This window comes from Pseudomonas sp. 05N433 (assembly GCF_056396925.1).
In genome coordinates this window covers 1-57,671 of sequence record NZ_JBFTML010000030.1, presented here as the reverse complement: position 1 = coordinate 57,671, position 57,671 = coordinate 1, and the positions used below count along the sequence as shown (strand labels likewise).

At 60.6% G+C, this 57,671-nt stretch carries 50 protein-coding genes and 2 pseudogenes (1 of these 52 running past the window's edge); 39 read left to right on the top strand and 13 right to left on the bottom strand.

The annotated features are described in order from the left end of the window. The 11 genes from tgt to AC1DIS_RS16950 form a co-directional block, all read left to right on the top strand. On the top strand, nt 1–723 hold the 3' portion of the coding sequence (tgt, locus tag AC1DIS_RS17000) for a tRNA guanosine(34) transglycosylase Tgt (protein WP_018926708.1). 393 nt of this gene lie to the left of the window's left edge; only the last 723 of its 1,116 coding nucleotides appear in the window; its start codon lies beyond the left edge, outside the window; the stop codon is at nt 721–723. A 43-nt stretch (nt 724–766) separates the two neighbouring features. Further along, complete coding sequence (yajC, locus tag AC1DIS_RS16995; protein WP_007934009.1) at nt 767–1,102, top strand: preprotein translocase subunit YajC; 336 nt, start codon at nt 767–769, stop codon at nt 1,100–1,102. 63 nt (nt 1,103–1,165) lie between these two features. Beyond that, on the top strand, nt 1,166–3,034 hold the full coding sequence (gene secD / locus AC1DIS_RS16990; protein ID WP_477780985.1) for a protein translocase subunit SecD: 1,869 nt from the start codon (nt 1,166–1,168) through the stop codon (nt 3,032–3,034). A gap of 9 nt (nt 3,035–3,043) precedes the next feature. Further along, nucleotides 3,044–3,958: a protein translocase subunit SecF gene (secF, locus tag AC1DIS_RS16985; protein ID WP_018926706.1), complete on the top strand. Its 915-nt coding sequence runs from the start codon at nt 3,044–3,046 to the stop codon at nt 3,956–3,958. Between the two features lie 120 nt (nt 3,959–4,078). After that, a complete protein-coding gene (locus tag AC1DIS_RS16980) occupies nt 4,079–4,627 on the top strand; it encodes a glycine zipper 2TM domain-containing protein (protein WP_018926705.1) in 549 nt (182 codons plus the stop codon). Between the two features lie 136 nt (nt 4,628–4,763). Beyond that, nucleotides 4,764–5,660, top strand: a complete 897-nt coding sequence (gene xerD / locus AC1DIS_RS16975) for a site-specific tyrosine recombinase XerD (protein WP_019651849.1) — start codon at nt 4,764–4,766, stop codon at nt 5,658–5,660. Between the two features lie 264 nt (nt 5,661–5,924). Further along, on the top strand, nt 5,925–6,656 hold the full coding sequence (locus tag AC1DIS_RS16970; RefSeq protein ID WP_018926704.1) for a DsbC family protein: 732 nt from the start codon (nt 5,925–5,927) through the stop codon (nt 6,654–6,656). 134 nt (nt 6,657–6,790) lie between these two features. After that, the gene (locus AC1DIS_RS16965) at nt 6,791–8,095 is read left to right on the top strand and encodes a homoserine dehydrogenase (RefSeq protein WP_018926703.1); all 1,305 of its coding nucleotides are present in this window, start codon (nt 6,791–6,793) and stop codon (nt 8,093–8,095) included. A 66-nt stretch (nt 8,096–8,161) separates the two neighbouring features. Then, nucleotides 8,162–9,571, top strand: a complete 1,410-nt coding sequence (thrC, locus tag AC1DIS_RS16960) for a threonine synthase (protein ID WP_019651847.1) — start codon at nt 8,162–8,164, stop codon at nt 9,569–9,571. Nucleotides 9,572–9,704: 133 nt separating this feature from the next. Further along, nucleotides 9,705–11,060, top strand: a complete 1,356-nt coding sequence (locus tag AC1DIS_RS16955) for a transporter substrate-binding domain-containing protein (RefSeq protein ID WP_477744502.1) — start codon at nt 9,705–9,707, stop codon at nt 11,058–11,060. Nucleotides 11,061–11,403: 343 nt separating this feature from the next. Then, complete coding sequence (locus tag AC1DIS_RS16950; protein WP_019581629.1) at nt 11,404–11,691, top strand: DUF3509 domain-containing protein; 288 nt, start codon at nt 11,404–11,406, stop codon at nt 11,689–11,691. A 171-nt stretch (nt 11,692–11,862) separates the two neighbouring features. Here the strand turns inward: AC1DIS_RS16950 and AC1DIS_RS16945 are convergent, their stop codons facing one another. Both AC1DIS_RS16945 and AC1DIS_RS16940 read right to left on the bottom strand, forming a co-directional pair. Beyond that, nucleotides 11,863–12,789, bottom strand: coding sequence for a TIGR02285 family protein (locus AC1DIS_RS16945; protein WP_477744503.1), 927 nt, complete (start codon nt 12,787–12,789; stop codon nt 11,863–11,865). Continuing rightward, entirely contained in the window at nt 12,770–13,969 is a 1,200-nt protein-coding gene (locus tag AC1DIS_RS16940; protein WP_477780984.1) for a CaiB/BaiF CoA transferase family protein, read from the bottom strand. The genes AC1DIS_RS16945 and AC1DIS_RS16940 overlap by 20 nt, the downstream gene beginning before the upstream one ends. A gap of 149 nt (nt 13,970–14,118) precedes the next feature. Between AC1DIS_RS16940 and AC1DIS_RS16935 the strand changes: the two genes are divergently transcribed. From AC1DIS_RS16935 to AC1DIS_RS16925, 3 genes are all read left to right on the top strand, one after another. Then, nucleotides 14,119–14,661 carry a YaeQ family protein gene (locus AC1DIS_RS16935; protein WP_007940622.1) on the top strand — a complete coding sequence of 181 codons (543 nt, stop codon included), beginning with the start codon at nt 14,119–14,121 and terminating at the stop codon, nt 14,659–14,661. A 66-nt stretch (nt 14,662–14,727) separates the two neighbouring features. Next, complete coding sequence (gene recJ, locus AC1DIS_RS16930; RefSeq protein WP_477780983.1) at nt 14,728–16,437, top strand: single-stranded-DNA-specific exonuclease RecJ; 1,710 nt, start codon at nt 14,728–14,730, stop codon at nt 16,435–16,437. 229 nt (nt 16,438–16,666) lie between these two features. After that, nucleotides 16,667–17,773 (top strand): NADH:flavin oxidoreductase/NADH oxidase, encoded by a 1,107-nt coding sequence (locus AC1DIS_RS16925; protein ID WP_018926696.1) that lies wholly within the window; start codon nt 16,667–16,669, stop codon nt 17,771–17,773. A gap of 103 nt (nt 17,774–17,876) precedes the next feature. Here the strand turns inward: AC1DIS_RS16925 and AC1DIS_RS16920 are convergent, their stop codons facing one another. Further along, nucleotides 17,877–19,502, bottom strand: coding sequence for a glucan biosynthesis protein D (locus AC1DIS_RS16920; protein WP_310398371.1), 1,626 nt, complete (start codon nt 19,500–19,502; stop codon nt 17,877–17,879). Between the two features lie 410 nt (nt 19,503–19,912). Between AC1DIS_RS16920 and AC1DIS_RS16915 the strand changes: the two genes are divergently transcribed. Next, nucleotides 19,913–20,098, top strand: coding sequence for a hypothetical protein (locus AC1DIS_RS16915; RefSeq protein ID WP_477780982.1), 186 nt, complete (start codon nt 19,913–19,915; stop codon nt 20,096–20,098). A gap of 88 nt (nt 20,099–20,186) precedes the next feature. Here the strand turns inward: AC1DIS_RS16915 and AC1DIS_RS16910 are convergent, their stop codons facing one another. The 5 genes from AC1DIS_RS16910 to ydcS all read right to left on the bottom strand — a co-directional run bounded on the left by AC1DIS_RS16910 (nt 20,187) and on the right by ydcS (nt 25,989). Beyond that, nucleotides 20,187–21,611 carry a gamma-aminobutyraldehyde dehydrogenase gene (locus AC1DIS_RS16910; RefSeq protein WP_086946354.1) on the bottom strand — a complete coding sequence of 475 codons (1,425 nt, stop codon included), beginning with the start codon at nt 21,609–21,611 and terminating at the stop codon, nt 20,187–20,189. Between the two features lie 156 nt (nt 21,612–21,767). Beyond that, entirely contained in the window at nt 21,768–22,592 is an 825-nt protein-coding gene (locus tag AC1DIS_RS16905) for an ABC transporter permease (RefSeq protein ID WP_019581623.1), read from the bottom strand. Then, a complete protein-coding gene (locus AC1DIS_RS16900; protein WP_138866861.1) occupies nt 22,582–23,526 on the bottom strand; it encodes an ABC transporter permease in 945 nt (314 codons plus the stop codon). Before AC1DIS_RS16900 ends, AC1DIS_RS16905 begins: the two co-directional genes overlap by 11 nt. A 1-nt stretch (nt 23,527) precedes the next feature. Then, nucleotides 23,528–24,565: an ABC transporter ATP-binding protein gene (locus AC1DIS_RS16895; RefSeq protein ID WP_477744504.1), complete on the bottom strand. Its 1,038-nt coding sequence runs from the start codon at nt 24,563–24,565 to the stop codon at nt 23,528–23,530. Between the two features lie 272 nt (nt 24,566–24,837). After that, nucleotides 24,838–25,989 (bottom strand): putative ABC transporter substrate-binding protein YdcS, encoded by a 1,152-nt coding sequence (gene ydcS / locus AC1DIS_RS16890; RefSeq protein WP_018926690.1) that lies wholly within the window; start codon nt 25,987–25,989, stop codon nt 24,838–24,840. A 359-nt stretch (nt 25,990–26,348) separates the two neighbouring features. Here ydcS and AC1DIS_RS16885 point away from each other — a divergent pair. From AC1DIS_RS16885 to AC1DIS_RS16815, 15 genes and pseudogenes are all read left to right on the top strand, one after another. After that, nucleotides 26,349–26,762, top strand: a pseudogene (locus AC1DIS_RS16885) (MCP four helix bundle domain-containing protein); the annotation flags it as partial. Further along, nucleotides 26,736–27,911 (top strand): annotated as a pseudogene (locus AC1DIS_RS16880) (methyl-accepting chemotaxis protein); the annotation flags it as partial. The pseudogenes AC1DIS_RS16885 and AC1DIS_RS16880, both read left to right, overlap by 27 nt. Beyond that, entirely contained in the window at nt 27,911–28,447 is a 537-nt protein-coding gene (locus tag AC1DIS_RS16875) for a chemotaxis protein CheW (protein ID WP_064616241.1), read from the top strand. The pseudogene AC1DIS_RS16880 and the gene AC1DIS_RS16875, both read left to right, overlap by 1 nt. Further along, on the top strand, nt 28,444–29,718 hold the full coding sequence (locus AC1DIS_RS16870) for a CheR family methyltransferase (RefSeq protein ID WP_064616244.1): 1,275 nt from the start codon (nt 28,444–28,446) through the stop codon (nt 29,716–29,718). Before AC1DIS_RS16875 ends, AC1DIS_RS16870 begins: the two co-directional genes overlap by 4 nt. Next, nucleotides 29,715–30,398, top strand: coding sequence for a chemotaxis protein CheW (locus tag AC1DIS_RS16865; RefSeq protein ID WP_018926684.1), 684 nt, complete (start codon nt 29,715–29,717; stop codon nt 30,396–30,398). The genes AC1DIS_RS16870 and AC1DIS_RS16865 overlap by 4 nt, the downstream gene beginning before the upstream one ends. Beyond that, nucleotides 30,395–32,701, top strand: a complete 2,307-nt coding sequence (locus tag AC1DIS_RS16860) for a hybrid sensor histidine kinase/response regulator (RefSeq protein WP_064616246.1) — start codon at nt 30,395–30,397, stop codon at nt 32,699–32,701. Before AC1DIS_RS16865 ends, AC1DIS_RS16860 begins: the two co-directional genes overlap by 4 nt. Next, nucleotides 32,698–33,708 (top strand): chemotaxis response regulator protein-glutamate methylesterase, encoded by a 1,011-nt coding sequence (gene cheB / locus AC1DIS_RS16855; protein ID WP_064616247.1) that lies wholly within the window; start codon nt 32,698–32,700, stop codon nt 33,706–33,708. Before AC1DIS_RS16860 ends, cheB begins: the two co-directional genes overlap by 4 nt. 48 nt (nt 33,709–33,756) lie before the next feature. Then, complete coding sequence (locus AC1DIS_RS16850; protein WP_018926681.1) at nt 33,757–34,758, top strand: response regulator; 1,002 nt, start codon at nt 33,757–33,759, stop codon at nt 34,756–34,758. A gap of 283 nt (nt 34,759–35,041) precedes the next feature. Beyond that, nucleotides 35,042–36,137, top strand: a protein-coding gene (gene prfB, locus AC1DIS_RS16845) for a peptide chain release factor 2 (protein WP_096481021.1) whose coding sequence is annotated in 2 segments (ribosomal slippage) — nt 35,042–35,113 and nt 35,115–36,137 — 1,095 coding nt in all. Because the reading frame shifts where the segments join, the coding sequence is not laid out codon by codon here. 68 nt (nt 36,138–36,205) lie between these two features. Then, entirely contained in the window at nt 36,206–37,708 is a 1,503-nt protein-coding gene (gene lysS / locus AC1DIS_RS16840; protein ID WP_018926680.1) for a lysine--tRNA ligase, read from the top strand. A 102-nt stretch (nt 37,709–37,810) separates the two neighbouring features. Then, nucleotides 37,811–38,527: a TetR/AcrR family transcriptional regulator gene (locus AC1DIS_RS16835; protein ID WP_064616248.1), complete on the top strand. Its 717-nt coding sequence runs from the start codon at nt 37,811–37,813 to the stop codon at nt 38,525–38,527. A gap of 70 nt (nt 38,528–38,597) precedes the next feature. Continuing rightward, nucleotides 38,598–39,152: a hypothetical protein gene (locus tag AC1DIS_RS16830; protein WP_064616250.1), complete on the top strand. Its 555-nt coding sequence runs from the start codon at nt 38,598–38,600 to the stop codon at nt 39,150–39,152. A 63-nt stretch (nt 39,153–39,215) separates the two neighbouring features. After that, nucleotides 39,216–40,466: a flavohemoglobin expression-modulating QEGLA motif protein gene (locus tag AC1DIS_RS16825; RefSeq protein WP_172901247.1), complete on the top strand. Its 1,251-nt coding sequence runs from the start codon at nt 39,216–39,218 to the stop codon at nt 40,464–40,466. Nucleotides 40,467–40,596: 130 nt separating this feature from the next. Further along, nucleotides 40,597–41,511: an alpha/beta hydrolase gene (locus tag AC1DIS_RS16820; RefSeq protein WP_007940179.1), complete on the top strand. Its 915-nt coding sequence runs from the start codon at nt 40,597–40,599 to the stop codon at nt 41,509–41,511. Beyond that, nucleotides 41,508–41,837 carry a PA3694 family proteiin gene (locus AC1DIS_RS16815; protein ID WP_007940182.1) on the top strand — a complete coding sequence of 110 codons (330 nt, stop codon included), beginning with the start codon at nt 41,508–41,510 and terminating at the stop codon, nt 41,835–41,837. Before AC1DIS_RS16820 ends, AC1DIS_RS16815 begins: the two co-directional genes overlap by 4 nt. Before the next feature lie 254 nt (nt 41,838–42,091). Here AC1DIS_RS16815 and lptF read toward each other — a convergent pair whose 3' ends face one another. The 3 genes from lptF to AC1DIS_RS16800 form a co-directional block, all read right to left on the bottom strand. Then, on the bottom strand, nt 42,092–42,880 hold the full coding sequence (lptF, locus tag AC1DIS_RS16810) for a lipotoxin F family OmpA-related lipoprotein LptF (RefSeq protein WP_064616253.1): 789 nt from the start codon (nt 42,878–42,880) through the stop codon (nt 42,092–42,094). Between the two features lie 56 nt (nt 42,881–42,936). Next, nucleotides 42,937–43,335 (bottom strand): DUF4398 domain-containing protein, encoded by a 399-nt coding sequence (locus AC1DIS_RS16805; protein ID WP_018926677.1) that lies wholly within the window; start codon nt 43,333–43,335, stop codon nt 42,937–42,939. Nucleotides 43,336–43,622: 287 nt separating this feature from the next. Then, entirely contained in the window at nt 43,623–43,967 is a 345-nt protein-coding gene (locus AC1DIS_RS16800; protein WP_018926676.1) for a hypothetical protein, read from the bottom strand. Between the two features lie 235 nt (nt 43,968–44,202). On the opposite strand from AC1DIS_RS16800, the gene ppc reads away from it, so the two are divergent. The 6 genes from ppc (at nt 44,203) to AC1DIS_RS16770 (ending at nt 50,846) form a co-directional block, all read left to right on the top strand. Beyond that, on the top strand, nt 44,203–46,833 hold the full coding sequence (gene ppc / locus AC1DIS_RS16795) for a phosphoenolpyruvate carboxylase (protein WP_477780981.1): 2,631 nt from the start codon (nt 44,203–44,205) through the stop codon (nt 46,831–46,833). 303 nt (nt 46,834–47,136) lie between these two features. Continuing rightward, nucleotides 47,137–47,784: an adenylate kinase gene (gene adk, locus AC1DIS_RS16790; RefSeq protein WP_018926674.1), complete on the top strand. Its 648-nt coding sequence runs from the start codon at nt 47,137–47,139 to the stop codon at nt 47,782–47,784. Between the two features lie 93 nt (nt 47,785–47,877). Beyond that, nucleotides 47,878–48,552: a tRNA (adenosine(37)-N6)-threonylcarbamoyltransferase complex dimerization subunit type 1 TsaB gene (tsaB, locus tag AC1DIS_RS16785; RefSeq protein WP_477744506.1), complete on the top strand. Its 675-nt coding sequence runs from the start codon at nt 47,878–47,880 to the stop codon at nt 48,550–48,552. A gap of 278 nt (nt 48,553–48,830) precedes the next feature. After that, nucleotides 48,831–49,136 (top strand): hypothetical protein, encoded by a 306-nt coding sequence (locus AC1DIS_RS16780; protein WP_018926672.1) that lies wholly within the window; start codon nt 48,831–48,833, stop codon nt 49,134–49,136. Beyond that, complete coding sequence (locus tag AC1DIS_RS16775) at nt 49,133–49,993, top strand: DUF72 domain-containing protein (RefSeq protein ID WP_138867658.1); 861 nt, start codon at nt 49,133–49,135, stop codon at nt 49,991–49,993. Before AC1DIS_RS16780 ends, AC1DIS_RS16775 begins: the two co-directional genes overlap by 4 nt. A gap of 31 nt (nt 49,994–50,024) precedes the next feature. After that, nucleotides 50,025–50,846 (top strand): isocitrate lyase/PEP mutase family protein, encoded by an 822-nt coding sequence (locus tag AC1DIS_RS16770; RefSeq protein ID WP_086946358.1) that lies wholly within the window; start codon nt 50,025–50,027, stop codon nt 50,844–50,846. Between the two features lie 35 nt (nt 50,847–50,881). Here AC1DIS_RS16770 and AC1DIS_RS16765 read toward each other — a convergent pair whose 3' ends face one another. Further along, nucleotides 50,882–51,502: a hypothetical protein gene (locus AC1DIS_RS16765; protein ID WP_018926669.1), complete on the bottom strand. Its 621-nt coding sequence runs from the start codon at nt 51,500–51,502 to the stop codon at nt 50,882–50,884. A gap of 93 nt (nt 51,503–51,595) precedes the next feature. Between AC1DIS_RS16765 and AC1DIS_RS16760 the strand changes: the two genes are divergently transcribed. Beyond that, the gene (locus AC1DIS_RS16760) at nt 51,596–52,378 is read left to right on the top strand and encodes a class I SAM-dependent methyltransferase (RefSeq protein ID WP_477744507.1); all 783 of its coding nucleotides are present in this window, start codon (nt 51,596–51,598) and stop codon (nt 52,376–52,378) included. A 64-nt stretch (nt 52,379–52,442) separates the two neighbouring features. Here AC1DIS_RS16760 and AC1DIS_RS16755 read toward each other — a convergent pair whose 3' ends face one another. After that, nucleotides 52,443–53,087, bottom strand: coding sequence for a TetR/AcrR family transcriptional regulator (locus AC1DIS_RS16755; RefSeq protein ID WP_018926667.1), 645 nt, complete (start codon nt 53,085–53,087; stop codon nt 52,443–52,445). Nucleotides 53,088–53,181: 94 nt separating this feature from the next. Between AC1DIS_RS16755 and AC1DIS_RS16750 the strand changes: the two genes are divergently transcribed. Both AC1DIS_RS16750 and AC1DIS_RS16745 read left to right on the top strand, forming a co-directional pair. Beyond that, nucleotides 53,182–54,282, top strand: coding sequence for an efflux RND transporter periplasmic adaptor subunit (locus AC1DIS_RS16750; protein ID WP_019581601.1), 1,101 nt, complete (start codon nt 53,182–53,184; stop codon nt 54,280–54,282). 6 nt (nt 54,283–54,288) lie between these two features. Continuing rightward, nucleotides 54,289–57,360 (top strand): efflux RND transporter permease subunit, encoded by a 3,072-nt coding sequence (locus tag AC1DIS_RS16745; protein WP_477744508.1) that lies wholly within the window; start codon nt 54,289–54,291, stop codon nt 57,358–57,360. The last annotated feature ends 311 nt before the right edge of the window (nt 57,361–57,671 follow it).

Below are 57,671 nucleotides of genomic sequence, written 5' to 3'. Positions count from 1 at the left end.
CGTGACCTGGGCTCGGACATCGTGATGATCTTCGACGAATGCACCCCGTACCCGGCCGACGAAGACGTCGCTCGCGTATCGATGGAGCTGTCGTTGCGCTGGGCTCAGCGTTCGAAAAACGCCCATGGCGACAACACGGCGGCGTTGTTCGGCATCGTGCAGGGCGGCATGCACCAGGATCTGCGCATGCGCTCCCTGGAAGGCCTCGACAAGATCGGTTTCGACGGCCTGGCCATCGGCGGTCTGTCGGTGGGCGAGCCCAAGCACGAGATGATCAAGGTGCTCGATTACCTGCCGGGTCTGATGCCGGCTGACAAACCTCGTTACCTTATGGGCGTTGGCAAACCGGAAGATCTGGTTGAGGGTGTGCGCCGCGGTGTGGACATGTTCGATTGCGTGATGCCAACCCGTAATGCCCGCAACGGGCATCTGTTCATTGATACAGGCGTGCTGAAGATCCGTAACGCGTTCCATCGCCATGATGATTCGCCGCTGGATCCGACCTGCGATTGCTATACCTGCCAGAACTTCTCCCGCGCTTATCTGCATCACCTGGACAAGTGCGGCGAAATGCTGGGAAGCATGCTCAATACCATCCATAACTTGCGCCATTATCAAGTGCTTATGGCTGGTTTGCGCGAGGCTATTCAACAGGGTACATTGGCCGCCTTTGTCGATGCCTTCTACGCCAAACGCGGGTTGCCTGTTCCGCCTTTGGACTGAGTTTTCTGACCCCAAGATTCAACATTTGCAACTGGAGTGCTAAATGAGCTTTTTTATCTCTAATGCCATGGCTGACGCTGCTGCACCTGCGGCAGGCCCGATGGGCGGCGGCTTTGAGTGGATTTTCCTGGTCGGTTTCCTGGTCATCTTCTACCTGATGATCTGGCGTCCACAGGCCAAGCGCGCCAAAGAGCAGAAGAACCTGCTGAGCAGCCTGCAAAAAGGTGACGAAGTTGTGACCACCGGTGGTATCGCCGGCAAAATCACCAAAGTGTCCGACGACTTCGTGGTTCTGGAAGTTTCCGACACCGTTGAAATGAAGTTCCAGAAAGGCGCCATCGCCGCCACGCTGCCAAAAGGCACGCTCAAAGCGATCTAAGTTACAACTTCTACTCAATCGACGGGGCGCGCAAGGCGCCCCGCGTCATAAGCGGGCGGCGTGATGCTGAACAAATACCCTCTGTGGAAATACATTCTGATCCTGGCGGTGCTGGCGGTCGGTCTGATTTATTCCGCTCCCAATCTATATCCTGACGACCCGGCCATTCAGGTCAGCGGTGCAAGCACTGCGCTGCAAGTCAATCAGGCTGATCTGGACCGTGTGAGCACCGCGCTCAAGGAATCCGGGATCAACGTCAAGGCGGCCACGCTGGCGGCAAACGGCAAGGGCGGTCTGATTCGCCTGGTCAAGGCCGAAGACCAGTTGCCAGCCAAAGACGTTGTGCGCAAGGCATTGGGCGATGACTACGTCGTTGCACTGAACCTGGCGCAAACCACCCCGCAATGGCTGCGCAGCCTGGGCGCGCACCCGATGAAGCTGGGTCTGGACTTGTCCGGTGGTGTGCACTTCCTGCTGGAAGTGGACATGGACAAAGCCCTCGACGCACGCCTGAAAGTCTACGAAGGCGATGTGAAGAGCCTGTTGCGCAAAGAGAAACTGCGCTATCGCAGCCTGCCGCAACTGGGCGGTGCCATTCAGCTGGGCTTCACTGATGAAGACTCCCGCGAACAGGCCCGTGCGCTGATCCGCAAGAACTTCAACGATTTCGACATTGTTCCGGCCGACCTCAATGGCCAACCGGTACTGCGTCTGGCGATGACCCCGGCCAAGCTGGCGGAAATCCGCGAATACTCCATCAAGCAGAACTTGACCACGGTACGTAACCGCGTCAACGAGCTGGGTGTTGCCGAACCTATCGTTCAGCGCCAGGGCGCCAACCGCATCGTGGTTGAGCTGCCGGGCGTGCAAGACACCGCAGAAGCCAAGCGTATCCTCGGCAAGACGGCCAACCTGGAGTTCCGTCTGGCGGCTGAGCCTGGCGCTTCGAAAGCCACTTCCGAGGAATTCGAGTTCCGTGAAGGCAAGCGTCCTCCGGCTCTGATCGAGCGTGGCCTGATCATCACCGGCGACCAGGTGACTGACGCCAAGGCCGGCTTCGGCGAGCACGGTACGCCAGAAGTGAACATCCGTCTGGRTGGCCACGGTGGCGAGCTGATGAGTCGTGCGACTCGCAGCAACGTCGGTCGCAGCATGGCGGTGATCTTCATCGAACAGCGTCCGGTCACCACTTACGTCAAGCAAGTGGTCAACGGCGTCGAGAAAGACGTGCCGGTTCAGACGTTCAAGGAAGAGAAGAAGATCATCAGCCTGGCGACCATCCAGTCGCCGCTGGGTGCCCAGTTCCGCATCACTGGCCTGAACGGCCAGGGCGAATCGTCCGAGCTGGCGCTGCTGCTGCGTGCCGGTGGTCTGGCGGCTCCGATGTACTTCGCTGAAGAGCGCACCATTGGCCCAAGCCTGGGTACCGACAACATCACCAAAGGTATCGATGCATCGTTGTGGGGCATGCTGTTTGTCTCGCTGTTCATCATGGCCATCTACCGCTTCTTCGGCCTCATCGCCACCGTTGCGCTGGCAGTGAACATGGTGATGCTGCTGGCCTTGATGTCGCTGCTGGGTGCAACGCTGACCCTGCCGGGTATCGCCGGTATCGTATTGACCATGGGTATGGCGGTCGACGCCAACGTCCTGATCTTCTCGCGGATACGTGAAGAGATCGCGGCCGGCATGACCGTACAACGGGCAATCAACGAAGGCTTCGGCCGGGCATTCACCGCGATTCTCGACGCCAACCTGACAACCTTGTTGGTGGGCGGGATTCTCTTTGCCATGGGCACCGGCCCGGTCAAGGGTTTCGCCGTGACCATGTCCCTCGGGATCTTTACCTCGATGTTCACGGCCATCATGGTGACCCGCGCGATGGTCAACCTGATCTTCGGCGGTCGTGACTTCAAGAAGTTGTGGATTTAAGGGGCTGCCATGTTACGTACAATCAACTTCATGGGCGTTCGCAACTTTGCGTTCGGCGTCACATTGTTCCTTACCGCGCTGGCAATGTTCAGTGTCTTTCATAAGGGCATGAACTGGGGCCTGGACTTCACCGGCGGTACGCTCATCGAGCTGACCTACGAGCGTCCGGCCGATGTCACCAAGGTGCGTGAGCAACTGGCTACAGCCGGTTATCACGAAGCCATCGTGCAGAACTTCGGTGCGACTACCGATCTTCTGGTGCGCATGCCTGGCGAAGATCCGCAACTGGGTCACCAGGTGGCTGAAGCGCTGCAGAAAGTCGGCGGCGACAACCCGGCTCAGGTCAAGCGTGTCGAGTTCGTCGGCCCGCAGGTGGGTGAAGAACTGCGCGACCAGGGCGGCCTCGGCATGCTGATGGCGCTGGGCGGCATCCTGATCTACCTGGCTTTCCGCTTTCAGTGGAAGTTTGCGGTCGGTGCGATCGTGTCCTTGATCCACGACGTGATCGTGACCGTCGGTATCCTGTCGTTCTTCCAGATCACCTTCGACCTGACGGTGCTGGCGGCGGTACTGGCGATCATCGGTTACTCGCTCAACGACACCATCGTGGTATTCGACCGGGTTCGTGAGAACTTCCGCGTCCTGCGCAAGGCCAGCCTGATCGAGAACATCAACATCTCGACCACGCAAACCCTGCTGCGGACCATGGCGACGTCGATCTCCACCTTGCTGGCGATCGCGGCCCTGTTGTTCTTCGGTGGCGACAACCTGTTCGGTTTCTCCATTGCCCTGTTCATCGGTGTTCTGGCGGGTACTTACTCCTCTATCTACATCGCGAACGTGGTGCTGATCTGGCTGAACCTGAACAGCGAAGACCTGATTCCTGTGGCGACGAGCGAGAAGGAAGTCGACGACCGCCCATAACGGTTATCTTTTTCCTGCTGCAAGCCGAGAAGGCGCGAGTGTTGAACTCGCGCCTTTTTTCATGCTCCAAGGCTGGGAGAAGCGCGGGTTTGTCCCGTCTGTTATAGCCAGGAGGTTCATGTGAACAAGTCGTTGCTGGTTGGTGCGGTATTGGGTGCTGTCGGTGTGACTGCCGGTGGTGCTGTTGCCACCTACAAACTGGTTAAAAGCGGCCCTGAGTATGCACAAGTGCTGGCCGTTGAACCGGTCAAGACACAAATCAAGACTCCACGTGAAGTGTGCAAGGACGTTACGGTGACCCGGCAAGCGCCGGTGAAAGACCAACACCAGATCGCCGGTACGGTGGTCGGCGCCCTGGCTGGTGGCCTGTTGGGCAATCAGATCGGCGGCGGTACAGGCAAGAAAATCGCCACAGTGGCCGGTGCGGTCGGCGGCGGTTATGCGGGTAACAAGGTGCAGGAAGGCATGCAGGAGCGTGACACCTACACCACGACTCAGACTCGCTGTAACACGGTCAATGACATCAGCGACAAGGTCGTAGGCTACGACGTTCGTTATTCGCTGGACGGCAAGGAAGGCAAGGTGCGGATGGATCGCGATCCGGGCAATCAGATTCCGGTCGACAAGGATGGCAAGCTGATCCTGGGGCAGAACGAACCGGCCCGGTAATGAGCTGAGCGTCTACTCAAAAAGAAGCATCCCGCAAGGGATGCTTTTTTTGTGCCCGAATTTCATGTGTCACCTTCAACGTGTTATGCAAGACTCTTCATTTTTGCGGCCTTTTGCCCGCCAGTCCTGAGCCCCCATGCCTGCCATCGATCATCCCCTGATAGACCAGTTCCTCGACGCCCTGTGGCTGGAGAAAGGCCTTTCCGATAACACCCGCGATGCCTATCGCAGCGACCTGGCTTTGTTCAACGGCTGGTTGCAGGAGAAGGGCCTGGAGCTGATCAACGCCGGGCGCGAGTTGATCCTCGATCACCTGGCCTGGCGCCTGGAGCAAAACTACAAACCCCGTTCTACGGCGCGATTCCTTTCCGGTGTGCGTGGTTTTTATCGCTATTTACTGCGGGAAAAGCTGATTGCCGTCGATCCGACCCTGCGCGTGGATATGCCGCAACTGGGTAGGCCATTGCCTAAATCCTTGTCGGAAGCCGATGTGGAGGCCTTGCTGGCCGCGCCGGACTTGAGCGAGGCCATCGGTCAGCGTGATCGCGCCATGCTTGAGGTGCTTTACGCGTGTGGCTTGCGGGTGACGGAGCTGATCAGCCTGACGCTGGAACAGGTCAACCTGCGCCAAGGCGTGCTGCGGGTGATGGGCAAGGGCAGCAAGGAACGGCTGGTGCCGATGGGCGAGGAGGCGATTGTCTGGGTCGAGCGTTACATGCGCGATGCCCGTGGCGAGTTGCTGGGCGGGCGTCCCAGCGATGTGCTGTTCCCCAGCCTGCGCGGTGAGCAGATGACCCGCCAGACCTTCTGGCATCGCATCAAGCACCAGGCCAAGGTCGCCGGGATCGGCAAGTCGCTGTCGCCGCATACCTTGCGTCATGCCTTCGCCACGCACCTGCTCAACCACGGTGCCGACCTTCGGGTGGTGCAAATGTTGCTCGGCCACAGCGATCTCTCCACCACCCAGATCTATACTCACGTCGCCCGGGCGCGCTTGCAGGATCTGCATGCCAAGCATCACCCCAGAGGCTAATCAATGCGGGATGGTTACAAACCCTGTGGCGAGGGGGCTTGCCCCCCATTCGGCTGCGCAGCAGTCGTCAAGCCTCACGCCTCGGTCCATATGTCGGATAGGGATCGCCAAAGAGGGGCTGCTTCGCAACCCAACGGGGGCAAGCCCCCTCGCCACACGGGCCTTATGTGGTAGGCTTTGCCGGTTTGCACGATGGGCGGTTATGACCCGGTGTTTCGGCACGGGCGTTCTGATCGTCCCATTTGTCCGCCTTCAGGAGTTCTCATGCGTCTGACCCAGATTTTCGCCGCTGCAGCCATTGCGTTGGTCAGCACCTTTGCCGTCGCCGATGACGCGGCCGACCAAGCCATTCGTAAAAGCCTGGAAAACCTCCAGCTCGACGTGCCGGTCGAAACCATCACCGCCAGCCCGCTGCCAGGTCTGTACGAAGTCAAGCTCAAGGGCAGCCGCGTGCTTTACGCCAGCGCCGACGGCCAATACGTGGTTCAGGGCTACCTGTTCCAGCTCAAGGACGGTAAACCGGTCAACCTGACCGAGAAGACCGAACGCCTGGGCATTGCCAAACTGATCAATGGCATTCCTGTGGCTGAAACCGTGGTCTACCCGGCCATCGGCGAAACCAAGTCGCACATCACCGTGTTCACCGACACCACTTGCCCGTATTGCCACAAGCTGCACGCCGAAGTGCCTGAGCTGAACAAACGCGGCATCGAAGTGCGTTATGTTGCGTTCCCGCGCCAGGGCCTGGGCTCGCCGGGTGACGAGCAACTGCAAGCCGTGTGGTGTTCGAAAGACAAGAAAGCCGCCATGGACAAAATGGTCGATGGCAAGGAAATCAAGGCCGCCAAGTGCGATAACCCGGTGTCCAAGCAGTTTGCCCTCGGTCAGTCGATTGGCGTGAACGGTACACCGGCCATCGTTTTGGCTGACGGTCAGGTCATTCCGGGCTACCAGCCTGCGCCACAAGTCGCCAAACTGGCACTGGGCGCGAAGTAAATTCGCATCGTCACGGCCAGCCTTTGACGAGCGTGGTCCGGCGGCAGCATTTGCCGGGCCATCAATAGAGAGCCGCGAACCTGCGGCTGTTTTCACGGCCGGCCTCGAGTCGGCCGTTTTATGGGGAGTTCACAGTGAAACCGGTCAAAGTAGGCATCTGTGGGTTAGGGACCGTCGGTGGCGGTACCTTCAACGTACTTCAGCGCAACGCCGAGGAAATTGCTCGTCGTGCCGGGCGTGGAATCGAAGTGGCACAAATTGCCATGCGCACGCCAAAGCCTCAGTTCCAGACGACCGGTATTGCGATTACCAACGATGTCTTCGAAGTGGCCACGAACCCTGAGATCGACATCGTCATAGAGCTGATGGGCGGCTATACCGTTGCCCGCGAGCTGGTACTCAAGGCCATCGAGAATGGCAAGCATGTGGTCACCGCGAACAAGGCACTGATTGCCGTTCACGGTAATGAAATTTTCGCCAAGGCTCGCGAGAAGGGCGTGATCGTTGCGTTCGAAGCGGCCGTGGCCGGCGGCATTCCGGTGATCAAGGCGATCCGTGAAGGCCTGTCCGCCAACCGTATCAACTGGGTGGCCGGCATCATCAACGGCACCGGTAACTTCATCCTTACCGAAATGCGTGAAAAAGGCCGGACCTTCGAAGACGTGCTGGCCGAAGCGCAGGCCCTGGGTTACGCCGAAGCCGACCCGACGTTCGACGTCGAAGGCATCGACGCCGCCCACAAGCTGACGATCCTGGCGTCCATCGCGTTCGGCATTCCGCTGCAATTCGACAAGGCCTACACCGAAGGCATCACCAAGCTGACCACCGCTGACGTGAACTACGCCGAAGCGCTGGGCTATCGCATCAAGCACCTGGGCGTGGCGCGCAGCACCGCGGCCGGTATCGAGTTGCGCGTGCACCCGACGCTGATCCCGGCCGATCGCCTGATCGCCAACGTCAACGGCGTGATGAACGCGGTGATGGTCAACGGTGATGCTGCCGGTTCGACTCTGTTCTACGGTGCTGGCGCCGGTATGGAACCGACCGCTTCGTCGGTAATCGCCGATCTGGTGGACGTGGTTCGCGCCATGACCTCCGACCCGGAAAACCGTGTACCGCACCTGGCCTTCCAGCCGGATTCGCTGTCGGCCCACCCGATCCTGCCGATCGAAGCCTGCGAAAGCGCTTACTACCTGCGCATTCAGGCCAAGGACCATCCGGGCGTGTTGGCCCAGGTGGCGAGCATCCTGTCGGAGCGCGGCATCAACATCGAATCGATCATGCAGAAGGAAGTCGAGGAACACGACGGCCTGGTGCCGATGATCCTGCTGACCCATCGCGTGCTGGAACAGCACATCAACGATGCGATCGCTGCCCTGGAAGCCTTGGCGGGCGTGGTCGGTCCGGTTGTACGGATCCGCGTCGAGCACCTGAACTAAGCCGTTATCGTTCACCGGGCCCGCACGCGGGCCCGGCATTGCGAACACTGTCCATTGGAGTCAGTCATGCGTTACATCAGTACCCGCGGCCAGGCACCGGCCCTGAATTTCGAAGACGTCCTGCTGGCCGGTCTAGCCACCGACGGCGGTCTGTACGTCCCGGAAAACCTGCCACGTTTCACTCAGGAAGAAATCGCTTCCTGGGCCGGCCTGCCGTATCACGAACTGGCCTTCCGGGTGATGCGCCCGTTCGTCACCGGCAGCATCCCCGATGCCGATTTCAAAAAGATTCTTGAAGAAACGTACGGCGTGTTTTCCCACAACGCCGTTGCGCCGTTGCGTCAGCTGAACAGCAACGAATGGGTGCTGGAGCTGTTCCACGGCCCGACCCTGGCGTTCAAGGACTTCGCCCTGCAACTGCTCGGTCGCCTGCTCGACTATGTGCTGGAAAAGCGCGGTGAGCGCGTGGTGATCGTCGGCGCTACCTCCGGTGACACCGGTTCGGCGGCCATCGAAGGCTGCAAGCATTGCGAAAACGTCGACATCTTCATCCTGCACCCACACAACCGCGTGTCCGAAGTGCAGCGTCGCCAGATGACCACCATCTTCGGCGAGAACATCCATAACATCGCCATCGAAGGCAACTTCGATGACTGCCAGGAAATGGTCAAGGCGAGCTTCGCCGACCAGAGCTTCCTCAAGGGCACTCGCCTGGTAGCGGTGAACTCGATCAACTGGGCGCGGATCATGGCCCAGATCGTTTACTACTTCCACGCAGCCCTGCAACTGGGTGGCCCGGCGCGTTCGGTATCGTTCTCGGTGCCGACCGGCAACTTCGGCGATATCTTCGCCGGTTACCTGGCGCGCAACATGGGCCTGCCGATCAACCAGTTGATCGTCGCCACCAACCGCAACGACATCCTGCACCGCTTCATGAGCGGCAATCAGTACGTCAAGGAAACCCTGCACGCCACGCTGTCGCCGTCCATGGACATCATGGTCTCGTCGAACTTCGAACGCCTGCTGTTCGACCTGCACGGTCGCAACGGCGCGGCGATTGCCGGTTTGATGGACACCTTCAAGCAGGGCGGCGGTTTCAGCGTCGAGCAGGAACGCTGGACCGAGGCGCGCAAGCTGTTCGATTCGCTGGCCGTGGATGACGCCCAAACCTGCGAAACCATTGCCGAAGTCTTCGAGCAAACCGGCGAGCTGCTGGACCCGCACACCGCCATCGGCGTGAAGGCCGCGCGCGAATGCCGTCGCAGCCTGGATATCCCGATGGTGATCCTGGGCACGGCTCATCCGGTCAAATTCCCGGACGCGGTGGAAAAAGCCGGTGTAGGAAAAGCACTCGAACTACCTGCACATCTTTCTGATTTGTTTGAGCGAGACGAGCGTTGCACCGTGTTGCCGAATGACCTGAAAGCCGTGCAGGCCTTTGTCAGTCAGCATGGCAACCGCGGCAAGCCACTGTAACCGGTAAAAGCTGTCACATTTTGAAGCCCGTCTCCTGACGGGCTTTCTCATTTCTGCATGCCACACTTGTCGGGTTTCGTAAATGAAGAGCCGCCCATGAAGGGCGGGCGAGACGATCACCAAGGAAGTGGCAATGCTGTTTTTTAGAGGGTTTAAACCAGCTGCGTGCTGGATATTTCTGGTCGGCGCCATGAGCGTTGCTCAATGGGGGCTGGCGGCGCAATTGGCGGCTTATGAGCCCCGGGGGGCGGTCGCCGAGGCCGCTATCGGGCTAGACGCTCAGGAGCTGCAATGGATTGCGGAACATCCGACGGTCACCGTCGCGTCGGCGCAGTACCCGTTGTATCTGTTCAAGGATGAGCATGGACACTGGAGCGGGTTGAACAACGATGTGCTCAACCGCATCAGCGCCATGACAGGGCTGAAGTTCCTCCATGAAGAGACGTTTTCCACCGATCAATTGCTGGAGCGGCTGGAAAGCGGCGCGGCAGACATTAGCACCACACTGGCAATGAGTGAGGAGCGCAAGGAGTTCCTGGATTTCAGTCATGCGTTCGGTGGTGCGGGCTGGGTGTTCGTCGGGCGAGCGGGCGCGCCAGCGGTGCAATCCATGCAGCAGCTGTCGAAAAGAGTACTGGTGCTGCCAGCCCGGCATGCGCTGGAGGCGACCATTCGTCGCGACTATCCGTCCATCGAGCTGCGTTCGGTCAAAACCTACGCCGAGGCCAGGGCGCTGGTCGAAAGCGGCGAAGCCTACGCCACCATCGAGAATGAAACCGGGGCGCAGCTCTATCCGTCAGGGCAGCTCAAGGTGGGCGATACGGTGGAGGGTAAATGGGAAGCTGATCATCTGGCGCTACGCAAAGGGCAGCCGCAATTGTTGAGCATCCTCAACAAGGCGCTCGAAGCGTTTCCGCCTGCCGAATTACGCGCGATTCGCTTGAAGTGGCTCGATGGCATTGTTCCCGTACAGACACCTTCGACCTGGCAGCAAATAACCGAATGGGGCTGTTGGAGCGTTTTTTTCGCCAGTGTTTTTGCGCTGCTATCCCTGCTGTGGAACCGGCGACTCACGGTGTTGATCCAGCAACGTCGGGACGCGGAAAAAGATCTCAATGACCAGCTCGCCTTCCAGCATGCCTTGATAGACGCCATGCCCGATCCGATGTTCGTGCGTGATCTGGAGGGGCGCTTGATCATGTGCAACAAGAGTTATGAAGAGGGGTTGTCGACCCGTTTCGACCAGATTCAGGGGCGTCGACTGATCGAACTCGATGTCTTGCCCAAAGAAACCGCCGAGCAACTGCACGCCGAGTTCATGGCCCAGCTCGGTACGCGCAAGACCCGCTTCAGCGAACGTCAGTTGATGTTCAAGGACGGCGTCAGGGACATCTATCAGTGGACGGTGCCGTTTTACAGTGCCGACGGTCAATTGCGAGGACTGCTGGGCGGATGGACCGATCTGGCCAAGCGGACAAGGCAGGCGTAAAGCGCAATGCCTGTAGCAGCTGCCGAGCCTGCGAGGCTGCGTTCGGCTGCGCAGCAGTCGTAAAACCTGCTTGCAAGGTCTGACTGAAGCACCGCGTGGCCTGGATTCACGACTGCTGCGCAGCCGAACGCAGCCTTCGGCAGCTGCTACAAGGAATGCGTCTCGGGTRAAAGGGTTTAAACGCGGCTGTTTTTTTACTGTCATCTTTTCCGGGCATGCTTTATCCACCAGAGGCGCCGGTGCGCCTGCCGTTGGAATCCAGAACTTTCTTCTCGGGCCTGGGGTCATTTACTGTGGATACGCCCCAGGCACTTTGTTTGCGGACTATTGAGTGGTGATCGAGATGGAAAGTATCAGTCTATTGCTCGGCGAGGCTCTGAGCCCGTACCAAGTCACGTTGACCCCATCGGGTGCCCATGGCGAATGCCTGGTGACGCTCAAGAGTGCGACCGGCGCTATCGTGGTCGAACGGCTGTTCAATCAGGCCCAGTTAACCGATAAACGTCTGCTGACGGATGTCGTCGACGGCTTGCACCGTGACGTGCTGATCGCTGAAGGACGCCTGGAGCCCTGTGTTATCGCGGCGTTGCGCAATGCTGCTCAGGACAAGCGCCTGGCCAGCCGAAATTGAAGTGTTTTTTGTGGGAACCTTCCTGCGCCAAGGTCAGTCAGACCATGTGACGGCAGGATCAAGCATTGTGCTCCGGTGCTTGTAGCTTGCTGCTACGGGTCTGTAATACAGGCCACGTTTAACCCCGAGTTGTCTCCCCACTTCTCGGGGTTTCTTTTTGCCTGCGATTTGTCATTGCGTGGCCTGATGCTCGAAAAAGGCCTTGGTTTCTTCCAGGTAATTCTTGCGTCTTTGCGGGTCGAGCCAGTCGGCATACAACGGGTCCAGGTGCTCGCGGGGCAGGGCGCGCAATAGTCGGTTGATTTCACTGATCGCCTGTCGACCCAGGGGCGTATTCGAGCAACCGATGTACACGGGCATGTAGTTGCCCGTGCCTTTGACCGGGTAGAACTCCAGTTGCTCATCGGCCAGGTTTTCCTGATGGGCCTGATAGCGGATTTCCGGCCAGTAACCCAATACCACCTGCAAACGACCCAAGCGTTGCATCTGCAGCAGGCTGCCGAGGGCGTCATTGCCATAGTGGGGCGTCAGCGCGCCGGCTGGCGCCTGTTGCAGCAGTGTGTCGAGGAACTCACCGTAACGGCGCTCGGCGATCACACCGACTTTCTGTCGACCGCTGGCCAACAGGGCCGCCAGATCGACTTCACCGTTGGAAAGAAACGGCTCCAGCACCGACCGATCTTCACGTCGGATCACCAGCCCATTGCTGACCACCCGGAAGGCCGGAATGGAATACGTGATCCACTGTTCGCGCTCCCTGCTCCAGACCAGCGAGGGGTCGCAGGTAAAGGATTCTTCGTGAAGCATCTGCATGCCGCGGGCGCGATTGACCCGTATCAGGGTATGTTCGTACTGCGGCATACCGGCGATCAGCAGGGGCATCAGTTGGTCAATGACGCCCTGGCCTTTTTTCGGGCCTTCGAAGATCGTCAGTGGCGGCAGGTCGCGCAACAGCCAGAACAAATGCTCCTTAGGTTGCGCCAGGGCCGGGGATATCAGGCCCGACAACAGCCCGAGCGCCGCCAGCAGGCGCCCGATGCCGGCGTAATCGAGGACAGATGAAAGCAGGCGATTCAGCTTAGATGGCCCCGTCTTCACGCAGTCGTGCGATCTGTGCCGGGTCGTAGCCCAGATCGTGGAGGACTTGCGCATTGTGTTCACCCAACTGCGGCCCGACCCATTCCGAGGTGCCGGGTGTCTCGGAAAGCTTCGGTACGATGCCGGGCATCTTGAAGTCCTTGCCGTCGGGCAGCTTGGCTTGCAGGAACATTTCCCGGGCCAGGTATTGCGGATCGCTGAACATGTCTTCGGCGCTGAAGATCCGGCTGGCGGGAACGTCGGCCTGGTTCAATTGCTCGATCACCGCGTCCAGTGGCAGTGAGTTGACCCAGCGATCGATCACCCCGTAAATCTCGTCGCGACGGCTGTCACGCCCGTCGTTGCTGGCCAGCACTGGGTCGTTGGCCAGATCCTCGCGGCCGATGATCAGCATGAATCGCTTGAAGATCGCATCGCCGTTGGCGCYGATCTGCACGTGTTTGCCATCGGCGCTGGTGTGGATGGAGGAGGGTGTGATGCCCGGCATGATGTTGCCGGTGCGTTCGCGGATGAAGCCGAACACATCGAACTCCGGGACCATGCTTTCCATCATGGCGAAGATCGCTTCATACAGCGCCACGTCCACCACTTGCCCCAAACCGCCGTTGACCTCGCGATGACGCAAGGCCATCAGTGCGCCGATCACGCCCCAGAGCGCGGCAATCGAGTCGCCGATGGAAATCCCGGTGCGCACTGGCGGCCGGTCCTCGAACCCGGTGATGTAGCGCAGGCCACCCATGGACTCACCGACCGCACCGAAGCCCGGCTGATCTTTCATGGGGCCGGTCTGGCCAAAGCCCGAGAGCCGCACCATCACCAGTTTCGGGTTCAGTGCGTGCAAGACTTCCCAGCCCAGGCCGAGCTTTTCCAGCACGCCGGGGCGAAAATTCTCAATCAGGATGTCCGCTTCACTGAGCAGCTGTTTCAGGATCGCCAGGCCATCGGGGTGTTTCAGGTTCAGGGTCAGGGATTTCTTGTTGCGCGCCTGAACGAACCACCACAGCGAGGTGCCTTCATACAACTTGCGCCATTTGCGCAACGGATCACCGCCGTCCGGTGACTCGATCTTGATCACTTCGGCGCCGAATTCGCCGCAAATACGCGAGGCAAACGGCCCGGCAATCAACGTACCCAATTCGATGACTTTCAGACCCGAGAGCGGTTTATTGGAGAACGGCATGCGAAATCCTGTAGGACAAAGGCTGAGCGAATACAGCGTTTTATCATAGGCCGACATCCATCGCCCAAAGTTGATTCGCCTTCAATTCGTTGATTGCCCTCTTGCATCGGTTAGACTTGCCGCCTTTCCCCGTATCAAGAAGCCCGTTCATGGCCCAGCCGTCCACGACCTACAAGTTTGAACTGAACCTCACCGACCTCGACCGCAGCGTCTACGAGAACGTGAAGCAGACCATCGCCCGTCACCCTTCGGAAACCGAAGAGCGCATGACCGTGCGGCTGCTGGCCTACGCCTTCTGGTACAACGAGCAGCTGTCTTTTGGCCGCGGTCTGTCAGACGTGGATGAGCCGGCGCTGTGGGAAAAGAGCCTGGACGACCGTGTCCTGCACTGGATCGAAGTCGGCCAGCCAGACGCCGACCGCCTGACCTGGTGCTCGCGCCGCACCGAACGCACCAGCCTGCTGGCCTACGGCAGCCTGCGTGTCTGGGAAGGCAAAGTGATCCCGGCGATCAAGACCCTGAAAAACGTCAACATCGCCGCCGTGCCCCAGGAAGTGCTGGAAACCCTGGCCAAGGACATGCCGCGCGTTATCAAGTGGGACGTGATGATCAGCGAAGGAACGATTTTCGTCACCGACGACCGTGGTCAGCACGAAGTCCAGTTGCAATGGCTGGCCGGCGAACGCGGCTGATTATTCGCCGCTTGGCCGCGTCACCCGGTTTTATCCTACGTATTCAAGAGAAGCACCTGTCACCCCATGCGCATCGAACCTCGCCTGTTGCCCGACACCCTGCCATTCCTCGGTGATATTCCACCGCTGCTGACCCGCCTTTACGCGGCGCGGGGCGTGCAGTCCGAGGCTGAACTGGACAAGAGCCTGGCGCGGCTGATTCCGTYCCAGCAGCTCAAGGGCATCGAGGCGGCGGTGGATTTGCTGGTAACGGCGCTGGAGCAGCGTCAGCGGATTCTGATCGTTGGCGACTTCGATGCCGATGGCGCGACGGCCRGTACCGTGGGCATGTTGGGGTTACGTCTGTTGGGCGCGGCGCATGTCGACTATCTGGTGCCAAACCGCTTCGAGTACGGCTACGGCCTGACCCCGGAAATCGTCGAAGTGGCGCTGACCCGCGAGCCGCAGTTGCTGATCACCGTGGACAATGGCATTTCCAGCGTCGAAGGCGTGGCAGCGGCGAAAAAGGCCGGACTCAAGGTGCTGGTCACCGATCACCACTTGCCCGGCGACGAGCTGCCGTTGGCCGATGCCATCGTCAATCCGAACCAGCCGGGTTGCGAGTTCCCGAGCAAAGCCCTGGCCGGTGTCGGGGTGATTTTCTATGTACTGATGGCCCTGCGCGCGCGCCTGCGCAGCCTGGGCTGGTACGAGAGCAAGCCGCAGCCGAACATTGGCGAATTGCTCGACCTGGTGGCGCTGGGCAGCGTCGCCGACGTGGTGCCGCTGGATGCCAACAACCGGATTCTGGTGCATCAGGGCCTGGAGCGAATTCGCGCCGGGCGTGCGCGGCCGGGGATCAAGGCGATCCTTGAAGTGGCCAAGCGTGATCATTCGCGCATCACCTCCACTGACCTGGGCTTTATCCTCGGCCCGCGTCTGAACGCGGCAGGGCGGCTGGATGACATGAGCCTGGGCATCGAGTGCCTGCTCACCGAAGACGCTGGCGCTGCCCGTGAAATGGCGGCTCAGCTGGATGGCATGAACCAGGACCGTAAATCCATCGAGCAGGGCATGCAGCGCGAGGCGCTGGCTCAGCTCAAGGATCTGCCGGTGGAATCGATGCCGTTCGGTCTGTGCCTGTTTGATCCCGAGTGGCACCAGGGGGTGATCGGTATCCTCGCCTCGCGTATGAAAGAGCGCTATTTCCGTCCGACTATCGCCTTTGCCGATGCTGGCGATGGCTTGCTCAAGGGCTCGGGGCGTTCGGTTCAGGGCTTTCACATTCGCGATGCCTTGAGCGTGGTCGCGGCGCAACATCCGAACCTGATCAGCAAATACGGCGGCCACGCCATGGCGGCCGGCCTGACCTTGCCGGAAGCGAATTTTCCGTTGTTCGCGCAAGCCTTCGACGCCGAAGTGCGCAGGCAAATGCGTGAAGAAGACCTGACCGGGCGACTGCTGTCGGACGGCACCCTGGCGGTCGAGGAGTTTCACCTGGAACTGGCCCGCGCCCTGCGCCACGCCGGGCCTTGGGGGCAACACTTTCCGGAGCCGTTGTTTCACGGGGTGTTCCAGTTGGTCGAGCAACGAGTCGTTGGCGAGCGGCACCTCAAAGTGGTGCTCAAGAGTGAATGCGGCTCGGTGAAGCTGGATGGCATCGCCTTCGGGATCGACCGGGACATCTGGCCGAATCCGACCATCAAGTGGGTCGAATTGGCCTACAAACTCGACCTCAACGAGTTTCGTGGGAACGAGACTGTGCAGTTGATGATTGCCCACATCGAACCGCGATAATGTCTAACTGCTGTTGTGGTTTTGGTTTGACCTCAAATTGGCGGTGTTTCATTTCTTGAACCCTCCCTGATCCCGCGATGTCGACTAGGCTCTAAGCACTGCTTGATTATCCTTGTGACGTCTTGTCGAATTTTTTGCCCGCGGGGGCGGGTGCTGCACCTTTTTCCTGTCACTCGTCGACTATTCAAACAGAACCCTGGAGCCTGCCCACTGATTTGAGAGGTGCCCCATGAGTCTGCTGCTTGAACCCTATACCCTTCGTCAATTGACCCTGCTTAACCGCATCGCGGTGTCACCGATGTGCCAGTACTCCAGCGTCGATGGGCTGGCTAATGACTGGCATCTGGTCCATCTCGGCAGCCGCGCGATCGGCGGCGCAGGTCTGGTATTCACCGAAGCCACGGCGGTCACCGCCGATGGGCGTATCACCGCCCAGGACCTAGGTCTCTGGAATGATCAACAGATCGAACCCTTGCAACGTATTACGCGTTTCATTGCCGCTCAGGGCGCCGTTGCCGGCATCCAGCTGGCCCATGCCGGGCGCAAGGCCAGCACGCATCGGCCGTGGCTGGGCAAGCATGGCAGCGTCAAACCGGAAGATGGCGGCTGGATTCCGGTCGGCCCTTCGCCGATCGCTTTCGACCCCCAGCACACACCACCCAAGCAGCTTAATGAAAGTGAGATCGCCGAGGTCGTCCAGGCTTTCGTCGATTCGGCCAAACGGGCGTTGATCGCCGGTTTCAAAGTGGTCGAAGTGCACGCCGCCCATGGGTATCTGCTGCATCAATTTCTTTCGCCCTTGAGCAATCAACGGCGCGATCAGTACGGTGGCTCATTCGAGAATCGTATTCGGCTGGTGCTGCAAGTCACCGAAGCGGTGCGGGCCGTGTGGCCTGAAGAGTTACCGGTGTTTGTGCGGGTTTCGGCCACCGACTGGGTGGAGGATGGCTGGAACCCCGACGAAACCGTGGAGCTGGCGCGACGCCTGAAAGACCTGGGTGTGGATCTGATTGATGTTTCGTCAGGTGGTACGGCGGTGAACGCCGAGATTCCTACAGGGCCCGGTTATCAGACCCGATTTGCTGAGCGGGTACGTAAAGAGTCGGGCATTGCCACCGGCACGGTAGGCATGATCACCGAGCCAGCCCAGGCCGAGCATATTCTGCGTACCTGTCAGGCCGACATCATCTTCCTCGCCCGGGAGTTGTTGCGTGATCCGTATTGGCCGCTGCATGCCGATGACGATCTGGGTGGGCACAAGGCGATCTGGCCGGCGCAATACCAACGGGCCACTCATCGTGACCAGCCGATTCATGAATCGGATTTGCGTGACTGAAGGCCGCTGTAAAAACGAAAAGCCCCGGTCGGGTTGACCGGGGCTTTTTGATTTCTGGTTCGGGATATTGGGCGGTTGTTCGGCCCGGACCCCGTCTAATACCTCAGGTGTACTTGCGCTTATCAGGCGCCGGCGGGAAATACTGGTACAGCCAGGTTTCACTCAACGTGCGGTCATTGGTGCGAATGAACAACCGCAGCTCCACCGGCGCCACGCTGTCATTGGTCGGATACCAGTCGAAGGTGATTCGGTAGCCCTTGATGTCATCGAGCACCAGCACATTGAAATCCTTCACCTGACCGTTCGAGCAGGTCACCACCGGTTCGATCCCCGCGCCTTCGGGCAAGCGGTCCAACCCGCCGCCGGTGAAGTCCACGGCAAAGCGGCGTGCCCAGACTTCAGGATAATGCTCACCCGGTGCCCAGCCTTCGACAAAGCCGCCCATGCCCGAACGGGTCGCGTTGACCCGTGCCAGCGGCGTACCCGTCGGTGGCAAGGCGCTCCAGTAGAGCTTGTAGCCGTAGTTCAGGGAGTCACCGGCGGCGACCGGTTTCTTCGGCGTCCAGAACGCGACGATGTTGTCCAGGGTTTCGCCGGTCGTAGGAATTTCCAGCAAATCGATAGAGCCTTCGCCCCACGCGGTTGTAGGTTCTACCCACAGGCTCGGGCGCTTGCTGTACCAGTCGACGGTGTCCTGATAACTGTCGAATTCATGGTCGGTCTGCACCAGGCCAAAGCCTTTCGGGTCGGTGTCGGCGAAGGCGTTGAATTGCAGGGTGGCCGGGTTGTTCAGCGGACGGCAGATCCACTCGCCGTTGCCACGCCACATGGCCAGGCGATCGGAGTCGTGGATTTGCGGGTGAATGGTGTCGCACATACGGCGTTCGTGGGTGCCGCAGCTGAACATGCTGGTCATCGGTGCGATGCCCAGTTGCTCGATGGCGGTGCGGGCATTGACGTGGGCGTCGACTTCCATCACCACGCGCTCGGCCTGGCAATCGATGTCAAAACGGTAGGCCCCGGTGGCGCTCGGCGAATCGAGCAGGGCGTACACCACGAAGCGGGTGCTGTCCTTGTCCGGTGTCTCGAACCAGAATTTGGTGAAGTCCGGGAATTCTTCACGCTTCTTGGCGTAGGTGTCGATTGCCAGGCCGCGGGCCGACAAACCGTACTGGCCGGTGGCGTCTACCGCACGGAAATAGCTGGCGCCGAGGAACGACAAGACGTCGTGCTGATCCAGCTCCGGGGCCTTGAACAGCTTGAACCCGGAAAATCCCAGGTCGCCCTTGAGCTGCTGGGTATCGACGGTGGTTTTTTCATAATTGAACAGCGACGGGTGGAAATGCACCTCGCGCGCCAGTCGAGTCTTGGGATCGACGCTGTACATGCGCACCGGCTGCTTGAAACCCATGCCGACGTGGAAGAACTGCACGTCCAGCTGACCTTTCAGATCCTTCCACAGCGAGTGATTGCCGTCGTAGCGGATCGCGTTGAAGTTCTGCGGCGTCATGGTTGCCAGCGTCGGCGGCAGCACCTGTTTGGTGTCCTGATACGGCTTGCCGGCGAGCTGTTTGGCCTGGCTCTTCAGCGCTTCGAAGTCGAACGCCTGGGCGTCGCCATCGGCAGTGCCACTGCCGGCCCAGGCGTTTGCGGCCAGCAGGCCGGTGGCCGAGAGACCGGTGTAAGCCGCGATGGCCATGGACGCTTTGAGCAAATTCCTGCGATGCATAAGTACAACCTGTCGTGAACAATCCCGCGCCGTTCCTGGCACGTGCTGGATCAGAAATAGCGGTTCGGACATGCCTTGGCCAAACACAACGGACTGTAAAGAGATGCCAAATAGCTTAAACCGTTCGATTACAGAGCAAAAATGATTGATAGCACCGCGACAGCGCGGCAATGAAACAAGACATGTCAGGTAACGTTTCTCACAGCGTTTTCTGATTTATAGGGCATATCTGCTTTTTTCGACTAATTACTCTAAAAACCGCTTTTCAGCGCCGATTTAATTTCTATTCTATGGGCATGACCGGTTTCGGCCCTTCAGGCCGGTGGGTTCAGTGCACACAAGACGGCCGCTGAAAGTGATAGGGCGATGCGGTTTTGCAGTTTTCTTTGACGTATAGAAGGACATCGTCCATGTCGAAAGTACAAGGCATCACTGAAATGTTAGGACTCTTTCCCTGCCTGGCCACCGGGCGGCGAAGGCGTCGTCTCAGTTCGGAGGAGTTGAAGTTGGTGGAGCGCTATCGCGAGCTGTCGGAGAGTGRCCGGATTGCGATGCGCTATCTGGTGGATGCGATGAGGAGTGTTTCGCGGTTTTGAGGTACAAAGGCTTTGTCCGTTGAGCAAAAGATCGCGGCCTGCGGCAGCGCTTACAGGAGAACTGCCGCAGGCCGCGATCTTTTCGCTTTTAATGCTTGAACATCACATGCCGCACAACCGTGTAGTCCTCCAACCCATACATGGACATGTCCTTGCCATAACCGGACAGTTTCTGACCACCGTGCGGCATTTCGCTGACCAGCATGAAGTGGGTGTTCACCCAGGTGCAGCCGTACTGCAGGCGCGCAGACAGGCGATGGGCGCGGCCGACGTCCGAGGTCCAGACCGACGACGCCAGGCCGTAGTCCGAGTCGTTGGCCCAGGCCAGCGCCTGCGCTTCATCGGTGAATTTGGTTACCGATACCACCGGCCCGAACACTTCGCGGCGCACGATCTCGTCGTCCTGTTGTGCGTCGGCCAGCACCGTCGGTTCAAAGAAGAAGCCATTGCCTTCCACTGGCTTGCCGCCGGTGATCAACCGAATGTGCGGTTGCGCCATGGCCCGCTCGACAAACCCGGTTACGCGGTCACGATGTTGGGCGCTGATCAATGGGCCCAGCTCCGTCGACGGATCATCCTGCAAGCCGTACTTGAGGCTGCTGACCGCGGCGCCGAGCTTCTCGACGAAGGTGTCATAGATGCCTGCCTGAGCGTAGATGCGGCAAGCGGCAGTACAGTCCTGCCCGGCGTTGTAGAAACCGAAGGTGCGAATGCCTTCCACGGCGGCGTCGATGTCGGCATCGTCGAAGATGATCACCGGCGCCTTGCCGCCCAGTTCCATGTGCATGCGTTTGACGCTGCCGGCGGTGCTGGAAATGATGTTCGAGCCGGTAGCGATGGAGCCGGTCAGCGACACCATGCGCACTTTCGGGTGGGTGACCAGTGGGGTGCCAACGGAAGGACCACGACCGAACACCAGGTTAAGCACACCCGCCGGGAAAATCTCCGACGCCAGTTCGGCCAGGCGCAGGGCGGTCAGCGGGGTTTGTTCCGACGGCTTGAGCACCACGGTATTACCGGCGGCCAGGGCCGGGGCGACTTTCCAGGCGAGCATCATCAGCGGGTAGTTCCATGGCGCGATGGAGGCAATCACGCCGACCGGGTCGCGGCGGATCATCGAGGTGTGGCCGTGCAAGTATTCACCCCCCAGCGCACCGCTCATGCAACGGCTGGCCCCGGCGAAGAATCGGAACACGTCGGCAATCGCCGGGATCTCGTCGTTCAGCGCGGCGCTGTAGGGTTTGCCGCAGTTGTCCGACTCCAGTTTGGCCAGCTCTTCGCCATGGGCTTCGATGATGTCGGCGAGTTTGAGCAGCAACAGCGAGCGTTCTTTCGGCGTGGTTTGCGACCAGCCTTCGAAGGCGCTATCGGCGGCGCGCACGGCGGCGTCGACCTGGGCTTCGCTGGCTTCGTTGATTTCCACCAGTACGCGACCGAGGGCCGGGTTGAACACGGCTTGGGCGGGGCCGTCGCCGGCGACCAGTTGGCCATTGATCAAGAGTTTGGTTTGCATGGCTTTGTCCTCCGAAGCTGTTGTTTTCCCTCTGTGGAAACCGAATCTCTGTAGGAGCGAGGCTTGCCCGCGAAGCTTTTGACGTTCTTGAGGACGCCTTCGGGCAAGCCTCGCTCCTACAGAATCCGCTTTCCACATTGGGAAATGAGTTGTCAGTTATTTTCCGCCACTACCCGCAACACTCTCCCCACCACGGGTCAGGTAATACGCGCCGAGAATCGGCAACATGGTCACCATCATGACCAGCATCGCCACGACGTTGGTCACCGGCACGTCCCGAGGGCGGCTGAGCTGGTTGAGCAGCCACAACGGCAAGGTGCGTTCGTGGCCGGCGGTGAAGGTGGTGACGATGATTTCGTCGAACGACAGGGCAAACGCCAGCATGCCGCCAGCCAGCAACGCCGAGCCGAGGTTCGGCAGGACGATGTAGCGGAAGGTCTGCCAGCCGTCGGCGCCGAGGTCCATCGACGCTTCGATCAAACTGTAGGACGTGCGGCGCAATCGGGCGATGACGTTGTTGTAGACGATCACCACGCAGAAGGTCGCGTGACCGATCACGATGGTGAATACCCCCGGCTCGATCCCCAGGGTCTTGAAGGTCGCCAGCAGCGCGATCCCGGTGATGATCCCCGGCAATGCAATCGGCAGGATCAGCATCAGCGAAATACCTTGCTTGCCGAAGAAGTCCCGCCGGTACAACGCCGCCGAGGCGAGGGTGCCGAGGATCAGCGCAATCAGCGTGGCGATGGCGGCGATCTGCAGTGACAGCTTGATCGCCTCCAGTACGTCGGGCCGCGAGAACGCCACGGCGATCCACTTCAGGGTGAAGCCCTTGGGCGGAAAGCTGAACGCCGCGTCTTCGGTGTTGAAGGCATAGAGGAAGATGATCAGGATCGGGAAGTGCAAGAACAGCAACCCGCCCCAGGCGGCGATGCGCAGGCCCAGGGATGCCCGGTCTTGAGAGGAAGCGTCAGAGCGCATCGAAGGCCCCCAGGCGTTTGACGATGGACAGGTAAATGGCGATCAGCACGATCGGCACCAGCGTGAAGGCCGCCGCCATCGGCATGTTGCCGATCGCCCCTTGCTGGGCGTAGACCATGCTGCCGACGAAGTAGCCCGGTGGGCCCACCAGTTGCGGCACGATGAAGTCGCCCAGTGTCAGTGAAAACGTGAAAATCGAACCGGCCGCGATCCCCGGAATCGACAGCGGCAGAATTACTTGCATGAAGGTCTGACGCGGCTTGGCGCCCAGATCCGCCGAAGCTTGCAGCAAGGACGGCGGCAGGCGTTCCAGTGACGCCTGGATCGGCAGGATCATGAACGGCAGCCAAATATAGACAAACACCATGAATCGCCCTAGATGCGAGGTCGACAGGGTGCTGCCACCCACTCCCGGCATCCCGAGTACGAACTGCAACACCGGCTCCAGGTTCAGGTACTGAACGAACCACTGGGCCACGCCGCCCTTGGCCAGCAGCAAGGTCCAGGCATAGGCCTTGACGATGTAACTGGCCCACATCGGCATCATCACCGCGATGTAGAAAAACGCCTTGGTGTTGCCGCTGGTGTAGCGCGCCATGTAGTAGGCGATCGGGAAGGCCACGATTGCACTGGCGATCGACACGACGATGGCCATGCTCAGGGTGCGCAGGATGATGTCGAAGTTCGATGGCTGGAACAGCGCTGTGAAGTTCGCCAGGGTCAGGTCGGGGGTGACCGTCATGGTGAAGTCATCGAAGGTGTAGAAGCCTTGCCACAGCAGGGTCAGCAGCGAGCCGAGGTAGATCGCGCCAAACCACAGCAACGGCGGCACCAGCAGCAGCGACAGATACAGGTTCGGCCGCCGGTACAGCAAGTTGGAAAACCGGCGCAGCGGCGAGCCGTTGGCCGGGGTTCGAGAGATCACGCTGTCCATCTCATACCCCGCCTACAACATTGTCGTGCAGCGCAATCATCGCCTCGCGTGCCCAGCGAGCGCTGATGCGTTGCCCGGGCTGATGTTGCGCACTGACGTCCAGCCACTGGACGTTGGCCTGGCTGATGTTCAGGGTCTGGCCGTTTTCCAGCTTCAGTTCATAGCGGGTGGCGCTGCCCTGATACTGGATGTCATGAAGCACGCCGCTGACTTCTATTTCATGGCTGGCCAGCGGCCCTTCGGCGAAACGCACGTGTTCCGGGCGGATCGAAAACGGCTGAGGATTGCCGCTCAACTGCCGGGCCAGATCACCGCGTATCACATTGGACGTGCCGACGAATTCGGCGACGAAGGTGGTTGTCGGTTTCATATAGAGGTGGCGCGGCGTGTCGACCTGTTCGATACGCCCCTTGTTGAACACCGCCACGCGGTCGGACATCGACAACGCTTCGGTCTGGTCGTGGGTGACGAAGATAAAGGTGATGCCGAGCTGACGTTGCAGCTTCTTCAGTTCGCCTTGCATTTGCTCGCGCAGCTTCAGGTCGAGGGCGCCCAAGGGTTCGTCGAGCAACAACACGCGAGGGCGATTGACCAGCGCGCGAGCCAGGGCCACACGCTGGCGTTGGCCGCCCGACAGCTGCACCGGTTTGCGCTCGCCGTAGCCGTTGAGGGCGACCATGTCGAGGGCTTCTTCGGCGCGTTTGTGGCGTTCGCTCTTGCCGACGCCTTTGACTTTCAAACCGTAGGCGACGTTGTCGAGTACGTTCATGTGTGGGAACAGCGCGTAATCCTGGAACACGGTGTTCACGTCGCGCTGATACGGCGGCAGCCCGGCGGCCTCCAAGCCATGGATGCGGATGGAGCCGGTGCTCGGCTGTTCGAAACCGGCGATTAGACGCAGGCAGGTGGTTTTACCTGAGCCAGAAGGGCCCAGCAGGGAAAAGAACTCGCCGTCCTGGATGTCGATGGAAACCCGGTCAACGGCCTTCACCTCACCGAACTGACGGGAAACGTTGGTGAACTGGACTGCAAGCGTCATGGATACGGTGCTCCCAAAAAGCGGGGGCCCATCACAGCGGCCCCTGCCTGGACTTCTGAAAAAGCTGAATCGGTGTGCTTTTTTAGCTGGAATGCTCACTGTGGCGAGGGGGCTTGTCGGACCGCCGCACCGCCCCATTGGGCTGCGTAGCAGCCCTGAAAAGGAGAGCGCGGTTTATCTGTTAGACCGCGGTGACTGGTTCCAGGGCGGCTTCGCCACCCAACGGGGGCAAGCCCCCTCGCCACAAAGCTCCCTCGCCACAAGGGGGTGTATTACCTGCCTCCCATAATCGCGATGTAGTCCTGGGTCCAACGGCTATAAGGCACGTACTTGCCACCCTCAGCCTGCGGGGTTTTCCAGAAGGCGATCTTGTCGAACTGGTCGAAACCGTTGGTCTTGCACCCCTCGGCCCCCAGCAGTTCGCTTGCCTTGCACGCCGCCGGGACCGCCGGCAGCGAGCCGAACCAGGCGGACACATCACCCTGGACCTTCGGCGTCAGCGACCAGTCCATCCATTTGTAAGCACAGTTCGGGTGCTTGGCTTCGGCGTGCATCATGGTGGTGTCGGCCCACCCGGTGGCGCCTTCTTTGGGGATGGTCGAGGCGACTGGCTGTTTCTCGTTCATCAGGCCGTTGACCTGATACGGCCAGGAACTGGAAGCCACCACGCCTTCGTTCTTGAAGTCACTCATCTGCACGGTGGTGTCGTGCCAGTAGCGGTGGATCAACTTTTGCTGGGCGCGCAGCAGGTCGAGAACGGCCTTGTACTGTTTTTCGTCAAGCAGGTAAGGGTCCTTGATGCCCAGTTCCGGCTTGGCGGTTTTCAGGTACAGCGCCGCGTCCGCGATGTAGATCGGGCCGTCATACGCCTGCACGCGGCCCTTGTTGGATTTGCCGTCGGGCAGCTTCTGCTCTTCGAGTATCACGCTCCAACTGGTCGGCGGCTGTTTGAACACGTTGGTGTTGTACATGAGCACATTCGGCCCCCATTGGTACGGGGTGCCATAGGTTTGCTTGTCGACCACGTACCACGGCCCATCCTTCAGGCGCGGATCGAGATTCTTCCAGTTGGGGATCAATGCGGTGTTGATCGGCTGGACGCGCTTGCCGGCGATCAAGCGCAGGGAGGCATCGCCGGACGCCGTCACCAGGTCGTAACCGCCCTTGGCCATCAGGCTGACCATCTCATCGGACGTACCGGCCGTCTTGACGTTGACCTTGCAGCCGGTTTCCTTCTCGAAAGCGCTGACCCAGTCGTAAGCCTTGTCGCTTTCGCCCCGTTCGATATAGCCGGGCCAGGCAACGATATCCAGCTGACCTTCGCCGGCACCGACGGCTTTCAGCGGTTCGGCGGCCTGCAGGCTGGCGCTGGCCAGAAGCGCCGTGGCGATTGCACTGAGCAGTGCGGTCTTGTGTTCGAACATGGGGTTTCCCTCTTCTTTAATTAGGGTCGGGACAGCGTTGAACGGGGTAGTTCGCCACGAGTGGCTTGTTATTAGCGTAGTGCGCTTTGTGGGAGGCTGACCGAGGCCGGGCTGTGTCATGGGTTTATCCAGACTAGTGCCCGATGTCACAGTCGACAAATTTCCAATGCGGGACGTGATGTTTCTGCCGAGTCCGTGCTTTTTATTGGTGGGATGAGAAACGATGCTCAGCGTCTTATAAATGAAACATCGCCCTCAGCTATACTCCCCCGCAATTTGACCCGCACCGAGGACTGACTGTGAAGAACTGGACGTTGCGCCAACGCATTTTGGCGAGCTTTGCGGTAATTATCGCAATCATGCTGCTGATGGTTGTGGTGTCTTTTTCTCGGCTGATGAAGATCGACGCCGGCGCAGAATCGGTTCGCACCGATGCGGTCCCGGGGGTGTATTACAGTTCGATGATCCGCGGTGCGTGGGTCGACAGTTTTAACCTCACCCAACAGCTTGTCGGCCTTTCCGGGCATCGCGAAATGACCGTCGCCGACCAGACCATGTACAAAAGTTTCGAAGAGCGCTTGAACGAGCAAATAGCCAACTACCGTAAAACCATTTTCACGGAGGACGATCGGGCTCTGTTCGAGGAGTTCGAAGTGCGTCATCAGCTCTACAACAAAGAGATGAACAACGTTATCGATCTCTATCAGCGCAAAGAGTACGACCAGGCGGTGCTTGCCCTGGAGCAAAAACTGACGCCGGCCTGGGTCAATGGGCGCATGCAATTGAACAGCCTTCTTGAAAATAATCACGCCCTGGCTGAACAATCCACGCTGGCCATCAGTGACGCGGTGACGGCCGCCAAAATCAGCATGGGCGTCTCTTTGCTGGTGGCAATCATCGCCGCCGGCCTCTGCGGCCTGCTGCTGATGCGCGCGATCATGGCGCCGATGAATCGCATTGTGGATATCCTCGAAGTCATGCGCACCGGCGATCTCAGCAGTCGCCTGAATCTGGATCGCAAGGACGAATTCGGCGCGGTGGAAACCGGGTTCAACGACATGATGACCGAGCTCACCTCGTTGGTGTCCCAGGCCCAGCGTTCCTCGGTGCAGGTCACCACGTCGGTCACCGAAATCGCCGCGACCTCCAAGCAGCAACAGGCCACCGCCACCGAAACCGCGGCCACCACCACCGAAATCGGTGCGACATCCCGTGAAATTGCCGCCACCTCGCGCGACCTGGTGCGCACCATGACCGAAGTCTCCGCCGCCGCCGACCAGGCTTCGGTGCTGGCCGGTTCTGGTCAGCAAGGCCTGGCGCGTATGGAAGACACCATGCATTCGGTGATGGGCGCGGCAGATCTGGTGAATGCCAAGCTGGCGATCCTCAACGAGAAGGCCGGCAACATCAACCAGGTGGTGGTGACCATCGTCAAAGTCGCCGACCAGACCAACCTGTTGTCCCTGAACGCCGCGATCGAAGCCGAGAAGGCCGGTGAGTATGGTCGCGGGTTTGCCGTGGTCGCCACCGAAGTGCGACGTCTGGCAGACCAGACCGCCGTGGCCACCTACGACATCGAGCAGATGGTGCGCGAGATCCAGTCGGCGGTGTCGGCCGGGGTCATGGGCATGGACAAGTTCTCTGAGGAAGTGCGCCGCGGCATGTCCGAGGTGCAGCAGGTGGGCGAGCAGCTGTCGCAGATCATTCATCAGGTCCAGGCGCTGGCGCCACGGGTGTTGATGGTCAACGAAGGCATGCAGGCCCAGGCCACCGGCGCCGAGCAGATCAACCACGCGCTGGTGCAATTGGGCGATGCCAGCAGCCAGACGGTTGAGTCCCTGCGCCAGGCCAGTTTCGCCATCGACGAACTGAGCCAGGTGGCCGTGGGGCTGCGTGGCGGTGTCTCGCGATTCAAAGTCTGATGAGCGAACTTACGGCCAGGCGCGGCGTGGCGATGCCGGCGAAGCAGTCGTTGTTTCTGGTGTTCCGCATCGGCAGCGAGCGCTACGCCTTGCAGGCCATCGAGGTGGCCGAAGTGCTGCCGCAACTGCCGTTGAAACCCATTCCCCGGGCGCCAGACTGGGTGGCGGGGGTGTTCGCCTATCGCGGCGCGGTGGTGCCGGTGATCGACCTCAGCGCGCTGACGTTTGGCCAACCGGCCCAGGCCCGCACCAGCACGCGGCTGGTGTTGGTGCACTATCGGCCGGATGAGGCAACGCCTGCGCAATTGCTCGGGCTGATTCTGGAGCAGGTCACCGACACGTTGCGCTGCAACCCGGCGGACTTTCAGCCTTATGGCCTGGACAATCGCCAGGCGCCGTACCTCGGCCCGGTGCGCGAAGATGCCCAGGGGCTGCTGCAATGGGTGCGGGTTGCCGATTTACTGGATGCACAGGTTCGCGCCTTATTGTTTCCCTCGCCGCCGCTGGACCTGGCGCAGTTTGAGGAGCAGGGATGAGCAGCGATCAACGGTTTTTCGATTTCCTCAAGGAGCGTATCGGCCTGGATGTCGGCTCGGTCGGCCCGGCGATCATCGAGCGCGCGGTGCGCCAGCGCATTACGGCGGTTCGGGCGCGGACGGCCGATGAGTACTGGCACACTTTGCTGGGCTCGCGCGACGAACAGCAGGCGCTGATCGAAGCGGTGATCGTCCCCGAAACCTGGTTTTTCCGTTACCCGGAATCCTTCGCCACGCTGGCGAAGCTGGCGGCCAAGCGGCTGGCGGCGATCAACAACATGCGCGCCCTGCGGATTCTCAGCTTGCCGTGTTCTACCGGCGAAGAACCGTACTCGATCGCCATGGCATTGCTTGATGCGGGGCTGGCGCCGCACCAGTTCAAGGTCGACGGCATGGACGTCAGCCCGCTGTCGGTGGAAAAGGCCAGGCTCGCGCTGTACGGCAAGAATTCGTTTCGTGGCCAGGACCTCGAGTTTCGCGAGCGCCACTTCACCGCTGAACACGATAGCTATCGCCTCAGCGGGCGCGTGCTCGAACAGGTGCGTTTACAGGTCGGTAACCTGCTGGATCCGACCTTGCTGGTCAACGAGCCGCCCTATGACTTCGTGTTCTGTCGCAACCTGCTGATTTATTTCGACCAGCCGACCCAGCAGCAAGTATTCGAAGTGCTCAAGCGCCTGACTCACGTCGATGGCGTGCTATTTATCGGCCCGGCCGAGGGCAGTCTGCTCGGCCGTTTCGGCATGCGCTCGATCGGTATCCCGCAGTCGTTTGCCTTCAGTCGCCAGAGCGCGCTCGAGCCGCCTGCGACTTTCACGCCGATGTCGCTGCCAGTGCAGCAACCGTTGCGCAGCGTGACTCCGCCGCCTGTGCGCAGTCGGCCTTTTGCGACGGTCGTGCCGATACCTCAGGCTGCCGCCACCCCTTCGGCCACCCCTTCGGACGCCGCCACGCTGTTGGCGAATATCGCCGCGCTGGCCAATGAAGGCAAAAGTGCCGAGGCCCGCACCGCGTGCGAAAGTTATTTGCGCAGTCACGAACCGGTGGCCCAAGTGTTCTATTGGCTGGGGCTGCTCAGCGATGTCGCCGGCAGTGCCCTGGAGGCCCAGGGTTTTTATCGCAAGGCGTTGTACCTCGAACCGCAACACCCCGACGCGTTGATGCACCTGGCTGCCTTGTTGCAATCCCAGGGTGACACGGCGGGTGCCAGACGATTGCAGGCCCGCGCCGCCCGCAGCGAGCGCGCCGCTGACAGTGAGCGTAAACGATGAACGCCTCCGACACCTTGAGCGTCACCCATGAAGATGCCCAGGCCATCGACGACTGCTGGAACCGCATCGGTATCCACGGCGACCAGTCCTGTCCGCTGCTGAGCGAGCACATTCATTGCCGCAATTGCGCGGTGTATTCGGCTGCCGCCACGCGCTTGCTCGACCGCTACGCCTTGTCGCAGGGCGACCGTGGGCAAATCTCCACGGTGGCCGAGAGTGAGGTGAAAACCCGCTCGCTGCTGATGTTTCGCCTCGGCGAAGAGTGGCTGGGCCTGGCCACTCGCAGCCTGGTCGAAGTGGCGCCACTGCAAGCGATCCATTCCTTGCCGCACCAGCGTTCCCGGGCATTGCTCGGCGTGGCGAATGTGCGCGGTGCCTTGGTGGCGTGCCTGTCTTTGGTGGAGCTGTTGGGGCTCGACGACACCAGTAGCGTGGCGCCCGGCGCACGGGTAACGCCGCGGATGCTGATCATCGCCGCCCACGGCGGGCCGGTGGTGGTGCCGGTGGACGAAGTGGACGGGATTCACGCCATCGACGAGCGCATTCTCGATGCCGCGTCCCAGTCCGGCACCCAGGCCAGCGCCAAATACACCCGCGGAGTCTTGCCATTCAAAGGTCGCAGCCTGCGTTGGCTGGATGAAGAGCAGCTGCTGTCTGCCGTGACCCGGAGCCTCACATGACCCCCGACCAAATGCGTGACGCCTCCTTGCTGGAGCTGTTCAGCCTGGAAGCCGAGGCCCAGACCCTGGTGCTGAGCGCCGGTCTGCTGGCGCTGGAGCGTGATCCGACCCAGGCCGATTACCTCGAGTCGTGCATGCGCGCGGCCCATTCGCTCAAGGGCGCGGCGCGGATTGTAGGCGTCGATGCCGGGGTCAGCGTCGCCCACGTGATGGAGGATTACCTGGTCAGCGCCCAGGAAGGGCGCCTGTACCTGCGACCCGAACACATTGATGCGCTGTTGCAGGGCACCGATCTGCTGATGCGGATTGCGACGCCGAACAATGCTCCGGCGCCTGCGGATATCGACGCTTACGTTGTTTTGATGGGACGGCTGCTTGAGCACATGGCGACTGTTCCCATCGCGCTGCCGATGGCAGAACCTCAGCTCGAACCGTCGACACCCAGGGTCGAGCCGCCCGTTCGTGCCGCCGAAACACCCGTCGAAACACTCATTGAAACACCTCAGGCAGAGCCCGCTGAGCCTGCGTCCAAGACCAGGCGCGCCACCGACACTGGCGAGCGCGTATTGCGTGTCACGGCCGAGCGCTTGAACAGCCTGCTCGACCTGTCGAGTAAATCCCTGGTGGAAACCCAGCGCCTCAAGCCGCACCTGGCCACCATGCAGCGCCTTAAACGCATGCAGAGCAATGGCCTGCGGGCGCTGGAAAGCCTCAACGTTCATCTCAAGGACCATGCCTTGAGCCTCGAAGCCCAGGAAGCCTTGGGCGATGCCCGCCGATTGCTGGCTGAGTCCCAGCAATTGCTGGTGGAAAAAAACGCCGAACTGGACGAGTTCGCCTGGCACGCCAGTCAGCGCGCACAAGTGTTGTATGACACCGCGCTGGCCTGTCGCATGCGGCCGTTCGCCGACGTGCTGAGCGGTCAAGTACGCATGGTCCGCGATCTTGGGCGCGACCTTGGCAAACAGGTGCGGCTGGAGATCGAGGGCGACAAGACCCAAGTCGACCGAGACGTACTGGAAAAGCTCGAAGCGCCGCTGACACACCTGCTGCGCAATGCGGTGGATCATGGCATCGAAACCCCGGAACAGCGACGCTTGGCGGGCAAGCCGGAGGAAGGCGTGATCCGTTTGCGAGCCTCCCATCAGGCCGGTCTGCTGGTGCTGGAGCTGAGCGATGATGGCAATGGCGTCGACCTGGAAAAGGTCCGCCGCACGATCGTCGAGCGGCAGTTATCCCCAGCCGAGACTGCCGCGCAGTTGAGCGAAGAAGAGCTGCTGACGTTCCTGTTTCTGCCGGGTTTCAGCCTGCGGGACACGGTCACCGAAGTGTCCGGGCGCGGCGTCGGGCTGGATGCGGTTCAGCACATGGTCCGGCAGTTGCGCGGCGCCGTGGTGCTGGAGCAGACGGCGGGCGCGGGCAGTCGTTTCCATCTTGAAGTGCCGCAGACGCTGTCGGTGGTGCGCAGTCTGGTGGTGGAAGTCGGTGACGAGGCGTATGCCTTCCCGCTGGCGCACATCGAGCGCATGTGCGACCTGGAGCCGGAAGACATCGTGCAGGTCGAAGGCCGGCAGCACTTTTGGTACGAAGGCCGGCATGTCGGGCTGGTCGCCGCCAGTCAGCTGTTGCATCGGCCGGCGAGCCAGAACAGCGCGCAGACCCTCAAAGTCGTGGTCATGCGCGAGCGCGAGGCGATCTACGGGGTGGCGGTCGAGCGGTTTATCGGCGAGCGGACGCTGGTGGTGCTGCCGCTGGACGAGCGTCTGGGCAAGGTACAGGACATTTCCGCCGGGGCTTTGCTCGACGACGGCTCAGTGGTGCTGATCGTCGACGTCGAAGACATGCTGCGTTCGGTGGACAAACTGCTCAATACCGGGCGTCTGGAGCGCATTGCCCGGCACGCCAATCAGGCCGTTGAGGCCGCGCGCAAACGGATTCTGGTGGTGGACGATTCGCTGACCGTTCGTGAGTTGCAGCGCAAGTTGCTGCTCAATCGCGGCTACGACGTCGCCGTGGCGGTGGACGGTATGGATGGCTGGAATGCCCTGCGTTCGGAGGATTTCGATCTGCTGATCACCGACATCGACATGCCGCGCATGGACGGCATCGAGCTGGTGTCTTTATTGCGTCGCGACAATCGCCTGCAATCGCTGCCGGTGATGGTGGTGTCCTACAAGGACCGCGAAGAAGACCGTCGTCGTGGACTGGACGCCGGCGCCGACTATTATCTAGCCAAGGCCAGTTTTCATGATGACGCCTTACTGGATGCAGTCGTTGAGCTCATTGGAGGGGCGCGAGCATGAAAATCGCCATCGTCAACGATATGCCCATGGCGGTAGAGGCTTTACGCCGCGCCCTGGCGTTCGAACCGGCGCACGAGGTGGTCTGGGTTGCCAGCAACGGGGCCGAGGCGGTGCAACGTTGCACCGAATACACCCCGGATCTGATCCTGATGGACTTGATCATGCCGTTGATGGACGGCGTGGAAGCGACCCGGCGGATCATGGCCGAGACCCCGTGCGCGATCGTCATCGTCACCGTCGACCGTCAGCAGAACGTGCACCGGGTGTTCGAAGCCATGGGCTACGGCGCACTGGATGTGGTCGATACCCCGGCGCTGGGCGCTGGTAACCCTCAGGAAGCCGCTGCGCCGCTGCTGCGCAAGATCCTCAACATTGGCTGGTTGATCGGTGACCACAGCAATCGGGAGCGATCGGCACCGAGCCCGCACCGCAACTCGGCCTCGCGCCAGCACCTGGTGGCGATCGGTTCATCCGCTGGCGGGCCGGCGGCGCTGGAAGTGCTGCTCAAGGGCCTGCCCCGGGATTTTTCGGCGGCCATCGTGCTGGTCCAGCATGTGGATCAGGTGTTCGCCGCCGGCATGGCCGAATGGCTGGCCAGCGCCAGCGGCCTGGACGTGCGCCTGGCCCAGGAAGGCGAACCGCCGCAAAGCGGCACGATCCTGCTGGCCGGTACCAATCACCATATCCGCTTGCTGAAAAACGGCACGCTGGCCTACACCGCCGAACCGGTCAACGAGATCTATCGGCCGTCGATCGATGTGTTTTTCGAGAGTGTGGCCAATTACTGGAGCGGTGATGCCGTGGGCGTTCTACTGACCGGTATGGGGCGTGACGGCGCCCAGGGGCTTAAACTCATGCGCCGACAGGGCTACCTGACCATCGCTCAGGACCAGAACAGCAGTGCCGTGTACGGAATGCCCAAGGCGGCCGCAGCCATCGACGCTGCCGTGGAAATCCGCCCGCTGGACAAGATAGCGCCACGTTTGCTGGAGATTTTCCAAAAATGACTATCATTAGCAGCAATCGTGGCCCAAGCAGTACTCAGGTGACCGCACATGAATGAATTACAGCTCGACGACTTCAAAACCGACGAAAACGCCGCCATGGTGTTGTTGGTGGACGATCAGGCGATGATCGGCGAGGCGGTGCGCCGTGGTCTGTCGAACGAAGAAAACATTGACTTCCACTTCTGCGCCGACCCGCACCAGGCCATCGCCCAGGCGATCCGCATCAAGCCGACGGTGATCCTTCAGGATCTGGTCATGCCCGGCCTGGACGGCCTGAGCCTGGTGCGCGAATACCGTAATCACCCGGCGACCAAGGACATTCCGATCATTGTCCTGTCGACCAAGGAAGACCCGCTGATCAAGAGCGCGGCGTTTGCCGCCGGGGCCAACGATTACCTGGTCAAGCTGCCGGACAACATCGAACTGGTGGCGCGCATCCGCTATCACTCGCGCTCCTACATGACCCTGCTGCAGCGTGACGCGGCGTACCGTGCGTTGCGGGTCAGCCAGCAACAGTTGCTCGACACCAACCTGGTGCTGCAACGCTTGATGAACTCCGACGGCCTGACCGGGCTGTCGAACCGTCGGCACTTCGACGAATACCTGGAACTGGAGTGGCGGCGTTCGTTGCGTGACCAGACGCAATTGTCGTTGCTGATGATCGATGTCGACTATTTCAAGTCCTACAACGACAGTTTTGGCCACCTCGAAGGCGATGAAGCCTTGCGCAAAGTCGCCACGGCCATTCGCGACGCCAGCGCCAGGCCATCGGACCTGCCGGCCCGTTACGGCGGCGAAGAGTTCGTCCTGGTCTTGCCCAACACCTCGCCGGGCGGTGCGCGGCTGGTGGCGGAAAAACTGCGCCAGACCGTGGTCGGATTGAAGATCCCGCACGTTTTCCCGACCGAAGGTTCGTGCCTGACCATCAGCATCGGCCTGTCGACCGTGATCCCGCAGCCGGGCAGCGACTGCCGGCAATTGATCTTGGCGGCGGACAAGGGGCTGTACCTGGCGAAGAACAATGGGCGCAATCAGGTGGGAATTGAGTAACCCGCTGACTGTAGCGCTGTAGCAGCTGCCGAGCCCGCGAGGCTGCGTTCGAGGACGAAGTCCTCGCAAGTCCTGTGTATGCGGTTTGCCTGAATGACCGCGTTGTCTGACTTTACGACGGCTGCGCCGCCGAACGCAGCCTCGCGGGCTCGGCAGCTGCTACGGGCCCCCCGCGTTATTCCGTAAACCATTCGCCCCTAAAGCCGCCAGGCGGGCTGCCTTGACAGCGTGATTACGTTATACTCGCCGGCTTTCAAAAGTTCGCCAACGAGTGCTGCCCGCCATGGAAATCAACCCGATCCTTAACAGTATCAAGGACCTGTCCGAGCGCTCCGAAACTATTCGGGGGTATCTTTGACTACGATCAAAAGCATGAGCGTCTGACCGAAGTCAATCGCGAGCTTGAAGATCCGAGTGTCTGGAACAACCCTGAGTACGCTCAGAACCTGGGTCGCGAGCGCTCTGCGCTGGCCCAGATCGTAGAAACCCTCGATGAAATGTCCAGCGGTCTGGCCGATGCCAAGGACCTGCTGTTGATGTCTGCCGAGGAAGAAGACCAGGCCGCCGTCGACGACGTAGCCCTTGAAGTGGAGCGCCTGCGCGAAGCCCTCGAGAAGCTCGAATTCCGTCGCATGTTCAGCGGCGAGATGGACCAGAACAACGCCTACCTGGACATCCAGGCCGGCTCCGGCGGTACCGAGGCCCAGGACTGGGCCAACATCCTGCTGCGCATGTACCTGCGCTGGGCGGATAAACGCGGTTTCGACGCGACCATCATGGAATTGTCGGCCGGTGAAGTCGCCGGTATCAAAGGCGCGACCGTGCACATCAAGGGCGAATACGCCTTTGGCTGGCTGCGTACCGAAATCGGCGTGCACCGTCTGGTGCGCAAGAGCCCGTTCGACTCCGGCAACCGTCGTCACACCTCGTTCTCGGCCGTGTTCGTGTCGCCGGAAATCGATGACAACATTGAAATCGACATCAACCCGTCGGACCTGCGCATCGACACCTACCGCTCCTCCGGTGCCGGTGGTCAGCACGTAAACACCACCGACTCGGCCGTACGGATTACTCACGTACCGACCAACACCGTGGTCAGCTGCCAGAACGAACGCTCCCAGCACGCCAACAAAGACACCGCGATGAAAATGTTGCGGGCGCGCTTGTACGAGCAGGAAGTGCAGAAACGCAACGCCGCCTCCCAGGCCCTGGAAGACACCAAGTCGGACATCGGCTGGGGTCACCAGATCCGTTCGTACGTGCTCGATGCCTCGCGGATCAAGGATCTGCGCACCAACATCGAACGCAGCGACTGCGACAAGGTGCTCGACGGCGACATCGACGAATACCTGGTGGCGAGCCTGAAACAAGGGCTGTAAGGCACGCCCTACAGCGATCCCCAGCCGAAGGCTGGGGGCAACGAATCTGTGATGGAATTTTTAAAGACATGAGCGACCTACAACTCGACCCGCAAGCCCTGCAACAGGAAGAAAACTCCCTGATCGCCCTGCGCAAGGAAAAGCTTGCTGCCGAGCGCGCCAAGGGCCAGGCCTTCCCCAACGACTTCCGCCGCGACGCCTACTGCGAAGACTTGCAGAAGAAGTACGCGGACAAGACCAAGGAAGAGCTGGCAGAGGCTGCGATCCCGGTCAAGGTTGCCGGTCGTCTCATGCTCAACCGTGGCTCGTTCATGGTGATTCAGGACATGTCCGGGCGCATCCAGGTTTACGTCAACCGTAAAACCCTGTCCGAAGAGACCCTGGCCGCGGTGAAAACCTGGGACCTGGGCGACATCATTGCCGCCGAAGGCACCCTGGCCCGTTCCGGCAAAGGCGACCTGTACGTTGAAATGACCAACGTGCGCCTGCTGACCAAATCCCTGCGCCCGCTGCCGGACAAGCACCATGGCCTGTCCGACACCGAGCAGCGCTACCGCCAGCGTTACGTCGACCTGATCGTCAACGAAGACGTGCGCCAGACCTTCCGCGTGCGTTCGCAAGTGATTGCGCACATCCGCAGCTTCCTGATGAAGCGTGACTTCCTGGAAGTCGAAACGCCGATGCTGCAAACCATTCCGGGCGGTGCGGCGGCCAAGCCGTTCGAAACTCACCACAACGCGCTGGACATGCAGATGTTCTTGCGCATTGCGCCGGAGCTGTACCTCAAGCGGCTTGTTGTTGGCGGGTTTGAAAAAGTCTTCGAAATCAACCGCAACTTCCGTAACGAAGGCGTTTCGACCCGGCACAACCCCGAGTTCACCATGCTCGAGTTCTACCAGGCCCACGCTGACTACGAAGACAACATGGACCTGACCGAGGAACTGTTCCGCGAACTGGCGCAGCTGGTTCTGGGCAGCACCGACGTGCCTTACGGCGACAAGGTGTTCCACTTCGGCGAGCCGTTCGTGCGCCTGTCGGTGTTCGACTCGATCCTCAAGTACAACCCTGAACTGACCGCTGCCGACCTGAACGACATCGACAAGGCCCGCGCCATCGCCAAGAAGGCCGGCGCCAAGGTGCTCGGTTTCGAAGGCCTGGGCAAACTGCAGGTGATGATTTTCGAAGAACTGGTCGAGCACAAGCTGGAACAGCCGCACTTCATTACCCAGTACCCGTTCGAAGTGTCGCCGCTGGCCCGTCGTAACGACGAGAACCCGAACGTCACCGACCGTTTCGAACTGTTCATCGGCGGCCGTGAAATCGCCAACGCCTACTCCGAGTTGAACGACGCGGAAGACCAGGCTGAGCGCTTCATGGCACAGGTGGCCGACAAGGACGCTGGCGACGATGAAGCCATGCACTACGACGCCGACTTCGTTCGTGCGCTGGAGTACGGCATGCCGCCGACCGCCGGTGAAGGGATCGGCATCGACCGTCTGGTGATGTTGCTGACCAACTCACCGTCGATTCGCGACGTGATCCTGTTCCCGCACATGCGCCCGCAAGCGTAAATGTTTCAATTAAAAAGCCGCCTAAAACAGGCGGCTTTTTATTGCCTGTCTGGTACAAACGTATCAATTGGTTACTTTTGACGTTAGAGAGGAATACCTGTCGTGAATCGTGCAATTGCTCAAGAAGGTGCAGCGGATATCGCCACTGCGGTCGCTGAAAGTGTTCAGTACCAGGGCCGCAAGGCCAGCCGACAGGGCAGCGAACAGCGTCGACAGGACATTCTCGACGCGGCGATGCGCATTGTCGTGCGCGATGGCGTGCGGGCCGTGCGGCACCGTGCGGTGGCAGCCGAGGCCTGTGTGCCGCTGTCGGCCACCACTTACTATTTCAAGGACATCGATGACCTGCTCACCGATACCTTCGCCCAATACGTGGAGCGCAGCGCGGCATACATGGCCCGGTTGTGGGCCAGCAACGAAGGCCTGTTGCGCGAGATGGTTGTCAGCAGTGATGGCACCGCCGAGTCGCGCTCACAGCTGGCGGACGATATCGCACGGCTGATGGCTGACTATGTTCATCGGCAATTGATCAATCGCCGCGAGCACCTGATGGCCGAGCAAGCCTTCCGCCAGGAAGCGTTGCTCAACCCGCGTCTGGCGTTGTTGGTGCGTTCCCATCAACAAATTCTCTTGCAGGGCACCTGCCAGCTTTTCGAAGTATTGGGTTCCCGCGAGCCACAACAAGATGCCAAAGTGTTGACGGCGATTGTCGGACGGATGGAATATCAGGGCCTGCTCAACGATGCCGAGCCTGTTGCCGAAGAGGAAATGCTCGGCATCCTGACCCGCTACATGCACCTGGTACTGGCGTCGGTGTAACCCCTTGTGGGACTCAACCCTGTGGGAGAGTGGCCAGTAGGGGGCATCGTGTGTCGATAGGGAGTGTTGAATGAAAGCCTGGCGTGTCGTGGTGATCGCCTTGTCGTTCCTGCTGCTCAGTGGCTGCCTGGTGACCTTCAAGGAGTCGCTGCCCGCCAGCGAGTCCGCGCCCAAAGGGTTGCTCGGCAAATGGGCCAGCACCAATGCCTGGGGCGAGCCGATGAACCTGGAACTGACACGCGTCGGCGACAATCACTACCAGGCGGTCAGCTACTTCAAGGCCAAACCCCATGAGCGCGAAGCCTATCCTTTCACGGTGTCGCGCCATGGCAATCGCTGGTATCTGTCGGCGAAGGTGCCGGCGCAGTTCGGCGGGCATTTCACCATCGCCGGTTTCGAGCTCAACGATAAGCACGAACTGGTGGTCTACAACCTCGACCTTGAGCAGATCAGACAGGCCATGGGGCAAGAAGCCCTCAGTGGCGAAGGCTTTCAGACTGAAGATGGCGATGGGGTGTTGATCAACAACAGCCTGGATCAGGTATTCGCCTACCTCGACGACCCGGCCAATTCCGATGTCTTCGTCGAAGCGGTACGCTATCAGCGCCTGGCCAAAACCAAATAAACCCAGCACGTAACAGCTTTACTACAGGAGTCTCGGGTGGACGAATACCAGCAGACGATACGCATGTTGTCCGATCGCATAGTGCTGGCGCAGACGCCGATTCGCATTCTGGATGCGGTCAAGTGGGATGACAGTATTCGCAAGGGGTTCCTCAAGGGCAAGGGCAAGGAAATGCCGGCCGTGGACCGCGACTACTACCTCAATCGACCGCTGTCGTTCGACTCCAGCAAAGTGAAGCTGGAGTTCCAGAACATCGAGCGCGACATCACTCGGCAACTTGGCCAGTTCAACCCGGTCGGGCAGATCATGCGCCGCATGTGCAAGGAATACCGCATGGTGGTGCGCATGCTTGAAGCGCGCGGCACCGAGGATTTCGGGTTGATTTCCCAGGAGTTGTACGGCGCGGCGTCCGATGCGTTTCACGCCGGCGACCCGACCCTGGCCGACCTGGGGCTGATGCTCTCCGATTACCTGAACAACATCGACGGCCGTGGCGACCTCAAGGACGAACCGAAAGTCCTCACCGCCAAGGAAGCCGTCGACCTGCTGCAACATCGGTTGAACAAGGTGTTTGGCGAAAACGAGGAAACCATCCGGGTGTTCGAGTCCGACGGGATCGTCGCCGACGCGGCGGCCGGCGCCGACTACATCAAGATCCGCACCGACGCGATGTTCAACAATCGCGACGTGCGTGCGCTGGAAGTCCATGAAGGGCTGGTGCATGTGGGCACCACCCTCAACGGCCTGAATCAGCCGATCTGTACGTTCCTGTCCAAGGGCCCGCCGTCGTCCACCGTGACTCAGGAGGGCCTGGCGATCCTGATGGAAATCATCACCTTCGCCTCCTACCCGAGCCGCTTGCGCAAACTGACCAACCGCACCCGCGCCATTCATATGGTGGAGGAGGGCGCGGACTTCTTGCAGATCTTTGAGTTCTTCCGGGCTCAGGGCTTTGAAATGGCCGAAAGCTACGGCAATGCCAGTCGGGTGTTCCGCGGCTCGGTGCCGAATGGTCTGCCATTTACCAAAGACTTGTCCTACCTCAAGGGCTTTATCATGATTTACAACTACATTCAGTTGGCCGTGCGCAAAGGCAAGCTGGAGCAGATACCGCTGTTGTTCTGCGGCAAGACTACGCTGGAGGACATGCGGACCTTGCGCCAATTGGTGGACGAAGGCCTGGTGGTGCCGCCCAAGTACCTGCCCGAGCAGTTCCGCGACATGAACGCGTTGTCGGCGTGGATGTGCTTCTCCAACTTCCTCAACCACCTGAGCCTGGACCGGATCGAAGCGGATTACTCCAATATCCTTTGATTCAGATCATTCCCACGCTCTGCGTGGGAATGCCGCCATGGACGCTTCGCGTCCACTGTGACGCAGAGCGTCACGGTATGCACTCCCACGCGGAGCATGGGAACGATCACCCACATTGAGGCTTCACCGGATGAGAATCCTCGGCATCTTCTGCCTGCTCCTGGCCCTCGGCGGTTGCAGCTCTTTGCTGTTCTACCCCGAGCCCGGCCAGCCGTTCACCCCGGAAAAAGCCAAGCTCGACTATCGCGACGTCACCCTGACCACTGCCGACGGCCTCAAGCTGCATGGCTGGTGGCTGCCGGCGAAAAAAGGCGTCGAAGTCAAAGGCACTGTGCTGCATCTGCACGGTAACGGCGGCAACCTGGCGTGGCATCTGGGCGCGAGCTGGTGGTTGCCGAAGCAGGGCTATCAGGTGTTGCTGGTGGACTATCGCGGGTACGGATTGTCCGAAGGTAAGCCGGCGTTGCCGGAGATTTATCAGGACATCGACGCCGCCTTCACATGGCTCGACCAGGCGCCGGAGGTCAAGGGCAAGCCGTTGATCCTTCTCGGTCAGAGCCTTGGCGGTTCGATGGCCGTGCATTACCTGGCCCAGCATCCCGAGCGCCAGCGGCAACTCAAGGCTTTCGTGCTCGATGGCGTGCCTGCCAGCTACCGCGATGTCGGGCGTTTCGCCCTCAGCACCTCCTGGATGACCTGGCCGTTCCAGGTGCCGTTGTCCTGGCTGGTGCCGGATGGCGATAGCGCGATCCGTTCCATGACGCAGCTCAATGGTGTACCGAAACTGATCTATCACAGTATCGATGATCAGCTGGTGCCCCTTTCCAACGGCATCCGACTGTATCAAGCTGCGCCGCCGCCGCGAGTGCTGCAACTGACCCGGGGCGGTCATGTGCAAACCTTCGCCGACCCGGTCTGGCGAAAAGTCATGCTGCGTTACCTCGAAGACCCGCAGCATTTCAACGGCCTGCGCCGCCTGGGTGAAATTCCGAATTACCCGGCACCCCCGAATTCTGAAGATGAACCACCAGAGAGTCCGCAATGAGTGAAGAACGTAACGCCATCCCGCTGATCATCACCGGTATTTGCAGCATCCTCGGCACCGTCGGGGCCCTGTGGTGGTACGGCTACCTGCACTTCGCCAAACCTGAGGATGCGTTGCTGCTCAGCGACTTCACCATGCTCAAGACCGTGCCGGGCGAAGACTACAAAATCTCCCTGGAACCGGCCGCGCAAGTGGCGCAGTGCATCGATGGCGTACTGGTGATGTTTGATACCGAACAGAAAGGCCTGACCGGCGTACTGGTCAACAACAAGAAAAAAGCCGTGCGCTGCATGGGCCAGGAAACCCCGCAAAAACTCGAACAGTAAAATCCCACCTCCATTGGCAATGATGAACCCTTGTGGCGAGGGGGCTTGCCCCCGTTGGGTCGCGAAGCGGCCCTAAAACCTGCATTCGCGTTTTGTCAGGTACACCTTGCGGGATGGTTTCACGACTGCTTCGCAGCCGAACGGGGGCAAGCCCCCTCGCCACAGGGTTGCTTGGCCCCAAGACAAGTGTTCGATCAATAAGAAGCCCCGCCTGATCCGATCAGGCGGGGCTTTTGTGTTTCAGCAGGTGAAACTTAGTTCGAGCTGACAGCCGAACGCGGTATCACCGGCTGGTTGTCGTTGGAAATGGTCACTTCCACCCGACGGTTCATCGCACGGCCGGAGACGCTGGTGTTTTCGGCCACCGGGTATTCCTTGCCATAACCCTGGACCACGATGCGCGCCGGGTCGACACCCATCTTGATCAGGGCCACTTGCACCGAGGTCGCGCGGCGCTCGGACAGCGACTGGTTGTACGACGCCGCGCCGGTGCTGTCGGTGTAGCCTTCGACAATCACTTTACGGTCGGGGTTTTCCTGAAGGAACTGCGCCAGTTTGTTGATGTTCACCAAGCCGCTGGGTTTCAGGTCGGCCTTGTTGGTGGCGAACAGCACGTCACCGAACGTTACCAGCGTGCCGCGATCGGTCTGTTTGGCGTTGAGGCTGGCCTGCAATTGTTTGATCTGCTGGTCGCGGGCATCCAGACGCGCCTGGGCTCGCTGAGCCGCGGCGTTTTTCAGGTTATTTTCCGCGGTGCGCAGGGCGATGGTCTGCTTGGCCACTTCAACGCGCTGGTTGGTCAGGTAAGCCAGTTGGTCGACCTTGTTCTGGTCTTCCTTGTCCTGATAAGCCTTGTCGGCCTTGTCCAGGTAATCGCTGGCGTCTTTGGTTTCCAGTGCCGCGACTTTGCTGGCTTGCGGGTTGGCTTGCAGGCCGGCGTAGTTGGTACGGGCTTGCTCCAGGTTGGTGTTGGGCGGTGTGGCGCAGGCAGCCAGTGCAATGCTTGCGGCCAGGAGGGCGGGTATCATCAGTTGTTTGCGCATAACGGTTCGTCCTTTCTATCGATAAAAGTGTCAGGCCTGAAAATCGGGATGCGCGCTCACTGCACGGTGCGCTGACTTTCCTGACGCAGTTCCTGAACACCTTTCTGTGAGTCCTTTACAGCCTGTTCGGCTTTCATCGCCTGGGCTTTGCGTTCTGCCACTCGGGCGTCCCACTCGGCCTGTTCGGCGAGCATTTTGGCTTCGTCATACTTTTTGTCGTGCATGGCGATTTCGGCTTGTTTGAGCTTGTCCTGAGCGGACTTCATTTCCACCGCGGCGAATTCGGTGCCTCCGGCGCTGACGGCACTGTTCACGGTCGATTGAGTCACGGCGTATTGCTCGGTGGGCGGGTTGCCGGCGCATCCGGCCAGAACCAAACTGCTGCCGATGGCCAGGGCCGCCAGTTTGAGACCGCGCAGGTGGGTGGACGAGGATGAAGCAGTGCTGGTCTTCATGGTTTTCAACTCCGTTGGATAACTCCTGAAATACATCTGAATCCATCCTGGGCAAGGAGCCGCAACCTTCGATTTCCAGAGCATTTTGAAACGGCCGTCCCAGGCGTGGTTACTGGGTTGACCCGAGGCGTTTTTTAAAAGTTCAGAGAAAATGGCCTTTCGCCCGAAAAAACTTTGAGCTGACGGACAAGGCTCTAAATCGGGAACTTTAGTCGTGCGCAGGGGGATTTCCGGCCCTGCACGGGCCAGGAAATACGTATTTCTGGAAGGGGAGCAAGACGCGCAAATCAGTGTTTTGGCTTGTCGTTTTCGGTCGACAAATCGTGCAAGTGACGACGGGACAAGGCGAGAAAACGCGGGGTTGGACCGACGTCTTCGTACAGCGGGTCGCCTTCTTCATCGGTGGCGACCACCGTTGACCCTTTCACATACGGAAAGCTCGCTTCGAGCTCTTCCAGGGCGGCGCCGATCAATTCTCCGAGCAGTTCTTCAGGGTGCCGTTTGGGGTACATATCGATAATCGCCGCCAGCCGTGCGGCGGCTTCCACGTCCAGACGAATCGTATAGCCAGTGTCGGTCAGGCGACCCTTGGCGTTTTCTTCCCAGTGCTTGGCGAGCTCGCGGATTTTCATAATGACCTCATTACGCACCTGCTCATGGCAGGCCGGGTGAGTGTCCGGCGGTGGCCGGTGGTAAGCCGTTGTACGGCTTGTGTTGAGACTAGCTGCAAGGCTTGAAGTTTGACGGCCCCTTGCCGTCTGCTTGTAAGAACCGCTTTACAACGGCACTCTCTAATGACAAGGCTTCTATTTCAAAGCCTCTAACATCTAAAGCATAGCCGCCCGGATTTTCGCTGGAGAACTGCTGATGACCGATATTGATGCACGCTTGCGCGAGGACGTTCACCTGTTGGGTGAGCTATTGGGCAACACCATTCGCGAGCAGTACGGGGATGGCTTTATCGACAAGATCGAGCAAATCCGCAAAGGCGCCAAGGCCGACCGTCGCGGTTCGATGGATGCCGAACTCAGCGCCAGCCTCAACCAGTTGAGCGAGGACGAATTGCTGCCGGTGGCGCGGGCGTTCAACCAGTTCCTCAACCTGGCCAATATCGCCGAGCAATATCAGCTGATTCACCGCCGCGAAGAGTCACAACCCGCGYCGTTCGAGGCCCGGGTGTTGCCGGAGCTGCTCACTCGCCTGTTGGCTGCGGGGCATGACGCCGAATCCCTGGCCCGGCAATTGGGGCGGGTGGACATCGAGCTGGTATTGACGGCGCACCCCACCGAAGTGGCGCGACGCACACTGATCCAGAAATACGACGCGATCGCCGCGCAACTGGCGGCCCTGGATCATCGCGACCTGACCAGCGCCGAGCGCGAGCAGATCAAGACCACCTTGCAGCGCCTGATCGCCGAAGCCTGGCACACCGAAGAAATCCGCCGCACCCGCCCGACACCTGTAGACGAAGCCAAGTGGGGCTTTGCGGTGATCGAGCATTCGTTGTGGCAGGCGATTCCCAACTATTTGCGCAAAGCCGACCAGGCCCTGCATGCCGCCACTGGCCTGCATCTGCCGCTGGAGGCCGCACCGATTCGCTTCGCCTCGTGGATGGGCGGCGACCGTGACGGTAACCCCAACGTCACCGCCGCCGTGACCCGCGAAGTATTGTTGCTGGCTCGCTGGATGGCTGCCGATTTGTATGTGCGCGATGTCGATCACCTCGCCGCCGAATTGTCGATGCAACAGGCCAGCGACGCCCTGAAAGCCAAGGCTGGCGACAGCGCCGAGCCTTACCGCGCGGTACTCAAACAGCTGCGTGAGCGCCTGCGCGCAACCCGTAATTGGGCCCAGGCCTCCCTGACGGCCACCACGCCGGCGTCCGCCGATGTGCTGCAAAACAACCGCGACCTGCTGGACCCGTTGGAGCTGTGTTACCACTCGCTGCATGAATGCGGCATGGGCGTTATCGCCGATGGCCCGTTGCTCGACTGCCTGCGCCGAGCGGTGACGTTCGGGCTGTTTCTGGTGCGCCTCGATGTGCGACAGGACTCCTCGCGCCACACCGCAGCCATGACCGAAATCACCGATTACCTCGGCCTGGGTCGTTATGAGGACTGGAACGAAGAGGAGCGCATCGCCTTCCTGATGCGCGAACTGAACAATCGCCGGCCGTTGCTGCCGGCCTACTTCAAGCCGTCTGCCGACACCGCCGAAGTGCTGGCGACGTGCCGGGAAATCGCTGCCGCGCCGGGGGCTTCCCTCGGCTCGTATGTGATTTCCATGGCTGGCGCCGCTTCCGACGTGCTGGCCGTGCAGTTGCTGCTCAAGGAATCCGGCGTGTTGCGGCCGATGCGCGTGGTGCCGCTGTTCGAAACCCTCGCCGACCTCGATAACGCGGGCCCGGTGATCGAAAAGCTGTTGTTGCTGCCGGGTTATCGCTCGCGCCTGCAAGGGCCGCAGGAAGTGATGATCGGTTATTCCGACTCGGCCAAGGACGCCGGCACTACGGCGGCGGCCTGGGCGCAGTATCGGGCGCAGGAGCGTCTGGTGGATATTTGCCGGGAGCAACAAGTGGAGCTGCTGTTGTTCCACGGCCGTGGCGGCACCGTGGGCCGTGGTGGCGGCCCGGCGCACGCAGCGATTCTGTCGCAGCCGCCGGGGTCGGTGGCGGGGCGTTTCCGCACCACCGAGCAGGGGGAAATGATTCGTTTCAAATTCGGCCTGCCGGACATCGCGGAGCAAAACCTCAATCTGTACCTGGCGGCGGTGCTGGAAGCGACCTTGCTGCCGCCACCACCTCCTACGCCTGCCTGGCGCCATTTGATGGACGAACTGGCCGCCGATGGGGTCAAGGCTTACCGCGCCGTGGTGCGGGAAAATCCGCAGTTCGTCGAGTATTTCCGCCAGTCCACCCCGGAGCAGGAGTTGGGGCGCTTACCGTTGGGCAGCCGCCCGGCCAAGCGCCGCGCCGGCGGCATCGAAAGCCTGCGCGCCATTCCGTGGATTTTCGGCTGGACCCAGACGCGCCTGATGTTGCCGGCCTGGCTCGGCTGGGAAACGGCGCTGAGCAAGGCGCTGGAGCGCGGCGAAGGGGAGCTGCTGGGGCAGATGCGCGAGCAATGGCCGTTCTTCCGCACCCGCATCGATATGCTGGAAATGGTGCTGGCCAAGGCCGACGCCGATATCGCCCAGTCTTACGACGAGCGCCTGGTCGAGCCGGATCTGCTCCCTTTGGGTGCGCATTTACGCGACCTATTGTCGCAGGCCTGTGCGGTGGTCCTGGGGCTGACGGGTCAGTCCCAGCTACTGGCACATAGCCCAGACACCCTTGAATTCATCCGCCTGCGCAACACCTACCTCGACCCGCTGCATCTATTGCAGGCCGAACTGTTGGCCCGTTCGCGGCAGCAGGATGAAGCGCAGGGCAGCCCGGTAGAACAGGCGTTGCTGGTGTCTGTGGCGGGGATTGCCGCCGGTTTGCGAAATACCGGCTAAGGTTTTCGTCATAGGGAACAGGCACCTGGCGCGAGCGTCGAGTGCCTGTCGGCGAGCGGTTGAGAAGGTCTGTCAGGCGACAGTTAATGACGGGGTTGCGACTTGGGGTACCCCTTCGAAAGGGCACGTCCTGCGCAGGTTTCTCCGACTTTCGGCGGCTTGTGTGGGCAGGGCCTGCTGTGTATCTTGATCAGCCTTTGGCCGTTTGGGCGGTCACGACCCTATTTTTTGAGATTGGCCCTACGAGGCGAATCCTTTGTTTTGTTTAAGTAATTCTAAATAAAAAATTGAGGAGCACATCTAATGCGCGTCATTCTGCTGGGAGCTCCCGGGGCCGGTAAAGGTACTCAGGCTAAGTTCATCACCGAAAAGTTCGGCATTCCGCAAATCTCTACCGGTGACATGCTGCGTGCTGCTGTAAAAGCCGGCACCGAGCTGGGCATCAAAGCCAAAAGCATCATGGATGCCGGTGGTCTGGTCTCCGACGATCTGATCATCGCTTTGGTCAAGGACCGTATTGCGCAGCCTGACTGTGCCAACGGTTTCCTGTTCGACGGTTTCCCGCGCACCATTCCGCAAGCTGAAGCGTTGGTAGAAGCTGGCGTGGAACTGGACAACGTGGTCGAAATCGCCGTCGATGACGAAGAGATCGTTCAGCGTATCGCCGGTCGTCGCGTTCACGAGGCCAGCGGCCGCGTGTACCACACCGTGTACAACCCGCCGAAAATCGCCGGTAAAGACGACATCACCGGTGAAGAGCTGGTGCAGCGCAAGGACGACACCGAAGAAACCGTGCGTCATCGCCTGTCGGTCTACCACTCCCAGACCAAACCTCTGGTGGAGTTCTACCAAGGCCTGGCCGCTGCTCAGGGCAAGCCGAAGTACAGCCATATTCCGGGTGTCGGCTCGGTTGAAACGATTACCGGCAAGGTGCTTGAAGCACTGAGCTGAAAAGTCTGATCGGCTTCATCTTCTACGGCCCGCTTGCGGGCCGTAGTTGTTTATACTGGCGCACTTTTTCTGACCTCTCTTACGGATACATCGATGAGCACCTTGCTGGCCCTGGACACCGCGACTGAAGCTTGCTCCGTTGCCTTGCTGCATGACGGCAAGGTCACGAGCCATTACGAGGTGATCCCGCGCCTGCATGCGCAGAAGCTGTTGCCGATGATTCAGCAACTGCTGGCCGATGCCGGGACCACGCTGCAAGCGGTCGACGCCATTGCGTTCGGTCGTGGGCCGGGCGCGTTTACCGGTGTGCGGATCGCCATTGGCGTGGTGCAAGGGCTGGCGTTTGCGCTGGACCGTCCGGTGTTGCCGGTCTCCAACCTCGCGGTGCTCGCCCAGCGGGCTTATCGCGAACACGGCGTCAGCCAGGTCGCGGCAGCCATCGATGCGCGTATGGATGAGGTGTATTGGGGCTGCTACCGCGAAACGGCGGGGGAGATGCGGCTGGTGGGCAACGAAGCGGTATTGCCACCGGAAGCCGCCGCGTTGCCGGTCGATGCCAGCGGCGAGTGGTTCGGCGCGGGCACCGGTTGGGGTTATGCCGAGCGTATTGCAGTGAACCTGAGCGGCCAGGACGCGAGCATGCTGCCCCACGCCGAAGATTTGCTGACCCTGGCGCGTTTCGCCTGGGAACGCGGTGAAGCGATCATGGCCGATCAGGCGCAGCCGGTGTATTTGCGCGATAAAGTCGCGACCCCTAAAGCGCGTTAATCCACACGGTCCTGTGGCGAGGGAGCTTGCTCCCGTTCGGCTGCGGAGCAGCCGTAGAACCTGACGGCGCGATGTATCTGACTGCGCGTGGGGGGCAGCTTCGCAGCCCAGCGGGAGCAAGCTCCCTCGCCACAAAGTGTTCCAACCGCAGCTAATCATCAGTTTCTGCCCGCCGCTTTTAAACCTTTTCGCTTTTCTGTGTTCTAGTTATCACTCGGCGGTTTGCGAAGTGGGTAATGCGCCACTAAACTGCCATCATCGATACCGAGCATGCACTTATGCGTATAGACGGCGTTTCCTCCCAGTCCTACCCAATCAAGCGCAAGCCTCGTAAAGGCCATGTGTCTGAGGATGACTCCGTCGATGTCGACGGCGAGCTGGAATTCCCTACCGAAGAGCAATTGGCCGCCCGCGCCGCCAAAGCCTCCGCGCAACGCCTGAGCAATCTTCCCGCGCGTCAACAAGACATGATTTATCACCGCGCCATGAGCAAAAGCGTGGCGATGGCACTGGCCAGTTACCTGAGCACGGCCACTTTTGTCGACTGGGATGCGGATGTGCTGGGTCTCGACCTGTACATCTGATGCTGCCTTATTACCTCGGCTGCCCGTCCTGGAGCGAAAACGCCTGGCGCGACTACTTGTATCCACAGGACGCCAGGCCCGCCGAGTTTCTTGATCTTTATTCTCAAGTGTTCAACGCCGTGGAAGGCAATACGACCTTCTACGCGAGCCCGGCTGCCGCCACCGTGCAGCGCTGGGCCGAGACCATGCCCGAACACTTTCGCTTCACCGCCAAATTCCCCGGCGATATCAGCCACAGCGGTGACCTGCGCGAACAATTGACCGCCACAGAAACTTTCCTGCAATTGCTCAGCCCTCTGGGGGAGCGGGTTTCGCCATTGTGGCTGCAATTGTCCAAAAGCTTCACCCCGCAACGACTGTCGGAACTGGCCGGTTTTATTGATGCGGTGGACCGGCCGTTGGCGGTCGAAGTGCGGCATGACGAGTTCTTTGCCAAGGGCGATGCCGAGCGAATGCTCAATCGCCTGCTGCTGGATCGTGGCGTCGAGCGCATCTGCCTCGATCCGCGCGCGCTGTTCAGCTGCACCTCGACCGATCCTTCGGTACTCCACGCCCAATCGAAAAAGCCCAGGGTGCCGCCTCGCCCTGCGGCGTTCACTCAGTTTCCACAGGTGCGTTTCATCGGCCACCCCGAACTGGAAGCCAACGATCCGTTCCTGGTGCCATGGGTCGAGAAAATCGCCGTCTGGATCGAAGAGGGCCGCACGCCGTATATCTTTCTGCACACCGCCGATAACCTGCTGGCGGCGAAACTGGCACAACGTTTTCACGCACAACTGATGCAGCGTTTGCCTGGCTTGCCGCCGCTGCCTGAGCTATACAGAGAACCCGCCGCCGAGCAACTTGGTTTGCTCTGAAGCGGGTTTTCCCTTTTTCAGGAGTCTGCCAATGGATGCGCAAACCCTTCGAGCCCAGGCGTTCAAAGCACTGCACGAACGCGAGGGCGCCTTTGTCATTCCCAACCCCTGGGACGCCGGCTCAGCGAAAATGCTTGCCAGCCTGGGCTTCGAGGCACTGGCAACCACCAGCGCCGGTTATGCCTTTTCCCGGGGCCGTCCTGATGGTGGGCTGACGCTCGACGATACCCTGGCAAACGTTGAGGCGATTGTTGCGGCCACTGATTTGCCGGTCGCGGTAGATCTCGAAAACGGCTTTGCCGACGCTCCTGCCGAGTGCGCCCAAAGTATTCTGCGGGCCGCTCAGGCCGGTGCCGTAGGCGGTTCGATCGAGGATGCCACCGGGCGTGAAGACGGTCCGATCTACTGCTTCGAGCATGCCGTGGCGCGTATCGAAGCCGCTGTCGCAGCAGCGCGCAGTTTGCCTTTCCCCTTCACGTTGACGGCGCGTGCCGAGAACTATTTGCACGGCAATCCTGACCTCGACGACACCATTCGCCGTTTGCAGGCATTCGCCGAGGCCGGCGCGGACGTGCTTTACGCCCCAGGCCTGCGCAATGCCGAAGAGGTCTTGGCGGTGGTTCGCGCCGTGGCACCGAAACCGGTGAATGTGTTGATGTCCGGCGGGCTCAAGCTGACGGTAGCGCAGTTGAGCGAAATGGGCGTCAAACGCATCAGCGTCGGTTCAGCCCTGGCTTTGGCAGCGTATGGCGAGTTCTTGCGCGCGGCCGAGGAAATCCAGCAACACGGGACCTTTGGCTTCACTTCCCGGTCGATGCCGTTCCAGAAGGCCAATCAATTCTTCAAAGGCTGACGAGGTCGGGCCGTGATGGTTGGGCCGCTGAGGGGTTATGCGGCGATGCGCAGGTTCTGCAGAACGATCGGGCGCGCCCAGCCGTTATCGAAATCGAGTTGTTTCTGCTGTTCCACCAACTCTTGCGGTGAGAACGGCGGGAATGGCTTGTCCAGCAGGTCGAGTTCGAACTCGGCGATTGGCAAGTGCAGCGGACGCGGTTGCGGCGCGGCACCAGGCTCGGGCAGCGGTTGGCCGGCGGTGAGCACGATCGGGCGAACCCAGCCGCTTTCGAAGTCCTGCTGTTTCTGTTGCGCGACGATTTCTTCCGGCGGGAACGGTGGGAACGGTTTATCGGCCAGGTCCATTTCGAACTCGGCAATCGGCAGGAACAATGGCTCCGGCGGACGGACTTCGGTTTCTTTCACATCACATTCGCGCTGGGAAATGATGTGCGCCAGCAGCTCGCTGCCGACGGTCGGTTCGACCGGGCTGTCGAGATCGACCGGCGGGAAGTCCAGAGACGCCGGCACCACATCGCCCGACTGATCGGCCAGGGCCTGGGCAAAAAAATCTTGCCACAGGTGACTGACGCCGCTCAGTGCTTGGGAGTTTCGCAGGCCAAAATCGCCGTGGGGCGAGATGTAACCTATCGATGTGCGTTGAATGCCTGACATTTTTCTCGGTCGACGCTCAGCTCTGGCAAAATGCTCGATAGTTTGGTTATCGGCCGTTTTTGCCGATCATTAATTTTTTGAGCGTGTTTTCCCATGATTGAGCAACCTGCGGCCTGCCGCATCCATGTCGAAGCCTTGGGCGCGACGTTCCAGCCACAGGCCGAGCAATGGGCCGAGCGCCTGGGTTTGCCGTTGCAGGTGGATGACGGCGAGTTTGCCTTGCAGGTGGGTGAGCAGGGTTTGCAACTGCAACAACTGGGGCCGGATGCACCGGGGCCGGTGCGGGTCGACTTCGTCGAGGGTGGCGCGGCCCATCGTCGGTTGTACGGCGGCGGCAGCGGTCAGATGATCGCCAAGGCGGTCGGCATCGCCCAAGGCGTGCGGCCACGGGTGCTGGACGCCACGGCCGGGCTGGGCAAGGACGCGTTCGTGCTGGCCAGCCTGGGCTGCGAGATGAGCCTGATCGAGCGCCAGCCGCTGATCGGCGCCTTGCTTGAAGATGGTCTGGCACGCGGCGCGGAAGATTTCGACGTAGCGCCGATCGTGGCGCGTATGCGTTTGCTCAAGGGCAATTCGATCGAGGTGATGCGCAACTGGGAAGGCGAGCCGCCGCAGGTGATCTACCTCGACCCGATGTTTCCCCATCGAGAGAAAACCGCGTTGGTGAAGAAGGAAATGCGCCTGTTCCGGCCGCTGGTCGGCGATGATCCGGATGCGCCGGCCCTGCTCGCAGCGGCCTTAGCCCTGGCCAGCCACCGGGTGGTGGTCAAACGCCCGCGCAAGGCGCCGTGCATCGATGGGCCGAAGCCAAGCCATGCGCTGGACGGCAAGTCCAGCCGGTATGACATTTATCCGAAGAAAGCGCTCAAGTCTTAAGATCGAGTCGCCTTCACTGATCGTTCCCACGCAGCGTGGGGACGATCATCACGCCAAATATCTATCAGGCCGACTCCGGCCGATACGCCCGCATAAACAATCCCACCACTTCCTGCACATGGGCTTCGGCCGCATCCCCGGTTACCGGTTCGCCGCAGCCATACAGCAAGCGGAAATTCCCCGCGCCCTTGAGCAGGCAGAAGAAGTGCTCGGCGGCATTGCGCGGTTTGTCGATGCTCAACACGCCACTCTGATCGATCTTGCTCAGCAAACGCTCCATGCCGTGCAGCACGCGTTCCGGCCCGGCCTCGAAGAAGATCTGTGCGAGTTTCGGGTCCTGGCTGCCCAGCGTCATCATCAGCCGGTGCAGGTTCACCGATTCGTCGCTGTTGATCAGTTGATGAAAGCCGTGTGCGATGTTCAGCAGCACGGTTTCCACGGCGACGCCGTCCGGCAATTCAAAAACCAGCGGAGGCAATTGCTCCTCGCATTTGGCCACGACAGCGGAAGAGAACAGCGTCTCCTTGTCGTTGAAATGGCTGTAGACCGTCAGCTTCGACACGCCGGCCTCAGTCGCTACGGCATCCATGCTGGTGTTGGCGTATCCCTTACTCAAAAACAGGATTTTCGCCGCGTCGAGGATTGCCCGGCGCTTGGCCAGATCCTTGGGACGGCCCGGACCGCTGGGGGTGGAAAGATTGTCTGACATTCTTCGCTTTTAATACTGGACTGGTGAGTTTGCTATTAATAACATACTGGTCAGTATAATTATTTCAAGCCCCATTAGCGAAAGGTCGTTCACCATGCTGCGCTTTGCCTTGCCCCTCGCGTTGCCGGTCAGTCTGGCTTTTCTATTGTCGGCATGTGGCCATGAAGAAGCCCCTCCGGTCAGCGTGCGCCCGGCCATGGTGGTGCAGCCAGAGCCCTCGGCCCAGGCAATGGAAAGCTATCCCGGCGAAGTTCGCGCGCGTTATGAGCCGGACCTTGCCTTCCGGATTGGCGGCAAAGTCAGCCGACGACTGGTCGAAGAAGGGCAGCGGGTCAAGGCTGACCAACCCCTGGCGGAACTCGATCCTCAGGACGTGCGCCTGCAACTGGAAGCCACCCGTGCCCAGGTCGCGGCTGCCGAAGCCAATCTGAACCTGGTGCGCGCCGAGCGTGATCGCTACAAGACCCTGATGGAGCGGCAGATGGTCAGCCGTTCGCAGTACGACAACGCGGAAAACCTCTATCGCTCCGGTGAGGCCCGCCTCAAGCAAATCAAAGCCGAATTCAACGTTTCGACCAATCAGGCCAGTTACGCGGTGCTGCGTGCGCCGCAGGATGGCGTGGTGGCCAAGCGCGCGGTTGAAGTCGGGCAAGTGGTGGCGGCCGGGCAAACCGTGTTTACCCTGGCCACCGATGGCGAGCGCGAAGTGTTGATCAGCCTGCCGGAGCAGAGCTTCGGCCGCTTCAAGGTCGGTCAGCCGGTCTCGGTGGAGCTCTGGACCCAACCCGATCAGCGTTTCCCTGGGCAGATCCGTGAGTTGTCGCCTGCCGCCGATCCCAAATCCCGCACTTTTGCCGCCCGTATCGCTTTTACCGCCGGCAAGGTTCCCGCCGAACTCGGCCAGAGCGCCCGGGTGTTCATCCAGACTGCCGAAGTGGTGCCGTTGTCAGTGCCGCTGTCGGCCCTCACCGCAGAAAACGGCGCCACCTACGTGTGGGTGGTCGGCGCCAACAACACCTTGAAAAAAGTCCCGGTGCGGGTCGGTGCATTTGGCGAGAAAACCGTGCCGGTGCTCGAGGGACTGAACGCCAGCGACTGGGTGGTGGCGGCCGGTGTTCATGTGCTTCACGACGGGCAGCAAGTGCGCCCGGTGGATCGCTCCAATCGCGTGGTCAATCTGGCGCACAAGGAGTAATCCCCGATGGGTTTCAATCTATCCGAATGGGCGCTGCGTAACCGCCAGATCGTACTGTTCCTGATGCTCCTGCTGGCTGTGGTCGGGGCGTTGTCCTACACCAAGCTTGGCCAAAGCGAAGACCCGCCGTTCACCTTCAAGGCCATGGTAATTCGTACCAACTGGCCGGGGGCCACGGCCGAGGAAGTTTCGCGCCAGGTCACCGAGCGTATTGAAAAGAAACTGATGGAAACCGGGGAGTACGAACGGATCACCTCGTTCTCCCGCCCGGGCGAGTCCCAGGTGACGTTCATGGCGCGCGATTCCATGCATTCGGTGGATATCCCGGACCTCTGGTATCAGGTCCGCAAGAAGATCGGCGATATTCGCCAGACCCTGCCACCGGGTATCCAGGGCCCGTTTTTCAACGATGAATTCGGCACCACGTTCGGCAACATCTACGCCCTGACCGGCGAGGGCTTTGATTACGCAGTGCTCAAGGATTACGCCGACCGCATCCAGATCCAGCTGCAACGGGTCAAGGATGTGGGCAAGGTCGACCTGCTCGGGTTGCAGGACGAGAAGGTCTGGATCGAACTCTCCAACGTTAAACTGGCCACCCTCGGGGTGCCGCTGGCGGCGGTGCAGCAGGCGCTTGAAGAACAGAACGCGATGTCCACCGCAGGCTTCTTCGAAACCACCAGCGAGCGTTTGCAGCTACGGGTCTCGGGGAATTTTCAGACGGTCGACGAGATCAAGAACTTCCCGATCCGCGTTGCAGATCGCACGTTCCGCATCGGTGATGTGGCGGACGTTCGTCGTGGCTTCAACGATCCACCGGCGCCGCGCATGCGCTTCATGGCTGAAGACGCCATCGGTCTGGCGGTGGCCATGAAGGACGGTGGCGATATTCTGGTATTGGGCAAGGCGCTGGAAATCGAGTTCGCCCGGATTCAGCAAAACCTGCCGGCTGGCATGCAGTTGCGCAAAGTCTCCGATCAACCCGCCGCGGTGAAAACCGGTGTGGGCGAGTTCGTTCAGGTGCTGGTGGAGGCCCTGGCGATTGTGTTGCTGGTGAGCTTCTTCTCCCTCGGCGTGCGCACCGGCATGGTCGTAGCGCTGGCGATACCGCTGGTGTTGGCGATGACGTTCGCCTGCATGTATTACTTAGGGATAGGCCTGCACAAGATTTCCCTCGGCGCGCTGGTGCTGGCGCTGGGCTTGCTGGTGGATGATGCGATCATCGCCGTGGAAATGATGGCGATCAAAATGGAGCAGGGCTTCGACCGGATCAAGGCCGCCAGCTATGCCTGGACCAGCACCGCGTTCCCGATGCTCACCGGTACGTTGATCACCGCCGCCGGTTTCCTGCCGATCGCCACCGCGCAATCGGGCACCGGCGAGTACACCCGCTCGATCTTCCAGGTGGTGACCATCGCGCTACTGGCGTCGTGGGTGGCCGCCGTGGTTTTTGTGCCTTATCTGGGGGAGAAACTTCTGCCGGACCTGGCGAAAATTCACGCCGCCAAACACGGCACTGGCGACGGCCAACCCGACCCTTACGGCACGCCGTTCTATCAGCGCGTCAGACGGCTGGTGGAGTGGTGCGTGCGCCGACGCAAAACGGTGATCGTGCTGACCATCGTGATGTTCGTCGCGTCCGTGGTGCTGTTCCGTTTCGTGCCGCAGCAGTTCTTCCCGGCATCGGGGCGACTGGAATTGATGGTTGATCTGAAACTCGCCGAAGGTGCCTCCCTGAGCAACACCGCCGAGGAGGTCAAGCGTCTCGAAGGCCTGCTCAAGGATCACGCCGGGATCGACAACTATGTGGCTTATGTCGGCACCGGTTCGCCGCGTTTCTACCTGCCGCTGGACCAGCAACTTCCGGCTGCAAGCTTTGCGCAATTTGTTGTCCTGGCCAAAACCATCGAAGACCGCGAAGCCCTGCGCACTTGGCTGATCGAAACCCTCAATGAACAATTCCCGGCCCTGCGCTCGCGGGTCACGCGTCTGGAAAACGGCCCGCCGGTTGGCTATCCGGTGCAGTTCCGGGTCACCGGTGAGAACATTGCGGACGTCCGCGCCCTGGCGCGTAAAGTCGCGGCCAAGGTTCGCGAGAACCCACACGTGGCCAACGTGCATCTGGATTGGGAAGAGCCGAGCAAAGTCGTGTACCTGAACGTCGATCAGAATCGCGCGCGGGCGCTGGGCGTGAGCACGGCGAACCTCTCGGGGTTCCTGCGAAGCTCGCTGACCGGCTCCAGTGTCAGTCAGTACCGCGAAGACAACGAATTGATCGAGATCCTGCTGCGCGGCACGGTGCATGAGCGCACTGAACTGGCATTGCTGCCGAGCCTGGCCGTGCCGACCGACAACGGTCGCAGCGTGGCGCTGTCGCAGATTGCCACGCTGGAATACGGCTTCGAAGAAGGCATCATCTGGCACCGTAACCGTCTGCCCAACGTGACGGTTCGCGCCGACATCTACGGCAAGGAACAACCGGCGACACTGGTGCAGCAAATCATGCCGACCCTCGATCCGATCCGCGCCGAACTGCCGGACGGCTATCTGCTGGAAGTCGGCGGTACGGTGGAAGACTCGGCCCGTGGGCAGAACTCGGTGAAGGCCGGCGTGCCGCTGTTCATCGTGGTGGTGCTGACGTTGCTGATGCTGCAACTGCGCAGTTTCTCACGCACTGCCATGGTGTTTCTGACAGCGCCGCTGGGGTTGATCGGGGTGACGCTGTTCCTGATGGTGTTCCGTCAGCCGTTCGGTTTCGTCGCCATGCTCGGGACCATCGCGCTGTCCGGGATGATCATGCGTAACTCGGTGATTCTGGTGGATCAGATCGAGCAGGACATCGCTGCCGGGCTCAAGCCCTGGCAGGCGATCATCGAGGCGACGGTGCGACGTTTCCGGCCGATTGTGTTGACCGCGCTGGCGGCGGTGCTGGCGATGATTCCATTATCGCGCAGTGTGTTTTTCGGGCCGATGGCGGTGGCGATCATGGGCGGGCTGATTGTGGCTACGGCGTTGACGTTGCTGTTCTTGCCGGCGTTGTATGCGGCTTGGTTCAGAGTGAAAAAAGAACCGGTTTGATCTTGGCGGCCTTCGGGCCGACCATGTTCTTGTTGGTGGTGTACATATCCATTTCTGCGGTAACGGCGGCTTATGGTTTCGCCCTTACGGCGACTCCCTTTTTTACAAGCGCCTAAAAAAGGAAGCAAAAAACGCTCGCCCCAAGCGTCCGGCCCCTCGCTAAGGCTCGGGGTTCCTTCGCTCCGGTATCCATCTGGGGGCATCGCCCTACGGTTGGCTTCGCTTCAACCTACATGCGATGTGTTCGACTGCGTCGAACGGCGCTGCGCGCCAATCCCCAGATGAACACCTCCACTCAGCCTCCCGAAGGG

What these genes read in the sequence shown, in the direction of transcription:
- AC1DIS_RS16770 (WP_086946358.1), top strand. Translation starts at nt 50,025, where the DNA reads ATGGATGCGCAAACCCTTCGAGCCCAGGCGTTCAAAGCACTGCACGAA.
- AC1DIS_RS16805 (WP_018926677.1), bottom strand. Translation starts at nt 43,335, where the DNA reads ATGAAGACCAGCACTGCTTCATCCTCGTCCACCCACCTGCGCGGTCTC.
- AC1DIS_RS16825 (WP_172901247.1), top strand. Translation starts at nt 39,216, where the DNA reads ATGTTGTCCGATCGCATAGTGCTGGCGCAGACGCCGATTCGCATTCTG.
- AC1DIS_RS16950 (WP_019581629.1), top strand. Translation starts at nt 11,404, where the DNA reads ATGGAAAGTATCAGTCTATTGCTCGGCGAGGCTCTGAGCCCGTACCAA.
- AC1DIS_RS16815 (WP_007940182.1), top strand. Translation starts at nt 41,508, where the DNA reads ATGAGTGAAGAACGTAACGCCATCCCGCTGATCATCACCGGTATTTGC.
- AC1DIS_RS16900 (WP_138866861.1), bottom strand. Translation starts at nt 23,526, where the DNA reads ATGGACAGCGTGATCTCTCGAACCCCGGCCAACGGCTCGCCGCTGCGC.
- lysS (WP_018926680.1), top strand. Translation starts at nt 36,206, where the DNA reads ATGAGCGACCTACAACTCGACCCGCAAGCCCTGCAACAGGAAGAAAAC.
- cheB (WP_064616247.1), top strand. Translation starts at nt 32,698, where the DNA reads ATGAAAATCGCCATCGTCAACGATATGCCCATGGCGGTAGAGGCTTTA.
- AC1DIS_RS16910 (WP_086946354.1), bottom strand. Translation starts at nt 21,611, where the DNA reads ATGCAAACCAAACTCTTGATCAATGGCCAACTGGTCGCCGGCGACGGC.
- AC1DIS_RS16870 (WP_064616244.1), top strand. Translation starts at nt 28,444, where the DNA reads ATGAGCAGCGATCAACGGTTTTTCGATTTCCTCAAGGAGCGTATCGGC.
- AC1DIS_RS16860 (WP_064616246.1), top strand. Translation starts at nt 30,395, where the DNA reads ATGACCCCCGACCAAATGCGTGACGCCTCCTTGCTGGAGCTGTTCAGC.
- AC1DIS_RS16935 (WP_007940622.1), top strand. Translation starts at nt 14,119, where the DNA reads ATGGCCCAGCCGTCCACGACCTACAAGTTTGAACTGAACCTCACCGAC.
- AC1DIS_RS16895 (WP_477744504.1), bottom strand. Translation starts at nt 24,565, where the DNA reads ATGACGCTTGCAGTCCAGTTCACCAACGTTTCCCGTCAGTTCGGTGAG.
- AC1DIS_RS16830 (WP_064616250.1), top strand. Translation starts at nt 38,598, where the DNA reads ATGAAAGCCTGGCGTGTCGTGGTGATCGCCTTGTCGTTCCTGCTGCTC.
- secF (WP_018926706.1), top strand. Translation starts at nt 3,044, where the DNA reads ATGTTACGTACAATCAACTTCATGGGCGTTCGCAACTTTGCGTTCGGC.
- AC1DIS_RS16765 (WP_018926669.1), bottom strand. Translation starts at nt 51,502, where the DNA reads ATGTCAGGCATTCAACGCACATCGATAGGTTACATCTCGCCCCACGGC.
- AC1DIS_RS16925 (WP_018926696.1), top strand. Translation starts at nt 16,667, where the DNA reads ATGAGTCTGCTGCTTGAACCCTATACCCTTCGTCAATTGACCCTGCTT.
- AC1DIS_RS16970 (WP_018926704.1), top strand. Translation starts at nt 5,925, where the DNA reads ATGCGTCTGACCCAGATTTTCGCCGCTGCAGCCATTGCGTTGGTCAGC.
- AC1DIS_RS16905 (WP_019581623.1), bottom strand. Translation starts at nt 22,592, where the DNA reads ATGCGCTCTGACGCTTCCTCTCAAGACCGGGCATCCCTGGGCCTGCGC.
- AC1DIS_RS16750 (WP_019581601.1), top strand. Translation starts at nt 53,182, where the DNA reads ATGCTGCGCTTTGCCTTGCCCCTCGCGTTGCCGGTCAGTCTGGCTTTT.
- xerD (WP_019651849.1), top strand. Translation starts at nt 4,764, where the DNA reads ATGCCTGCCATCGATCATCCCCTGATAGACCAGTTCCTCGACGCCCTG.
- AC1DIS_RS16780 (WP_018926672.1), top strand. Translation starts at nt 48,831, where the DNA reads ATGCGTATAGACGGCGTTTCCTCCCAGTCCTACCCAATCAAGCGCAAG.
- AC1DIS_RS16745 (WP_477744508.1), top strand. Translation starts at nt 54,289, where the DNA reads ATGGGTTTCAATCTATCCGAATGGGCGCTGCGTAACCGCCAGATCGTA.
- AC1DIS_RS16955 (WP_477744502.1), top strand. Translation starts at nt 9,705, where the DNA reads ATGCTGTTTTTTAGAGGGTTTAAACCAGCTGCGTGCTGGATATTTCTG.
- adk (WP_018926674.1), top strand. Translation starts at nt 47,137, where the DNA reads ATGCGCGTCATTCTGCTGGGAGCTCCCGGGGCCGGTAAAGGTACTCAG.
- AC1DIS_RS16865 (WP_018926684.1), top strand. Translation starts at nt 29,715, where the DNA reads ATGAACGCCTCCGACACCTTGAGCGTCACCCATGAAGATGCCCAGGCC.
- thrC (WP_019651847.1), top strand. Translation starts at nt 8,162, where the DNA reads ATGCGTTACATCAGTACCCGCGGCCAGGCACCGGCCCTGAATTTCGAA.
- lptF (WP_064616253.1), bottom strand. Translation starts at nt 42,880, where the DNA reads ATGCGCAAACAACTGATGATACCCGCCCTCCTGGCCGCAAGCATTGCA.
- tsaB (WP_477744506.1), top strand. Translation starts at nt 47,878, where the DNA reads ATGAGCACCTTGCTGGCCCTGGACACCGCGACTGAAGCTTGCTCCGTT.
- AC1DIS_RS16850 (WP_018926681.1), top strand. Translation starts at nt 33,757, where the DNA reads ATGAATGAATTACAGCTCGACGACTTCAAAACCGACGAAAACGCCGCC.
- AC1DIS_RS16820 (WP_007940179.1), top strand. Translation starts at nt 40,597, where the DNA reads ATGAGAATCCTCGGCATCTTCTGCCTGCTCCTGGCCCTCGGCGGTTGC.
- AC1DIS_RS16760 (WP_477744507.1), top strand. Translation starts at nt 51,596, where the DNA reads ATGATTGAGCAACCTGCGGCCTGCCGCATCCATGTCGAAGCCTTGGGC.
- AC1DIS_RS16755 (WP_018926667.1), bottom strand. Translation starts at nt 53,087, where the DNA reads ATGTCAGACAATCTTTCCACCCCCAGCGGTCCGGGCCGTCCCAAGGAT.
- yajC (WP_007934009.1), top strand. Translation starts at nt 767, where the DNA reads ATGAGCTTTTTTATCTCTAATGCCATGGCTGACGCTGCTGCACCTGCG.
- ydcS (WP_018926690.1), bottom strand. Translation starts at nt 25,989, where the DNA reads ATGTTCGAACACAAGACCGCACTGCTCAGTGCAATCGCCACGGCGCTT.
- AC1DIS_RS16875 (WP_064616241.1), top strand. Translation starts at nt 27,911, where the DNA reads ATGAGCGAACTTACGGCCAGGCGCGGCGTGGCGATGCCGGCGAAGCAG.
- AC1DIS_RS16800 (WP_018926676.1), bottom strand. Translation starts at nt 43,967, where the DNA reads ATGAAAATCCGCGAGCTCGCCAAGCACTGGGAAGAAAACGCCAAGGGT.
- AC1DIS_RS16920 (WP_310398371.1), bottom strand. Translation starts at nt 19,502, where the DNA reads ATGCATCGCAGGAATTTGCTCAAAGCGTCCATGGCCATCGCGGCTTAC.